Below are 55,868 nucleotides of genomic sequence, written 5' to 3' on the forward strand. Positions count from 1 at the left end.
TGGAAGTGCTGGAGGGCCTGGCCCCCGGCTCGCGCTACGCCGAGACCAATACCTTCACGCTCAAGGCCGAGCTGGGCAAGGCCAGCGCCGAGCATACCCACTAGACCCGCCAGACAGGAAGACTCTCATGTTCGAACGGATCATCCGGTTCGCCATCGAGCAACGATGGCTGGTCATGCTGGCAGTATTCGGCATGGTCGCGCTGGGCCTCTACAACTTCACCCGCCTGTCCATCGACGCGGTGCCCGATATCACCAACGTCCAGGTGCAGATCAACACTTCCGCGCCGGGCTATTCGCCGCTGGAGACCGAACAGCGCATCACCTATCCCGTCGAGACCACCATGGCGGGCCTGCCCGGCCTGGCGCAGACGCGGTCGCTGTCGCGCTACGGCCTGTCGCAGGTAACGGTCATCTTCCGCGACGATACCGACATCCACTTCGCCCGCCAGTTGGTCAACCAGCGCATCCAGGAGGCGCGCGAGGCCCTGCCGGCCGGCGTCACGCCGACCCTGGGGCCGATCTCGACCGGGTTGGGGGAGATCTACATGTGGACGGTCGAGGCCGAGCCCGGCGCGCGCAAGCCGGACGGCAGCCCCTACACGCTGGCGGATTTGCGCGAGATCCAGGACTGGGTCGTCCGACCGCAGCTGCGCACGGTGCCGGGCGTGACCGACGTCAACACCATAGGCGGCTACGCGAAGGAATACCTGGTCGCGCCCAACCTGGAACGCATGGCGGCCCACGGGCTGACGCTGGCCGACGTGGTGGCCGCGCTGGAGCGCAACAACGTCAACGTCGGGGCCGGCTACATCGAGCGGGGCGGCGAGCAATACCTGGTGCGCGCGCCCGGGCAGGTCGGATCGCTGGAGGACATCCGCGAGGTCATTGTCAGCCAGGCCCAGGGCCAGCCCATACGCGTGCGCGACATCGCCGACGTGCAGCTGGGCCGCGAACTGCGCACCGGCGCCGCCACCGAGAACGGCAGGGAAGTGGTGCTGGGCACCGTGTTCATGCTGATAGGCGAGAACAGCCGCGCGGTGTCGCGGGCGGTGGACGAGCGGCTCGCGGCCATCAACAAGACCCTGCCGCCGGGCGTGAAGACCGCGACGGTATATGACCGCACCACGCTGGTCGACAAGGCCATCGCCACGGTCAGGAAAAACCTGCTGGAAGGCGCGATCCTCGTCATCGTCGTGCTGTTCCTGTTCCTGGGCAACATCCGGGCGGCGCTCATCACGGCCATGGTCATTCCCCTGTCCATGCTGTTCACCTTCACGGGCATGGTGTCCTACAAGGTCAGCGCCAACCTGATGAGCCTGGGGGCGCTGGACTTCGGCATCATCGTCGACGGCGCCGTGGTCATCGTCGAGAACTGCGTGCGGCGGATCGCGCATGCCCAGGCCGCGGCGGGCCGGACGCTGACGCGCGCCGAGCGTTTTGCCGAGGTGTTCGAGGCCTCGAAGGAAGCGCGGCGGCCGCTGATCTTCGGTCAGCTCATCATCATGATCGTCTACCTGCCGATCTTCGCCCTGACGGGCGTGGAAGGGAAGATGTTCCATCCCATGGCGATCACCGTGGTGCTGGCGCTGCTGGGCGCGATGATCCTGTCGATCACTTTCGTGCCGGCCGCGGTGGCATTGTTGTTGAACGGCCGCGTGCAGGAGAAGGAGAACCGCCTGATGACCGGCGCACGCCGGCTGTACGAGCCGCTGCTGAGCCGTTCGCTGGCCAACACGCCGGTGGTGCTGACCTTCGGCGCGGTGGCCGTGGCCCTGGCGCTGGCCGTTGCGACGCGCCTGGGCGCGGAGTTCATTCCCAGCCTGGACGAAGGCGACGTGGCGGTGCAGGTGCTGCGGATTCCCGGCACCAGCCTGACCCAGGCCATTGCGATGCAGGAGGAACTGGAGCGGCAGGTCGCCAAGGTGCCCGAGGTGGAACGGGTGTTCGCCAAGATCGGGACGGCCGAGATCGCTTCCGATCCCATGCCGCCCAATATCGCCGACACCTACGTCATGCTCAAGCCGCTGGACGCCTGGCCGCAGCCGCGCCGCTCCCACGAAGAAGTGGTGGCCGCGATCCGGAAGGTGGTGGAGGGCGTGCCGGGCAACAACTACGAGTTCACGCAGCCCATCCAGATGCGTTTCAACGAGCTGATCTCGGGCGTGCGCAGCGACGTCGCCGTCAAGATCTTCGGCGACGACATGGCGCAGCTGGAACGCACGGCGGCCGAGATCGCGGCGGTCATGGCGCGTCTGCCCGGCGCCGATTCGGTCAAGGCCGAGCAGACCGCCGGCCTGCCCATGCTGACCATCGAGGTCGACAGGCAGAAGGCCGCCCGCTATGGCGTGAGCCTGGCCGAGGTGCAGGAAACCATCGCCACCGCGGTGGGAGGGCGCGAGGCGGGCATCTTCTTCCAGGGCGACAGGCGGTTCGACATCCTGGTGCGCCTGCCCGACGACGTGCGGGGCGACATCGAGGCGCTCAAGCGCCTGCCGGTGGCGCTTCCGCGAGGCGAGGGCCAGGCGCGCGTGGCCTTCGTGCCGCTGGCCGAGCTGGCCCGTTTCGAACTGGCGCCTGGCCCCAACCAGATCAGCCGCGAGGACGGCAAGCGGCGCATCGTGGTCAGCGCCAACGTGCGCGGCCGCGACCTGGGTTCGTTCGTGTCGGATGCCCAGGACAGCATCGAGGCGTCGGTGCGCATTCCGCCTGGCTACTGGACGGCCTGGGGAGGCACGTTCGAGCAGTTGCAATCCGCCACCGAGCGCCTGCAATGGGTCGTGCCGATCTCGCTGCTGCTGGTGTTCGCGCTGCTGTTCGCGATGTTCGGCAACCTGCGCGACGGCCTGATCGTGTTCACCGGCATTCCCTTCGCGCTGACCGGCGGCATGCTGGCGCTGTGGCTGCGCGGCATTCCGCTATCCATTTCCGCGGCCGTCGGCTTCATCGCGCTCTCGGGCGTGGCCGTGCTGAACGGACTGGTGATGCTGTCCTTCATCCGGTCGCTCCGGGCGCAAGGCCATCCACTGGACGACGCGGTCCGCCTGGGCGCCGCCACCCGCCTGCGGCCGGTGTTGATGACCGCGCTGGTCGCGTCGCTGGGCTTCGTGCCCATGGCGCTGGCGACCGGCACCGGCGCCGAGGTGCAGCGGCCGCTCGCGACGGTCGTCATAGGCGGCATCATCTCGTCCACCGCCCTGACCCTGCTGGTCCTGCCCACGCTTTACCGGCTGGCCTACCGGCGCCGGGCGCGCGAAGAGGGGAAAATAAATGATAATTGACATCTATTGAATAAATTATAGTCATCATTTATTATTCGCCCTCCATGCACAGGAGGGCGACATGCCCCGCGTATCGCGACAGCAGGCCGAAAAGAACCGCGCCGCCATCGAGGAAGCCTCGGCGCGCCTGATCCGGGAACAGGGGATCAAGGGAGTCAGCGTGGCCGACCTCATGGCGGCGGCGGGCCTGACCCACGGCGGCTTCTACGGACACTTCGAGTCCAAGGACGCGCTGGCGGCGGCCGCCTGCGCCAAGGCCTTCGCCACGTCGCTGGAGCGCTGGCGGCAGCGGACCGCCAGCGCGGCCGACGCGTCCGCCGCGCTGCGCTTCATCGTCGAGGCCTATCTGTCGCCGAAGGCGCGCGACAACGCCGGCGGCAGCTGCCCGGCGGCATCGCTGGCGGTGGACGTGGCCCGGGAACCCGCCGGCAAGCCGGTGCATCAGAGCTACGTCGACGGCATCCATGGGCTGGTTGCCTCGCTGGCCGCGCTGCGCGGCAGTGGCGACGAGGCGGCGGACCGCGAGCGGGCGCTGGTCGAACTGTCCCTGATGGTGGGCGCGCTGCTGATGGCGCGGGCCACGGCGGCCGACCCCATTTCCGACCAGATCCTGCAAGCGGCCCGCAGGCACCTGCTGCCCGCGGACGATTCCCTTCCCACGCCCTGACAGGACCACATCGTGTTCGCCCATCCCGTATCGCGCTGGCTGGCCCGGCGAGGCATCCACTTTTCCTGGATCATGGTGGCGCTGGCCTTCCTGACCATGTTGTCGTCGTCGGCGGCGCTGGGCCTGCCCGGCGCCTTCCTGCAACCGCTGTCCCGCGAGTTCGGCTGGAACGTCGACCAGATCTCGTCGGCCCTGGCGCTGCGCTTCGCGCTGTTCGGCCTGATGGGGCCGTTCTCCGCCATCCTGATGGAACGCTACGGCCTGCGCCGCATCATGTGCACGGCCATGGTCCTGGTGGCTTTCGGTCTGTTGCTGGCCACGCGCATGTCCGAGGTCTGGCACCTGATCGCCTTGTGGGGGCTGCTGCTGGGATTCGGCACCGGCCTGACGGCCGTGGTGCTGGGCGCGGTGGTCGCCACGCGCTGGTTCGACCAGCGGCGCGGACTGGTGCTGGGCCTGCTGACGGCCAGCGCGGCCACGGGGCAACTGGTGTTCCTGCCGGCCGCGGCATGGCTGATCGAGCATGTGGGCTGGCGCATGGCGGTGGCGCCGGTGGTGGCGTGCTGCCTGGCCGTGGCCGTGCTGGCGTTCCTGCTGGTGCGCGATCGTCCGCAGGACCTCGGCCTCGCGCCCTATGGCGCGGATCCTCAAGCCCCGGTGGCCGCGCCCGCCTTGCCGCGCCTGTCCTTCCTGGCGCCGCTGCAGGTGCTGCGCGGCGTCTCCGGCAACCGGACGTTCTGGGTGTTGTTCGGCACCTTCTTCGTCTGTGGCCTGAGCACCAACGGCCTGATCCAGACGCACTTCATCTCGCTGTGCGGGGACTTCGGCCTGGCCGCGCTGCCCGCCGCCTCGGTGCTGGCGATGATGGGCGCGTTCGACTTCGTCGGTACCATCCTCTCGGGCTGGCTGTCCGACCGCTACGACAACCGCAAGCTGCTGTTCTGGTACTACGGCCTGCGCGGCCTGTCGCTGTTCTGGCTGCCGCACTCGGAGTTCACGCTGTATGGACTGTCGCTGTTCGCGATGTTCTACGGCCTGGACTGGATCGCCACCGTGCCGCCCACCGTCAAGCTGGCGGCGGCCGAGTTCGGCAAGGAGAAAGCGGGCATGGTGTTCGGCTGGGTGTTCGCCGGCCACCAGATCGGCGGCGCGATCGCGGCGTACGGCGCGGGGCTGGTCCGCACGCAGATGCTGACCTATACCCCGGCGCTGTATGCCGCGGGCGCGGCGTGCATCCTGGCCGCGCTGGTGGTCTTCCTGATACGGCGGCCGGCGGCGCCCCGCCTGGCCGCGGCCTGAGCCGCCGCGTTCACGCGGCGGCGCCGTGCCGAGCGAAGAAGCCGCAAAGCTGGCGCCCCAGGAAGTCCTCGCCCGTGTCGAAGTGGGCCATGATGGACATGTGGTTGTGGCGTGGCAGCATGAGAAACTGGTTGGCCCGGTGTCCGCAGGCCCGCAGGCGATGGAAGAACTCCGCGCCGTAGACGTCCAGCAGCGGGTTCTCGTATTCGGCGATCGCCACGAACAGCGGGATGGCATCCGGCGTCGCCATGCTGACCGGGGACAACGCCTCGTACCGGCTCTCGTCGTTGCCGAAGTACGCGCGCACCCCTGCGGCGTTGGGGTTGGCGGGCAGCGCATCGGCGCGCAGCCGGCCGGACAGGATGGCCGCCGCCCGGAGCTCCGTGCCCCGGTAGGGCAGCCGCGGGTCCAGGGCATGGTGGGCGACGTGCGTGCCGCCCGCGCTGTGGCCGATCACGAACATCCTGCCGGGGTCGCCGCCGTGGGCGCCGATGTTCTCCCGCATCCACGCCAGCGCGCGTCCCAGGTCTTCGGCGCCGCCGGGATAGGGCGCGCCGGGCGCGAGCCGGTACTCCAGGTTGACGCCCAGGTAGCCTTGCCGGGCGAACCAGGTGGGGACGTTCGCGTACACGCGCGGAGCGATGTCCTTGTCCCCCCGCACGTAGGCGCCGCCATGCATGAACACCACGACCGGCAGGGGGCCGGCAAAGGCCGCATCGCGGTAGATGTCCAGGACGTGGCGCGGGTCGGGCCCGTAGGCGAGGCCGCGCGTGCAGGCCGGGCCCGCCGCGGCCGTCGCGTCCAGCAAGGGCGCGTAGGCATCCAGCACCTGGTCCCGATGCGTCCGGATGTCGTCGCCCCAGGCCGGGCCGATGCGCGCGAGCAGCGCGTCCACCGCCTGAGCCGGGTTCATAGGGCCGCCAGCCGCGGCTGGCGCGGACTCCTGGCGCGCGGACCCGGCGGCGGGGCCAGCACCGCGCACATGACGAACTCGACCACGGCGCGCCAGTGGTTGATCATCGACGCGGTGGAGTCGGCCTTGTCCTTGGGCCACAGTGTCCGGATGTTCGAGGACACGTTGAAGAAGTGCACGCAGGCGCCCATGATGTTGACGGCCGCATGGCCGGGATCCTGCTGCCGGAACGAGCCGTCGGCCACGCCGCGTTCCAGGATGTCGGCCAGCGTCCGGTACAGCTTGCCGCCGTTGCGGCTGTAGAAGGCGCCGTCGTTCTGGATGTTCTCCAGCGCGAACAGCGGGCCGAGGTGGGGCTTGGCGACCATCTGCTGAAGCAGCCTTTCCACGAAGGCCTGCAACGCGTCGACCGGCGGAAGCTTGCGCAGGGAGCTGAAGTCCATGCCCTGTTCGCGGTCCTGGAACACGCGGTCGAGCACCGCCTGGTACAGGGCTTCCTTGGTGTCGAAGTAGTAGTGGATCATCGCCTTGGTGACGCCGCTGCCCGCGGCGATTTCCTCGGTGCGGGTGCTGCGCAGTCCATCGCGGGCGAAGATCTTCTCGGCCGAGTCGAGTATCGCGCTGCGGGTGGCGACGCTGTCGCGCACGGCCTTGCGCGGGGCGGGGGCGGCCTTCTGGCGGGGTGACGGAGTGCGTGATGCCATGGAGGATTCTTTGCGAAGGGGGCGGCCAACGGCGTTCATAGTATCGCGATGGCCTCGATCTCGATCAGGCATCCGGGCGTGACCAGGGACGAGACCTGCACCGTGGAGCTGGCGGGCAGGGGATCCGCGAAAACTTCGCGGCGGATCGCGGAATAGTCCGCGTAGCCGTCCAGCGTCGTCAGGAAGGCCGTGATCTTGACCACGTCGGCCAGCGATCCGCCCGCCTCGCGCAGCAGCGTATCCATGTTGGCGAAGATCTCGCGGGCCTGCCGCCCCAGGTCGCCGGGATGATGGGCATGCTCCGGATCGGCTCGCGCCAGTTGGCCCGATACGAAGACCATGCGCTTGCCGCCGGCCACGTCCAGCGCCTGGGAGTAGGGGCGGCCCGAGGGTCCCAGGGGGGTCTTGGTGATCATGCTGGTCTCCCTGTTGTTAAGTAACTATCTGGTTGGTTAATTCTAAGCAGCACCCGTTGATCATGTCAAAGATCATGGATGGAAGAATTTTCTTGACATGGCTTCCTCCTGATTTCTAGACTATTAACTAATCAGTTGGTTAGTTATGAAAAAACGGAATCACAAGGAGCCAAGATGTCCGCACAGCCGTCGTCTTTCATTCCCGTCACCGGCTTTCCCGGAATCCGCGAGCAGCGGTTTCCGTTGAACCTGGGGGAGATGCTGCCCCGCGTCGAACGCATCTGGACCGTCGCCAAGGGATCGAACTGGGATCCGGTCACGGACATTCCCTGGAACCAGCTGGACCTGGGCAAGTACACCGAGGAAGAGCTGTACGCCGCCCGGGTCTTCTGGAGCCGGCGCGCCTGGAGCGAATACACCGGCCTGGCCGAATCGCCCACCGTGCTGCTGCGCTTCGCCTTCGAGGGGGACCGGCCCGGCATGATCAAGCTGGCCCTGGCGACCAAGTTCATGGACGAGGCCAAGCACATCGAGGCCTCCTACATGATGGCCGAGAAGCTGGGAGGCTACCTGTCGGAGCCGCCGGAAGGAGCGCCGCGCAAGCGGCTGGTGGCGGGCCTGCGCGAACGCGGCATGAATCCGGACTACACCCCCGAGGCCGTGCTGGCGTGCTGGCATTGCGTCAGCGAATACTTCGCGGTCGAGATCTTCCGCGTCCGCTATCACCACACCACCGACCCCGTCGCGCGGGCCGTCCTGGGCCGCATCCTGGCCGACGAAGTCCGCCACATCGGCATGGGCTGGGAGTACCTGGCGTATCGCCTGCCGCAGGTCTCGGACGAGGTGCGCGAGAACGTGAGGACGGCCATGATCGATGTCATCGAGAATATCGAACTGGGCGGGTTCCACTCGTCGTCCAACGTCAACGAGGAGCAGGACCTGTTCGCCCGGCTCGACCTTGTCGTGGCCAAGGCCGGCCTGGGGGCGGCGCCTCCCGACATCGAGCACGAGGCCTTCGTGTCCACGCTGGCCGAGATCCGGAGCAAGGCGGCCCAGCTGGGCATAGACCTGCCCGAATACACGTTGTGACCCGTGGCGGCCGGCGCCCGCGAGGAGCGGCCGGCCGTCGATGCCGACGTTTCGCGCGCTGTCCACCGGCTTTTTAGGATACGACCATGATACGCACCCTATGCATGCAAGCGGCAATCGGGATCTCGATCACCTGTATGGCCTTGCCCGGCGCACGGGCGCAGCCATACCCCGACAGGCCGATCCGCTTCATCGTGCCCTTCGCGCCGGGTGGCACCGCCGATGTGCTGACGCGGGCGCTGGCCCAGAAGCTCGGCCAGCGGCTGGGCCAGCCCGTGATCGTGGAGAACCGGCCGGGAGCCAGCACCGCGATCGGCGTCAAGCACGCGGCCATGGCCGCGCCCGACGGCTACACCATCCTGTATGGCGGCGTCAGTTCCCAGGTCATGAACCCGCTCATCAACCGGGTGGACTTCGACCCGGTCAAGGACTTCACGCCCATCTCGCTGGTGAACTCGCTGCCCCTGGTGCTGGTGGTCCATCCTTCGCTGCCGGCGGCGGATTTCTCGCAGTTCCTGGCGCTGGCGAAGTCGCGCGCCCAGCCCATCACCTATGCGTCGGCCGGCGCGGGCACGTCCAACCACCTGGCGGGGGAACTGCTCAAGAGCGCCGCGCGCATTCCGCTGCTGCACGTCCCGTACAAAAGCAGCGCGCCGGCCCTGAACGACCTGCTGGGCGGGCACGTCGACGCCATGTTCGACCTGGTGCTGACCTCGGCGCCCCAGGCCAGGCTGGGCAAGGTGCGTCCGCTCGCCATCACCAGCCCCCGGCGCAGCCCCTTGCTGCCCGACGTTCCCACCCTGCGCGAGCTGGGGCTGCCCGAGGGCGAGGTCGACGTCTGGACCGGCGTGTTCGGCCCCGCGGGCATGCCGCCGGCGATCGTCGCGCGCCTGCACGACGAGATCGATGCCATCCTGCGGTTGCCGGAGGTCCAGCAGCAGTTCGCGTCGCTGGGGGCCCTGGCCGAACCCAGCACGCCGGAGCAACTGGGAGAGCTGCTGCGATCCGAGCTGGTGAAGTGGAAGCGGGTGGTCCGGGAGGCCAGGATAGGCGCCGACTGAACGCGAGTGCATGGCGATTCCCTTTTCAGGGAATCAGGGTTTCCCTTAGGAATGCAGTGCTCTAGCGTCCCGCTATTATGTACTTGCCCTACCTATGGGTGGCACTTGTTTTGCATCGGTTGCAGTCTCGTGACACCTCTTGACAGGACCGGTGCCGCCCGTGGGTTACAACCACCCGGGAGACCCGTACATGCACCGCCGTTCCTTTCTGACCAAGGCAACCGTGGGCGCCGCCGCTGGCGGCGTGACGTTGGCAGCCCCAGTATTCGCCCAGGACGCGCCCACCGTGACCTGGCGCCTTGCTTCAAGCTTTCCCCGCAGCGCCGATGCCATCTATAGCGGCGGCGAAGCCGTGGCCAAGTACGTGTCCGAGGCCACGGGCGGGAAGTTCACGATCCGCGCCTTTCCGGCCGGGGAAATCGTGCCCGCGCTGCAGGTGCTCGACAGCGTGCAGAACGGCACCATCGAATGCGGGCACAGCGCCTCCTACTATTACTACGGCAAGGATCCCACGCTGAGCTTCGACGCGGCGGTGCCGTTCGGGCTCAACACGCGCCAGATGAACGCCTGGATGCGCCACGGCGACGGCCTCAAGCTGCTGCGCGAGGTCTTCAAGAAATACAACGTCGTCAACTTCCCCTGCGGCTATACCGGCACCCAGATGGGCGGCTGGTTCCGCAAGGAGATCAAGTCGGTCGAGGACCTGAAGGGGCTGAAGTTCCGCGTCAGCGCCTTCGCGGGCGCCGTGCTGTCCCGACTGGGCGTGGTGCCGCAGCAGATCGCCGGCGGCGACATCTATCCGGCGCTCGAGAAGGGCACCATCGACGCGGCCGAGTGGATCGGCCCGTACGACGACGAAAAGCTGGGATTCCACAAGGTCGCCAAGAACTACTACTACCCCGGCTGGTGGGAAGGCACGCTGCAGGTGTCGCTGTACGTGAACCAGGACGCCTACAACAAGCTGCCCAAGCAGTACCAGGCCGCGTTGGACCAGGCATGCGCCGCGGCTACCAACGACATGATCGCCAAGTACGACGCCGAGAATCCGGCGGCGCTGCGCCGGCTGATCTCGCAGGGGGCGCAGTTGCGGGCTTTCCCGAAATCGGTCATGGACGCCTGCTATGCCGAGTCCAACAAGCTGTATGCCGAGATGAGCGCCAAGAGTCCCGAGTTCAAGAAGGTCTATGACAGCATGGTTGCCTTCCGCGGCAACGTGCTGCCATGGTTCCGGGTGGCCGAAGGCAACTTCGACGGCTACATGTCCACCATCCGCAAGTAAAGGACACCAGCGTGGCGCTACCTACCAGGTTCCCCGCCACGCACCGGAAGCAGGAATCGCTCGCCTGGCCTCGCGCCAGGCGTTTTTCGTTCAGCATCGGTTCACAACCATGAATGCTCTCCTCGCTTTTTCCCGCCTGGTCGACAAGCTCAACCAGCTCGTCGGCAAGGCCGTCACCTGGCTGACCCTGGTGGTGGTCGTCGTCAGCGCGGGCAACGCCATCGTGCGCAAGGTCTTCCACACCAGCTCCAACGCCTGGCTCGAGCTGCAGTGGTACCTGTTCGGCGCCATCTTCCTGCTGGCGGCGGGCTATACCTTGTTGAAGAACGAACACGTGCGCGTGGACATCGTCGCGCAGAAGCTGTCGCAGCGCACGCAGATCTGGATAGAGATCCTCGGGGTCGTCCTGTTCCTGATGCCGGCGTGCGTGCTGATCATGTGGCTGTCCTGGCCCGTGTTCGTCGATTCCTTCGTGACCAACGAGCAGTCGTCCAATCCAGGCGGCCTGGTGCGCTGGCCCGTCAAGCTGCTGATTCCGGTCGGCTTCTTCCTGCTGGTGCTGGCCGGCCTGTCGCACCTGATCAAGTGCGTGGCCTTCCTGATGGGCAAGGGGCCCGACCCGCGCGAGCGGGAGCGGGGCAAGACCGCCGAGGAAGAGTTGGCCGAGGAAATCGCCCGCGAGGCGCAGGCCCGCGAGGCCGCCGTCCATGGCAGCACGCAGGGAGGCCGCTGATGATCGATTTCCTGATCGCGAACCTGGCGCCGATCATGTTCGCCAACCTGGTGGTCTTTCTGCTGCTGGGGTTCCCGGTGGCGTTCGCGTTGGCTGCCAACGGCATGCTGTACGCGCTGATCGGCATCGAACTGGGCCTGCTGACTCCGGTGCTGTTCCAGGCGTTGCCGCAGCGGGTATTCGGCATCATCGCCAACGATTCGCTGCTGGCGGTGCCGTTCTTCACCCTGATGGGGCTGGTGCTGGAGCGTTCCGGCATGGCCGAGGACCTGCTCGAGACCATCGGGCAGTTGTTCGGTACGCTGCGGGGCGGGCTGGCCATCGCCGTGGTGTTCGTCGGCGCGATGCTGGCGGCCACCACGGGCGTGGTGTCGGCCTCGGTCATCTCCATGGGACTGATCTCGCTGCCCATCATGCTGCGCTACGGCTATGACCGCAGGCTGGCCTCGGGCGTGATCGCGGCTTCGGGCACGCTGTCGCAGATCATCCCGCCCTCGCTGGTGCTGATCATCCTGGCCGACCAGCTGGGCCGGTCGATCGGCGACATGTACCGGGGGGCGATGCTGCCAGGATTCCTGCTGGCCGGCGCCTACGTCGCGTTCGTGGTGCTGGCGTCGCTGTTCCGGCCGGCCAGCGCGCCGGCCCTGCCCGAAGAGGCCCGCCGCTTCCAGGAACCCAACGGGACGCGCGGCGGCCGCTCGCTGCTGGTGCTGATGATCATTTCGGCGGGCATCGCCACGCTGGTCGGCAACTATCTCGAACACGACACCGCGCCGGTGGACGAACGCATCGTGCTGACCATGCTGATCTGGGGCGTCTCGGCCTTCATCATCGCGCTGGCCAACAAGGTGCTGCGGCTGGGGTGGCTGTCGGCGCTGGCCGAGCGGGTCACCTTCGTGATGATCCCGCCGTTGTTCCTGATCTTCCTGGTGCTGGGAACCATCTTCATCGGTGTGGCCACCCCCACCGAGGGCGGCGCGATGGGGGCGGTGGGCGCGATCGCGATGGCGCTCATCCGCAAGCGCCTCACGCTGGACCTGCTCAAGCAGGCGATGGACACCACGACCAAGCTGTCCTGCTTCGTGGTGTTCATCCTGATCGGTTCGACCGTGTTCGGCCTGACCTTCCGGGCCGTCAGCGGCGACCTGTGGGTCGAACACCTGCTGACGTCCGTGCCCGGCGGCCAGTGGGGCTTCCTGATCGTCGTCAGCGTGCTGACCTTCGTGCTGGCCTTCTTCCTGGATTTCTTCGAGCTGGCCTTCATCATCGTGCCGCTGTTGGGGCCGGTAGCCGAGAAGATGGGGATAGATCTGATCTGGTTCGGCGTGCTGCTGGCGGTCAACATGCAGACCTCCTTCATGCATCCGCCATTCGGCTTCGCGCTGTTCTACCTGCGGTCGGTGGCGCCCAAGGAAGACTATCTCGACAAGGTCACGGGCAAGCGCATCGCCCGCGTCACCACCGGCCAGATCTACTGGGGCTCCATCCCGTTCATCGTGATCCAGTTGTTGATGGTGGCCATCGTGCTGCTGATGCCGGGACTGGTGATGCACTACAAGGGCGACCGGGCCGTGGTGGACCCGGGCAGCGTCAAGATCGAGGTGGACAGCACCTACGGCGAAAGCTATGGCGGCGGCAGCGTCTATGGGCAAGAGCCCGCGCCGGGGCAGGAGGGCAAGGACCCGAACGCCGACTTCAAGTAGCTCGTTGCGCCGCGGCGGCGATCTCCTGGGTCACCGCCGCGGCGCAGTGCCGCACCAGTTCGGCATAGCCTTCCTCGTTCACCAGCTTCTCGCGCTTTTTCTCGTAGACTAGGGTGGTGGCGCCCACGACGTGGCGCCCATCGTTGAAGATGGGCGCCGCGATGCCGATGACGCCCGGGTCGATCTCCTCGCGCGAGACGTAGTGGCCGTCCTTGCGTATGCGCTTGTAGTGCCGGGCGAAGGACGGCCAGTCGCCGGCGATGGCCCGCACCTCGGCATCGGCCTTGTGGCGCTCGTACAGCCGCTTCAGGCGCGCGGCCTGGAGGTTGGCCAGGATCACCGCCGAGGCGGCGCCCTTGAACAGCGGCATCAGATGGCCGCGGTCCAGGCTCATGGGGGTGAGTTCGCCCACCAGCTCATGGTGGCTGTGCACGATCTCGTCCCCATAGATGTTGCACAGTACGACCGTCATGGCCGTGCGCTGGGCGAGTTCACGCATGCTGGCGCGGCTGGCCAGCAGGATGGGTTCGGACCGCCGGATGCGGTAGTCGAGTTCGATGATCTTCGCGCCCAGCGCGTAGCGCCCCGCGATCTTCGCCAAGAGGCCGGTCTCGCATAGCTGTTTGACGTAGCGGAAGGCGGTGGGCCGGGAGACGTCGAGCAGGTCGGCGATCTCCTCGGCCGCCAGCGTGATCCTGGCTTCGGAGAAAAGGTCCAGGACCTGGAGGACTTTGGCGAACTGGGACATGGCGGGATCGATGCACCTCGGTGTTCGGCGCGCCGGCCATGCCGGCCGGCGCGCTCGCAGGCATGATGGTAATCAATCCCGGGCCGGCCCGCCCGGTCAGCGGGGCGCGGCGGCCGGAGCTTCGAAGTCCGCCGCGATCTTGCGGCGGGTCCAGTCGATGATGGTCTCCATGCACTGCGCGAGTTCCCGGGGCTGCCCCAGGTAGTAGTGGGTCGCGCCCTGGATCTGCACGAACTCCTTGTCCGGGGTGCCGAGCGCGGCATGGATCAGGGGGTTGTGGGTGGCGGGCACGGCGTCGTCCGCCTCGTTCTCGATCTGCAGGACGGGAACCTGGCGTATCCGCGCGGCGTTCGCGGGGCCCTTGATGTTGGAGTGGTCGTAGGACCATTGCGACAGCCAGCTGCGCAGCGTGCTGAAGCGGGCCAGGCCGGCGGGGCCGGAGTTGACCACGCGCGGGTCGCCCAGGTAGCACCAGTTCGGCTTGCGCCCGTTCGGGTCCAGCGCGGGGTCGAGCCAGCGCACGTCGCACATGGTGCGATGGACCACGAAGCCGCGTTCCCGCTCGCCCGACGACGAGCGCTTGAGCCGGTCCAGCGTATCGAGCACCCAGGCGCTGATGCGGCGATTGCGCGCCAGCTGTTCCGCCCGGAAGCGCGCCACGAAGTCCTGCGCGTAGGGCGGCCGGTTGGGGCAGTCGGGGGCGTAGATGTCGAGTTCGAGGTCGCGGTCCTCGGGGTCCAGTTCGTTGCGGACCGAGGGGTCCAGCCATTCGGTCAGGGTTTCCGGCCGGCTCAGGTGGGCGGCGATGAAGATGATGCCGTCCGCCGGCGTCAGGCCCGCCTGCGTCAGGTCATAGGGATCGCCCGCCGGCGTGTGCGTGATCGAGGGGGCCTCGGCCTGGGCCTCGTAGAACAGCGACAGCGCGCCGCCGCCGGACCAGCCGACCAGCACCACCTTCTCGTAGCCCAGTTCTTCGCGCGCGTAGCGCATGTAGGCGCCCAGGTCGGCCGCCACCTTCTCCATGATCAGGGCCGAATCGTTCTTGGCGTAGCGGCTGCCGGCGCACAGCACGTGCATGCCCGACTCGGCCAGCGCCACGGGCATGGGCAGGAGCTGCAGCGTGGAGGCCGGATGCATGAACAGGAACACGACCTTGGACGGCACGTCGCGCGGCACCAGCCGCTGGCCCTCGAGCACGGTATAGCCCTGGCTGCCGTTGAAGCCGTAGGTTTCCACCATCTCGACCGGCTCGCGGAATTGCAGGATGACGGGAATGCGATCGAAGGTGTGCTTGGACGGCGTGGACATGACGCTGATTTCCTTGTGGATGGCGGGGCAGGCGGTTAGCGATGGGCGGCCAGGGGCCGGGTGCGGATCCAGTCCGCCAGTTCGGCATGGGCCGAGGCCTTGAATTCATCGAGCCGGGCGGGGGGCGCCGTGCGCGTGGTCAGTTCGAGCCGGATGCCGTTGGGATCGAAGAAGTAGATGGACCGGACGAAGCCGTGGTCCGTCACGCCCAGGACCTCGACGCCGTCTGCCTCCAGCCGGGCGCGGGCCGCGTGGAGTTCGGCCTCGGATTCGACCTGCAGCGCGATGTGGTTGACCCAGTCCGGAGTGTTGGCCGAGGGCTGGGCCGCCTGGCCGTCGCCCAGGTCGAAGAAGGCCATGTAGGAGCCGTCCCGCATCTCGAAGAAGATGTGGACGTAGGGGCAATATTCACCGGTGCTGGGTACGTGGTCGGCGCGGATCACGTGCGCGAGCGGCAGGCCCAGGAGGTCCTCGTAGAAATGACGGGTTTCCTCGGCATCCCTGCACCGGTAGGCGTAGTGATGCAGGCCTTGGATGGGAACGAGCGCTGCCATGGGGGTCTCCTTGCTTTCCGGAGCGGAGGATGCCGTGCCGGAACGGTCGATGGTATGGCAGCGATTCTCGGCTAATTTTAAAAAAGTATCAAGATCAGATACTTTTAATTTGAATATTGCTTTTTCGTGTCGATAAAAATTATCAATAGTTTCCGAATTTGCAAAAACAAAAGCCGCCTCCAGGGCGGCTTCGGGAAGGTCGGGCGGTCCGGCGCGGACCGCGCCGGGGTCAGAGGAAGGAGGGCCGGGCCTTCAGCGAGGCCGGGCTGTAGCCGGCGACTTTCTTGTAGTTGTCGGAGATGGCTTGCAGCTCGGCCTGCGGGACGATGGATTCGAGCTGCTCGAAGCGCTTGCCGCCGGTGCGTTCAAAGACCTCGCGCAGGATGGCGTCGGGCGGATTCGTGCGGTTGGTCAGCACCACCTGCGTGGTCGCCGCGACCCGGACCTTGTCGTAGTCCTGCAGGGCTTCCACGGTCAGGCCGCGCTGCTTCAGCTGGCCCGCCAGGTAGCGCGCGTCGATGATGGCCTGGCCCGCGCCGTTCGATCCACGCGGCACCATGGGGTGGGCGGCGTCGCCCAGCAGCGTCAGGCGGCCCTGGGTCCAGGTGGGCAGCGGATCCTGGTCCACCATCGGATATTCCAGGATGGAGTCCGAGGACCGGATCAGGGCGGGGACGTCCAGCCAGTCGAAATGCCAGTTTTCGAAGGCGGGCAGGAAGTCTTCCAGCCTGCCGGGCCGGCTCCAGTCGCGGATGGCCGGGTTGGGATCGGTGATCTCCGCCACCCAGTTGATCAACTGGCCGCCCTTGCCGTCGACGTCGTTGCGGATGGGGTAGATCACCATCTTGCCCACGTCCAGCCAGCCCGCGCGCACCATGCTGGCCTCGCTCAGGAACGGTTTCCATACCGCGGTCCCGCGCCACATGTTGACGCCCGAATAGCGCGGCGCGCCTTCCTGCGGATAAAGCTGCTTGCGCAGGGCCGAGTGCACGCCGTCGCAGGCGATCAGCAGGCGGGCCTGCACGTCGGGCAGGCGTTCGCCCTCGGGCGAGACGAAATGCGCGGTGATCGAGTCGGCGTCCTGCGTGGCGCCGGTGCAGCGGTGGCCGCAGACCACGGCGTCCGGGCCCAGGCGCTGCTTGACGGCATCGAACAGCACGGTCTGCAGGTCGCCCCGGTGGATGGAGTATTGCGGCCAGTCGAAGCCGGCGGCCAGGCCCGCGGCTTCGCGGAACACGAACTGTCCGTGTTCGTTGAAGAAGATCGATTCGCGCGTGCGCACGCCCACCTTGTCCAGTTCGGGCAGCAGCCCCAGTTCGGACAGCTCGCGCGCCGCGTGGGGCAGGACGTTGATGCCCACGCCCAGCGGCCGCAGCTCGGGCGCGGCCTCGTAGATGCGGCAGGCGATGCCGGCCTGGTGGAGACTCAGGGCCAGCGTCAGTCCGCCTATTCCGGCGCCGATGATGACCACGTCTTCTTTGCTGCTCATGTTCGCACCCTCGTGAAGAACTTTCTCGCGGATCCCCGACCGGGAACCGCTGATGCTGGTATTAGGCGCCAGAACGTATTATTTTTGAAGTTTAGATATGATATGAATACATATTAGAGTTTTATGAATCTCTCATTGCGCCAGTTACAGGTGTTCCTGCACGTCGCGCGTATCGGCAATTTCACTCGTGCCGCCGAGAAGGCCCACATGACGCAGGCCGGGCTCAGCATCATGATCCGCGAGATGGAAAAGCAGCTCGATTGCCGGCTGTTCGACCGCACGACCCGCATGGTGGTGCTGACCGATGCCGGCCGCGACCTGCTGCCGGTGGCGCAGCGGGTGGTGGGCGACCTGGAGGAGGTGGTGTCCAAGCTGGGCGTGGCCGGCCGGCGCGCGCGCCAGACCCTGCGCATCGCCGCCACGCCGCTGATTTCGTCGAACATCCTGCCGCGGGTCTTCCAGCTGTTCAAGCAATCCCATCCGCACGTGGAACTGCGGCTGGCCGATGCCGATCTGCCGCAGGTGGAGGCGCTGGTCGCCGGCGGCGAGGCCGACATCGGGCTGGGGTTCTTCTTCAAGACACTGGCGGGTCTGGACCGGGCGCCGGTGGGCAAGTTCAGGCTGATGCGCGTAGCGCCCACCGACGGGGCGCCGGGCCGACCGGTGGGCACCGCCGCCTGGGCCAGCCTGCGCGACGTGCCATTGATCGGCCTGCCGCCCGCCAATCCCATCCAGCGGCTGATCGAGCCGCACCTGGAGAAGATCGGACGCGGCAACGAGGACCGCCCCAGCTTCAATTTCTTCGAGACCCTGATCTCCATGGTCGAGGCGGGGCTGGGCACGGCCGTCATCCCCACGTTCGCGCTGGTGGCCTGCCACCGGCACCGGGTGGCGACCGACCTGCTGGCCAAGCCCGCCGTCAGCCTGGATCTCTATCAGGTGACGCGGCGCGGTTTCAAGGTGCCGCCTGTCATGGAGGATTTTCGCGCGACCCTGATGGAGGCGCTGCCGGCCGTTGGCGGGTAGGGCGGCCATCCGGCTAGGGCGGTCCCGGCGGATGCGATAATCCGCCTGGTTCGCGCGTCCGTCCGGCGCGCAGGAAAAGGAGACGGCCCACCGGCCACGCTTATGTTGCTGCAAGTGATCTATCTGGTCGCGATCACCGCCGAGGCCGCCTCGGGCGCGATCATGGGCATGAGACGGCGCATGGACCTGTTCGGAGTCTGCGTCGTCGGCACCGTCACGGCCCTGGGCGGCGGCTCCATCCGCGACGTGCTGCTCGGCCACTACCCGCTGGGCTGGGTGGCCCATCCCGAATATCTTTTCTTCACCGTGGGCGCGGCCCTGGCAGCGGCGTTCCTGGTCCGGTACATGCACCGGGTGCGCATGGCCTTCCTGCTGCTGGACGCGCTGGGGCTGGTCGCCTTCGCCGTGATCGGCTGCGACGTGGCCGAGGCCGCGGGCGCGCATCCCGCCATCGTGGTGCTGATGGGCATGGTGACGGGCATCTGCGGCGGCCTGCTGCGCGACATACTCTGCAACCAGGTGCCGCTGGTCCTGCGCCGCGACCTGTACGCATCCGTCGCGCTGGCGACCGGCACGCTGTACGTGCTGCTGCAGCGCTACGGCATCGGCCACGACCACGCCACGGCCATCGCCCTGGTCACCGGGTTTCTGTTCCGCATGGTGGCGATCCGCTGGAGCCTGACCCTGCCCGTCTTCACGACCCGAACGCCTCCCGAACATTGAAGGAACGTCCTCGATGAGCCAGACCTCTTTGCAATACCGTACCTTCCTGCTCCTGCTGGTGCTGGTCACGCTGGCGTTCGGCTGGCTGCTGTGGCCGTTCTTCGGCGCCGTGTTCTGGGGGGCCATCCTGGCCATCATCTTCTTCCCCCTGCAGCGGCGGCTGGTGACGGCGTTCGGCGGCCGCAGCAACCTGGCCGCGCTGGCCACGCTGGGGGTGTGCGTGCTCATCGTCATCATCCCCGTCTCGGTCATCGCGGGCGCCATCGTCAGCCAGGGGGCCGGGCTCTATGAACAGATCAAGGCCGGCGACATCGACTTTCGCGCATACCTGGACCAGGCCATGACGGCCCTGCCGCCCACGGCGCGGAGCCTGCTCGAGAATTTCGGCCTCGTCGACGTGAGCAGCGTCCAGGACAAACTGGCCCAGATGGCCACCCGGGGCAGCCAGTTCTTCGCCACCCAGGCGCTCAACATCGGCCAGAACACCTTCCAGTTCGTCATCAGCCTGGGCGTCATGCTGTACCTGCTGTTCTTCCTGCTGCGCGACGGACCCGTCCTGTCGGCGCGGGTCCGCCAGGCCCTGCCGCTGACCGAGGAGCACAAGCGCCATCTGTTCCGCAAGTTCATCGCGGTCGTGCGCGCCACGGTCAAGGGGAACATCGTCGTGGCCATCACCCAGGGCGTGCTGGGCGGCCTGATCTTCTGGATCCTGGACATCAAGGGCGCGCTGCTGTGGAGCGTCGTAATGGCCTTCCTGTCGCTGCTGCCGGCCGTGGGGGCGGGACTGATCTGGGGCCCGGTCGCCATCTACTTCCTGTTGACCGGCGCGGTGCTGCAGGGGGTGATCCTGACGCTGTACGGCATCCTGGTGATCGGCCTGGTCGACAACGTGCTGCGCCCCATCCTGGTCGGCAAGGACACTCGCATGCCGGACTACGTGATCCTGATCTCGACCCTGGGCGGCATGGCGCTGTTCGGCATCAACGGCTTCGTGATCGGGCCGCTGATCGCCGCGCTGTTCATGGCGGTCTGGGACCTGTTCTCGTCGATAGACGGTCCGCCTTCCGCCGACGAGAACTGATCTTCCCTCCCGGCCGTTGCGGAATTCCGGAACGGCCGGCGGCCCGCATGGCGGAATTCTGGCCGCTCCCGCCGTTCCCGCTTCCTTCTCTGCTCCGAAAACGCCAATGAAAACAGGCGCTTGGCGCGCGATCGCGCGCGTGGGCCGCGCTGGCATGGGTGTTGCTAATCCTCCGTCGCTGTAACGAGAAGATTCAAGACACCCGACAGGAGGAGGCAGGAATGAGACCCGAGACAAAACGCGGGCGGCAGGCGCGCGCCCAGGGATATGGGGTGGGCCGGCTGGCCCTGGCGGCGGGCACCGCCGCGGTGCTGGCCGCGGCATGCGGCGGAGATGACGGGGATGGCGGACCGCCTCCCGGGCCGCCGCCCGCGCCCGCCCTCAAGCTGAGCACGGTGTCCTCGCTGCCGGACTACGTCACGGGCGACGACGCGCTGGTGCGGCTGGAAGTGCCGGCCGGCGTGAGCGGCACGCCGGAGGTCATGCTGGGCAAGAGCGACGTGTCGCGCGCTTTCACCCAGGTCGGCGACCGCACCTGGCAGGGTCTGGTGGGCGGCATGGTACTGGGCAAGAACACGCTGCGCGCCCAAGTGGGGGATTCGACCGCCACGCTGGAGGTCACGAACTATCCCATCACCGGGCCGATGATTTCCGGTCCCCACCAGAAGCCTTTCCTGTGCACCACGACCAGCTTCGGCCGGCTGGGCGGCGGCACGCTGGACGGCCCTTTCGGCGAGCACTGTTCCACCAACACGCGGGTCGACTACTTCTACCGGAACAAGTCGGGGGGCAACAGCCGCTGGAACACGCCCACGACCTATCCGGCCGACATGACCACTATCACCATCGACGAGGGCAAGCCGACCGAGCGCACGGTGCCATATCTCGTGCGGCTGGAGACGGGCACCATCAACCGCGGCATCTACCAGTCGGCGATGCTGCACGATCCGCTCAACGACGGCGAGATCGGTCCCAACAAGCGCTCCAAGGCCTGGAACGGCAAGCTGATGTATCCGCTGGGCGGCGGCTGCCAGGGCGGCTGGTACACGCAGGGCGCGACCTTCGGCACCCTGATCGTCGACGAATGGATGAAGCAGGGCTACGCGGCGGTCACGTCCACGCTGAACATCTTCGGTTCTAACTGTAACGACCTGCTGTCGTCCGAGACCGTGGCGATGACCAAGGAGCGCTTCATCGAGGCCTACGGCGTACCGGTCTACACCATAGGCACAGGCGGCTCGGGCGGTGCCTACCAGAGCTTCCAGACTTCCGACAATTATCCGGGCCTGTTCGACGGCATCATCGTGAACATGGTGTTCCCGGACGTGACTTCGGCGACGCTGTTCAAGGTCTTCGATTCCCGGCTGCTGAACAACTACTTCAACCGCGCGGGCGGGCTGGCCTATACCGACGAGAAAAAGAAGGCGATCTCCGGCTATCTGCAGGTTGGCAACATCGCCAACATGAGTGGCAGCGCCGGCCGGCTGGATCCGGTGGTCTCGTTCCCGGCGGGCTTCCAGGACAGCCTGAAGTACCACCCCGTCAACAATCCCGGCGGCAGCCGGGCCACCGTGTATGACCATACGGTGAACGTCTACGGCAAGGACAGCCGGGGCTTCGCGCTGCGCCCGATCGACAACGTCGGCGTGCAGTACGGCCTGAAGGCCCTGAACGACGGCGCCATCACGGTGGACGAGTTCCTGGACCTGAACGCCAACATCGGCGGTCTGGACGTGGACCTCAAGCCCATGGCGGCGCGCACGGCGGGTGACATCGACGCCATCCGCCGCGCGTATCAGTCCGGCCGCATCACCCACGGCGGAGGCGGCCTGGCCTCGACCGCCGTCCTGGAGCACCGCGACTACTTCGACAACGCGGTGAACGGCGACATCCACAACAAGATCCATTCGTACTCGGTGCGCGAGCGCCTGAAGGCCGCCAACGGGCATTTCGACAATCACGTCATGCTCGGACCGGGCCCGGTGGGCGACAACTTGCTGCAGCTCATGGACCAGTGGCTGATGGGCGTGGTGGGCGACACCTCCGACCAGTCCAAGCCGCGCAAGGTCGTCTCGCACAAGCCCGCGGGGCTGGCCGATGCCTGCTGGGACAGCGGCGGCACCAAGATCGTCGAGCCGTCCACGGCCTTCGGGGATGGGCGCTGCAACCAGCTCTACCCGGCGGGCACCACGCCGCGCCTGGTCGCCGGTGGGCCGTTGGCCGACAACATCGTCAAGTGCCAGCTCAAGGCGGTGGATCCGGCCGACTACAAGACCGCGCTGAACGCCGGCCAGCTGGAGCGCCTGCGCCAGATTTTCCCCGATGGCGTCTGCGACTGGAGCAAGCCCGGCGTGGAACAGCAGCCGCTCAAGGGCACCTGGCTCTCGTTCGGCCCGTCCCCCAAGAACCAGTTGTTCGACGTCACCCATCCCTGAGGAGCAAAGACATGAAGTTTCTTTCCACACTATCGCTCGGCGTCATGGCAGCCTTGGCCGCGCCGGCCCAGGCGCAGGACTTCCCCGGCAGCGGGCCGATCGTCGCCGTCGTGCCGTTCGCCGCGGGTGGCCCCACCGACAAGGTGGCGCGCGACGTGACGGCGGTCATGGCACGGCACCTGAAGGGTCAGATCGTGATCGAGAACGTCGGCGGCGCGGGCGGCACCATAGGCGCGAAGAAGGTCGCCACCGCGCGCAACGACGGCCATACGGTGCTGATCCATCACATCGGCATGTCCACGGCGCCTGCGCTGTACCGCCAACTGGGCTTCGACCCGCTCAAGGACTTCGAGATGATCGGCGAGATCGCCGACGTGCCGATGGTGCTGCTGGGCACCAAGAGCCTGCCGCCGGATAACTTCAAGGACCTGCTGCCCTACATCAAGGCCAATTCCAGCAAGCTGTTCCTGGCGAACGCCGGCATCGGATCGGCCTCGCACCTGTGCGGCCTTCTGTTCATGAGCACCATAGGCACGCAGCTGGGCACGGTGCCCTACAAGGGGACCGCGCCGGCGCTGACCGATCTCATCGGCGGCCAGGTGAATCTGATGTGCGACCAGACCACCAACGTCGCCGGACAGATCAAGGCCGGCGTGGTCAAGCCCTACGTCGCGATGCAGTCCTCGCGCATCGACGCCTTCAAGGACATTCCCGCCGCGGCCGAGCAGGGGCTGCCGGGCATCGAGGTCAAGATCTGGCATGCGATGTACGCGCCCAAGGGTACGCCGCCGGCGGTGGTCGAGAAGCTGTCGGCCGCGCTGCAGGCGGCGGTCCAGGACCCGGTGTTCCGCGGGAAGATGGCGGAACTGGGCGCGCAGGCGGCGACCGGCGAGCGGGCCCGTCCCGACTCGCTGCGCAAGCATCTCGGCAACGAGATCGCCAAGTGGACGCCCATCATCCGGGCGGCCGGCGTCTACGCCGACTAGGCGGCAAAGGAGCTTGCGCCGTCCCGTTGCGCAAGCTCCGATGTCTTTCCGGGCGTGCCTGGGATAAATTGCGGACACTAGAACGACAATCATGGATGGAGACTTGAGCGTCAATCCGCCCGCTCGCGGTTTTTCCAGGCGCCGCCTGGCGTGGGGCGGCGCCTGTCTGTTCGTCGCCGCGCTGGCGGTGATGCTGGCCTACATCTGGGGCGAACGCACGGGCATCCAGGCGCTGCGCCAGGGCGTCGAGCACAGGCTGGACATCTATGCCGGCGGCGTGCAGAGCGAGCTGACCCGCTACGACTACCTGCCGGGCATCCTGTCCCTGAACAAGGACGTCATCTCGCTGTTGCAGGACCCCGCCAATCCCGAGCGGATCGCCCGGGTCAACCTGTACCTGGAAACGGTCAACCGGAAAGCCGGATCGTCAGAGATCTACGTGATGAACATGGAGGGGCTGACGCTGGCCGCGAGCAACTGGAACCGGCCGCCCAGCTTCGTCGGCCGAAATTTCTCGTACCGGCCTTATTTCATCGACGCGGCCAAGGGGCTGTCGGGCCGTTTCTACGGCATCGGCACCGTCAGCCAGTCGCCCGGCTACTATTTTTCGTACGGCATCTATCGCGATGGCAAGATGCTGGGGGTGGCGGCGCTGAAGGTCGATCTCGACAAGCTCGACGACGCATGGCTGCGCGCCGACGAGAAAGTGGTGGTGGTGGACGAGAACGGCGTGATCTTCCTGACCTCGGTGCCGGGCTGGAAGTTCAAGACGCTCGCGCCGTTGTCGTCACATACGCTGCAGAAGCTGGCGGTGACCCGCCAGTATCATCGCGCCGGCTCGCTCGAGCCGCTGGGCATGGCCGAGGTCGGCAAGCAGCCCGAGGGCGTGCGTATCGTGCAGTTCACCAGCGAGGCGGCGCGCGAAGGCGAGGGCGGCAATTTCCTGCTGCCGTCCTACCTGGTCCAGAGCCGCCAGATACCGGGCACGCAGTGGAAGCTCATGGCCTTGTCCAACATGGCGCCCATTCATGCGCGCGCCCGCAACATGGCCATTGCCGTGGCGCTGGCCATGGGGTTCCTGGCCATCCTCGGCCTGTATCTCCAGCAGCGGCGGCGCGCCATCGCACAGAGCATGGCGGCCAGCGCGGCCTTGCGGCGCGCGCACGACGAGCTCGAGCGCAAGGTGGCGGCGCGCACGCAGGCGCTGAGCAACGCCAACCGCCATCTTCAGACCGAGATCGCCGAACGCCGGCGCGCCGAGGAGGTCCTGAAGTCCACCATGGACGAGCTGGTTCAGGCTGGCAAGATGGCGGCGCTGGGCCAGATGGCCGCGGGTATCACGCATGAGTTGAACCAGCCGCTGGCGGCGCTGCGCACGCTGGCCGACAACGCCACGGTGCTGATGCAGCGGGGGCGGCAGGCCGACGCCGAGGAGAACCTGACCCTGATCGGGCAACTGATCGCCCGCATGGGCAAGATCACCGGCCAATTGAAGAAGTTCGCGCGCAAGTCTCCGGCCCTGCTCAAGCCGACGTCGATCGCGGTGGCCGTGGCCGACGCCTGTTTCCTGCTCGAACAGCGGCTGCGGCAGGAAAGGATCGAGTTGTGCCTGAGCGTGCCGGAGGATGCCTGTGCCTATTGCGACGGCAATCGGCTGGAACAGATACTGGTCAACCTGCTGGGCAATGCCATCGATGCCATGGCGCGCACCGATAAGCGGCGCCTGGACATCTCGGTCAGGGAAGCGGAGGGCTGGGTCGCCATATCGGTACTGGACAGCGGACCGGGCATTCCGGACGAAGTGATGCGCCGGCTGTTCGAGCCCTTCTTCACGACCAAGGAGCAAGGGGTGGGATTGGGCCTGGGGCTGGCGATCTCGGCGGGTATCGTGCGCGATTTCGGCGGGAGCCTGCGCGCCTGCAACCGGGAAGAGGGCGGGGCGGAATTCGTGCTGCAATTGCGGCCGGCGAAGTTGGAGGAGACGATGGATGCATGAAGGATTGGCGGTACTGTTTGTCGAGGATGACGCGGCGGTCAGGCTGGGCGGCAAGCAGGCGTTGCAATTGGCGGGCCTGGAGGTCAAGGCCTTCGAGTCGGCCGAGCAGGCGATCAAACACATCGTGCCCGGGTTTCCCGGCGTGCTGGTGACGGACGTGAAGATGTCCGGCATGGACGGGATGGAACTGCTGCGCCGCGCGCTGGAGATCGACGCCAGCCTGCCGGTGATCCTGGTGACCGGCCACGGCGACATTTCGATGGCGGTACAGGCCATGCGCCTGGGGGCCTACGATTTCATCGAGAAGCCTTTTTCGTCCGAGCATCTGAGCGAGGTCGTGCAGCGGGCCCTGGATAAGCGCGGGCTGACGCTGGAAGTGCAGTCCCTGCGGCGGCAGCTGGACAATCGCGTGGCCATAGAAAGCGCGCTGCTAGGCCGGTCGCCGGCCATGGTCGCACTGAGAAAGGTGGTGCAGGACCTGGCCGACACCGACGCCGACGTCCTGCTGGTGGGAGAAACCGGCACGGGCAAGGAACTGGTGGCCCGGTGCCTGCACGACCACAGCCGGCGGCACGATCGCCATTTCTCGGCGCTCAATTGCGGCGGCATGCCCGAGACGCTGTTCGAGAGCGAGGTGTTCGGCCACGAGGCCGGTGCGTTCACGGGCGCGGCCAAGCGGCGCATCGGCAAGATCGAGTACGCGCGGGGAGGCACGCTGTTCCTGGACGAGATCGAGACCATGCCCATGGTGCTGCAGATCAAGCTGCTGCGCACCTTGCAGGAGCGGGTGTTCGAGCGGCTGGGCTCGAACGAGCCGCAGCCCATGGATTGCCGGGTGGTGGCCGCCACCAAGACCGATCTGCTGGCCGAGTCGGAGCGGGGTGCGTTCCGACCGGACCTGTACTACCGGCTGAGCGTGGCGGTGCTGGAGATCCCGCCGCTGCGCGAACGGCGCGAGGACATCCCCCTGCTGTTCGAACACTTCATCCTGCAGGCGGCCCTGCGCTATGGGCGCGAAGCGCCGGTGCTATCGGGCTCCCAGTTGCAGCCGCTGATGGCGCATCACTGGCCGGGCAACGTGCGCGAGCTGCGCAACGTGGCGGACCGCTTCGTGCTGGGGCTGGCCAAGGACGGACTCGCGGGCGCGGCGGCCAGCGTGAAGCGTTCGCTGGAAGAGCAGATGGCCAGCTTCGAACGCCTGCTGATCGAGGACGCCTTGAAGAGCTGTTCGGGCCGCACGGCAGCGGCCAGCGAGATGCTGGGCCTGCCGCGCAAGACGCTTTACGACAAGATGCACAGGCTGGGCCTGAGCACCGACGACTTCAAACAGGGGTGAGGGCGCCCGCCAGGCGCGGTCCGCTGGGCGGCCGCTTGCCGGCCGAGGCCGGCGGCTCGGGAACGAGGACGTAGCGTCCGCCTTCCTGGGCCGCGGTATAGCCCGTGCCTCGCAGCAGGGTGTCCAGACCGTCCTGGATGGTGTGGCGGCCGGTCAGCCCGGGAGTCGTCAGGCCAGCCACCAGGGCCGGGTCGAACGACAGGCGTATGCCCGCCTGGCGGGCATATTTCTCGAGCGCGGGGCGCAGGTCGCCGCGGGAAATGGCGAAATCCTGCCGGTGCTCGGCCGAGGCATTCGGGCCGGCCTGTGCGTGCGGCATGCCGGGCAGGGCCAGCAGCCAGCCTATCGACAGGGCCACGGGTACCGCGACCATCAACGACTTGCCCGGGACGGTGAACGTCCGCCGTTTGGCGCGGCGGGGCCGCAGGGGGATAACTTGGCACGTCATACGAGTCTCCTGTTGCGGGACTGCGCCGTGGCGCGACCTGCTTGTAATTGTTCGATGACGCCCCTAGGGTAGCACGCCGCGCTTCGCCTAGTGGGCGACCCGCACCACCAGCTTGCCGAAATTGCGCCCGTCCAGCAGGCCCATGAAGGCGGCGGGGGCGTTTTCCAGACCCTCCACCACGTCTTCCCGGTACTTGATGCGCCCGTCGGCGATCCAGACCGCCATCTGGCGCGAGAACTCCCGGTAGAGCGGGCCGTACCAGTCGGAAACGATGAAGCCCTGGATGCGCAGGCTCTTGGTCAGCGCCAGGCGCATCAGCATGGGCAGGCGGTCGGGGGCTTCCACGCCCGGCACGGCGTTGTATTGCGAGATCAGGCCGCACAGCGGGATGCGGGCATGGCGGTTGAGCAGCGGCAGCACGGCATCGAACACGGCGCCGCCCACGCTCTCGAAATAGACGTCGATGCCGTTGGGGCTGGCCGCCGCCAGCCGCTGGGCAAGATTGGCGGCGCGATGGTCCACGCAGGCGTCGAAGCCCAGTTCGCGGATGGCATGGTCGCACTTGTCCGGTCCGCCGGCGATGCCCACCACGCGGCAGCCGTGCAGCCGCGCGAGCTGCCCCACGACCGACCCGACGGCCCCGGTCGCGGCGGCGACGGCCACCGTTTCGCCCGCCTTGGGCGTGCCGATCTGCATCAGGCCCACGTAGGCGGTGAAGCCGGGCATGCCCAGCACGCCCAGGGACCAGGATGGGTGGGCGAGGTCCGGCGGCAGGCGGGTGAGCCCCTTGCCGGACGATAGCGCGTAGTCCTGCCAGCCGCTGGCGGCCAGGACCAGGTCGCCGGCGGCGAAGTCCGGATGGCGCGATTCGGCCACGCGGCACACCGTGCCGCCCAGCATGACGTCGCCGACCTCCAGCGGCTTCGCATACGAGGCGGCGTCGCTCATGCGGCCGCGCATGTAGGGGTCGAGCGACAGGTAAAGCGTGCGCAGCAGCACCTGGCCGTCCGCCGGACTGGGCACGGCCTGGGTGTCCAGGCGGAAATCCTCGGGCGCCGGCGTCCCGGCGGGGCGCCTGGCCATGACGATGCGGCGATTCATGGGCGCGGACGGGGGCATCTCGTTCTCCTGGCGGTCGTGGTCGGGCACGTCTCGTGCTGATCGGTGAAGGTCCACCGCTGGGTGGATCGGATCAACGATAAGCCGTCCGGAGCATTTATGAAACCTTCGTCCAGCAAGCCATCCGGGCCGGTTGTCCGGCCCGCCCGTAAACCGGAGCCGCAGGCTACGGAGGCCGATCTCAAGCGCGAGCAGATGGCCCGGCAGAACGACCGGAACACCTCCGCCGACGACCTGGGCCGCGCGCCCCGGTCGAACAAGCTGTCGGGCAGCGGCATCGACGTCGCGGGGCCCGGCGGGAAATAGCCGGGCGCGCCCTCAGGGCGCGCGGCCGCGGTCCAGTTTCAGCAGCGGGACCTGCGCCAATCGATCGCGCAGGATGCGGTGGACCTCATGGTCGTATTCGGCGCGGCCGCCGTCGAGCAGGTCGTACAAGGCCTGATCGTCGGTCGCGCTGCCCAGGAACTGCCAGCGTTCGACGACGTGGATGACGCGGGCCTCGCGTATCCCCACCGGGCCCTCATAGGGCCAGTGCGTGTCGCCGGCCAGGGCCGGCGAACGCGCGCGCCGGTTGTGCAGCGGCGCCAGGGTCCGCAGCAGCCGGTTCTCGTGCAGCAGGGCGCCGATCGCACCGCCCGTCTCCAGCCACTCGATGTTCCGCACCTGTTCGGCCAGGCGCCGCGCCTTGGCCGATTTCCAGTCGCCGGGCTGGAAGTGGGACAGCACCTTGTCGCGCAGCCTGGCGGCCCGGCCGACATACAGCGCCTGTTTGTTCACGTCACGCAAGACATAGACGCCAGGGGTATCGGGCAGCAGGCGGGGCAGCGCCGGATCCAGATACTCGGGCCAGGGCACGCGCCCGGCCAGCGCGTCGACGAGTTCGCTTATCCGCCCGGCCGGAAACTCGCGGTGGATGTCGCGCCAGAAGTGCCACAGCAGGCGCGCGTCGTCCAGCGCGCGGTGGCGGGCGTGCACCTGCAGGCCGTGGCGGGCGATGACCGCATCCAGGCTGTGGCTGCGGTACTGCGGATAGAGCTTGCGCGACAGGCGGACGGTGCACAGGACGTCGGGCCGGAAGGGCCGCTCCAGGCGGTCGAATTCCTCGCGCAGGAAGCCGTGGTCGAAGCGCGCGTTGTGGGCGATGAACAGGTAGCCGTCCAGGCGCCGGGCGATGTCGTCGGCCAGGGCCTCGAACGGCGGGGCGCCGGCCACCATCGCATCCGTGATGCCGGTCAACGACTGGATGGCGGGAGGGATGGGGCGGCCGGGGTGGACCAGACTGCTCCATTCGCGCATGCCGTCGGCATCCACCTGGACGATGCCGATCTCGGTGATGCGGTCGCTGCGCGGCGTCGTGCCCGTGGTTTCCAGGTCGACGAAGGCCAGGCGGGGAGGATGCATGGGAACGGGTGAGGAAGAGGCAGCCTCCATTTAACCAGACCATGCCCGTCAGGCCGCGCGCGGCCCCGGATCCCGTCTCCCGGCCGGCTTACTATATGAGGTAGATAGTCGACAAGGAGACTTCCCGATGGCCGCATCCTCATGGCGCCGCGAATGGCTGTCCAAGCCTTTGTTCCGCTGGGCCGCGAAGGCGCTGCCGACCATGTCGGACACCGAGCGCGAGGCGATCGAGGCGGGGGACGTGTGGTGGGATGCCGACCTGTTCACCGGCAATCCCGAGTGGCGCCGTCTGCTGGACATGCCCCCGGCCAGGCTCAGCGATGAAGAGCGTGCCTTCCTGGACGGGCCGGTGGCCGAGCTGTGCGCCATGGTCGACGACTGGCGGGTCAACTGGGAACTGCACGATCTGCCTCCCGACATCTGGGCCTTCCTGAAGGCGCGCAAGTTCTTCGGCATGATCATTCCGCGCAAGTACGGCGGGCTGGGGTTCTCGGCCTACGCGCATTCCGAGGTCGTGCGGCGGATCTCGACCCGGTCGCTGACTGCGGCGGTCACGGTCATGGTGCCCAACTCCCTGGGCCCGGGCGAGCTGCTGCTGCATTTCGGCACCGACGCCCAGCGCGAGCACTGGCTGCCGCGGCTGGCGGATGGCCGCGACATTCCGTGCTTCGGGCTGACCAGCCCCGAGGCGGGATCGGACGCCGCTTCCATGGTGGACCACGGCGTGGTCTGCAAGGGGACGTGGCAGGGGCGCGAGGTGCTGGGCATGCGGCTGACCTGGCACAAGCGCTACATCACCCTGGGGCCGGTCGCGACCGTGCTGGGGCTGGCCTTCAAGCTGCGCGACCCCGACCGGCTGCTGGGAGACCGCGAGGACATCGGCATCACCGTCGCGCTGGTGCCCACCGACACGCCGGGGGTGGAGATCGGCCGGCGCCACCTGCCGTCGATGCAGGTGTTCCAGAACGGCCCCAACCAGGGCAAGGACGTGTTCATCCCGATGGAGTCCGTCATCGGCGGCGCCGAGCGGGTGGGGCAGGGCTGGCAGATGCTGATGACGGCGCTGGCGGCGGGACGGGGCATTTCCCTGCCTTCGCTGGCGGCGGCCTCGTGCGTGTTCTCGGCGCACACCAGCGGCGCCTATGCGCGGGTGCGCCAGCAGTTCGGCATTCCGATCGGCAAGTTCGAGGGCGTGCAGGAAAAGCTAGGCCGCCTGGCGGCGCTGGCCTATCAGGTGGATGCCGCGCGCCGCCTGACCTGCGCCGCGCTGGACGCGGGCCACAAGCCCGCCGTGATCTCGGCCATCATGAAATACCACGCCACCGAGCGCATGCGCATCGCGGTGAACGACGCGATGGACATCCACGCGGGCAAGGCGGTGATCGACGGCCCGCGCAACTACCTGTCCAACGTCTATCGCGCCATTCCCATCGGCATCACGGTCGAAGGCGCCAATATCCTGACCCGGTGCCTGATCGTCTTCGGCCAGGGGGCCATCCGGGCGCATCCGTTCCTGATGCGCGAGATGGCGGCGCTGGCCGACAGCGATCCGGCGCGCGGCCTGGAGGAATTCGACCGCACCTTCTGGCGCCATGCCGGCCATGCGGTGGCCAACGCGCTGCGCGCCTTCGGCCGGGCCTGGACCGGCGGCCGGTTCGCGCCGGCGCCGCGCTCGGCCGGTCCGGTGGCCCCGTACTACCGCGCGCTGGGCCGCTATGCCTCGGCGTTCGCGCTGGTGGCCGACGTCACGCTGGCGACGCTGGGCGGAGCGCTCAAGCGCAAGGAGATGCTGTCGGCGCGGCTGGGAGACATCCTGGCCGAACTGTACCTGCTGTCCGCCGTCCTCAAGCGCTGGCACGACGAAGGGCGGCAACCCGACGACCTGCCGCTGGTGCAGTGGTGCATGGAAAGCGGCCTGGCCTCCATCGAGGCGAGCCTGGACGCGGTGCTGGCCAACCTGCCCGCGCGGGCGGCCGCGGGGCTGCTGCGGGTGGTCTGCCTGCCCCGCGGCGTGCGCCGGCGCGGTCCGGCCGACGCAGTGACCCTGGCCTGCGCCGAGCGGCTGCTGGAGCCGTCGCCCGCGCGCGACCGCCTGTTGCCGGGCCTGGCCCGCCCGCGGCCGGGCGAGGCGCTGGACCGGCTGGCGCAGGCCTTCGAGTTGGCAGCGCACGCCGCTCCGGTTCTGGATGGCCTGCGCCACGCCGGCATCCGTGACTGGCGCGAAGGCGTGCGTGCCGGCAAGGTGGATGCGGCCCAGGCTTCGATGTTCGAAGACCTGGAGCGCGCCGTCGCCGACGTCGTCGAGGTGGACAGTTTCGACCCTGCGGAACTGACCGGAAAGCGCGTAGCGCAAGGCTGAACGCCGGTTTTGCATGTTTCAGCGGGATGTCAGCGGAATCGACGCGGATAAGGGTAATTTCGGAGCCGTTGACATCGAAATCCAGGGGCCGCGGGGTTGACATGCCCGGTCCTTCTGACTAGAATGATTTGAGTTGAAATCATTGCTCTACATTGATTTGTGGGCAGTGATTTTTTTTCACTACGCACTTTTGATTTCCTGGACATGGACCACATCGGCTCGGCTGCGGATACGGGCGTCAACTACAACCTGCGCATCCTGCGGGCCTTGCGCCGCATCACGCGCAACATCGCGCTGCATTCCAAGCAACTGGCAGCCTGCAGCCACATCACCGCGCCGCAACTGGTCTGTCTCCTGGCTGTAATCGAGTCGGGGCCGCTCACGGCCACCGCCATCAGCCGTGAAATCTCGGTCAGTCCGAGCACGGTCGTCGGCATCCTCGACCGGCTGGAGGAAAAGGGCTGGGTCAAGCGGGAACGCAGCCGGGAAGACCGTCGGACGGTCCTGGTATCGGCCACCGATGCCGGTCGCGAGGTGGCCAGCCAGGCGCCTTCGCCGCTGCAGAAAACGCTGGCCGACGCCCTGGGCGCGCTGCCGGAACTGGAACAGGCCACGATCACGCTCTCGCTCGAGCGCATCGTCAGCCTGATGGAAAGCCCGGGCTCGGACACCTCGCCCATCCTGGACATCAATGCATCGGACACGTCTCCGGAGTCAGGCCTGGCGGTTTGATCCCGGAGCCATCAACACAGTGCGTCGCCGCAGGGCGGCGGCGTACGAAACATAGGAGGGTCGGAGTCTGAAAGCGATCGACGATACGCTCATCCAACCCGCGGTCTTCAATCCGGCACTGGAGAATTTCGATCTCCGGCCCCCTGAAATCGAAGATGCCGCGGACATCCAGCGACTCATACAGGAATCGCCGCCGCTGGATGTCAATTCCACCTACGCCTACCTTCTTCTGTGCCGGCACTTTCGCGATACCTGCGTAGTGGCCACCCGGCAAGGGCAATTGGCAGGGTTTGTTTCTGCCTACCTCCCGCCCAAGCAATCCAACGTGTTGTTCGTCTGGCAGGTTGCGGTCCATCCCATGGCACGCGGCCACCGCCTGGGCCAACGCATGCTCGAGCACCTGCTGGCCAGGTCGCTGCCACAGCCCGTACACAGCATCGAAACCACCGTATCTCCATCCAATCAGCCGTCGCGGCGCATGTTCGCGGCGCTGGCGCAGGATCGCGGCGCCCAGTGCGTGGAGCAGCCCATGTTTCCGCCCGAACTGTTCGGCCAGGCCGAGCACGAGGACGAACGGCTGCTGCGCATCGGCCCGTTCTAGGTAAAGGCCGGATGCCCCTCGTATCCGTCCCGGTTCGTCCGGGTCCGCCTATACGTCTTTCACGCTTCTAGAAGCAAAACAGGAGGGAAAAACCATGGATCTCAAGATCTTCGACCGCCTCGAATCGGAAGTCCGCGGCTACATACGCTCATTTCCGGTCGTTTTCAGCAAGGCCAAGGGCTCGTTGCTGTTCGACGAAGAGGGCAGGCAGTACATCGACCTGTTTGCCGGCGCCGGCACGCTGAACTACGGCCACAACAATCCCGTGCTGAAACAGCCCCTGCTGGACTATGTCCAGGCGGACGGCGTGGTGCACGGCCTGGACATGGCCACGTCTGCCAAGAAGGATTTCCTGGAAGCGTTCGAGCGGCTGATCCTGAAGCCGCGCGGCATGAAGTACACGCTGCAGTTCACCGGCCCGACCGGCACCAATGCCGTGGAAGCCGCGCTCAAGCTGGCCCGCCGCGTCAAGCAGCGCCCGAACATCGTGTCCTTCACCCACGGTTTCCACGGCGTGAGCGCCGGGTCGCTGTCGGCCACGGCCAACGCCAAGTACCGCGAAGCCGCCGGCGTGAGCCTGGGCAACACCACCTTCATCCCGTACGACGGCTACCTCGGCCCGGACGTGGATACCATGGCGTACTTCGAGCGCATGCTGGAAGACCGCAGCAGCGGCATGGACACCCCGGCCGCGGTGATCGTCGAAACCGTGCAGGGCGAGGGCGGCGTGAACGTGGCCACGCTGCGCTGGCTGCAGGAGCTGCAACGCCTGTGCCGCCGCCACGACATGCTGCTCATCGTCGACGACATCCAGGTCGGCTGCGGCCGCACCGGTACCTTCTTCAGCTTCGAGTCGGCCGGCATCCAGCCGGACATCGTCACGCTGTCGAAGTCCCTGAGCGGCTTCGGCCTGCCCATGGCCATGGTGCTGATCAAGCCCGAGCTGGACATCTGGAAGCCGGGCGAGCACAACGGCACCTTCCGCGGCAACAACCTGGCCTTCGTGACCGCGCAGCAGGCGCTGGAGCACTACTGGAGCGACGGCGCCTTCACCCGCGAGATCCAGGCCAAGGAGACGCTGGTGCGCGACTGGCTGGAGAACATGGTCCACAGCCACCCCGAGGCGGACCTGTCGGTGCGCGGCCGCGGCCTGATCCAGGGCCTGGTCAGCGGCGTACCGGGACTGGCCAACAAGATCGCGGCCCAGGCGTTCAAGGGCGGAGTGGTCATCGAGACCTCCGGCGCGAACGACGAAGTGCTCAAGCTGCTGCCCGCGCTGACCATCGAGGAAGGCCAGCTCCGGCAGGCGCTGGAAGTGCTGGACCGCGCGGTGGCCGAGGTCGTGGCCGCCGAGCAGCTGGCCCAGAAGCAATCGAATGCCCGTGTATTGAAATTTGGAGGAAAGGGACGATGATCGTACGCGACATCAAGGACATCGTAGGCACCGAGAACGAAGTGTCCACGCCGACCTGGACCAGCCGCCGCGTGCTGCTGAAGAAAGACGGCATGGGATTCTCGTTCCACGAGACCATCATCCATCCCGGCACCGAGACCCATATCTGGTACAAGAACCACGTGGAAGCCGTCTGGTGCATCGAGGGCGACGGCGAGATCGAGACCGTCGCCGACGGCAAGGTCTACAAGCTCGGTCCGGGCGTGGTCTACGCGCTCAACGAGAACGACGAGCATTACCTGCGTGGCGGCAAGGAGCCGCTGCGCGTCATCTGCGTCTTCAATCCGCCGCTGACCGGCCAGGAAGTGCACGACGCCGAGGGCGTCTACCCCCTGGACGAAGCGAAGGTCGCCTGACGGCCAGGCCGCGGCAAGGGCCGCGCCCGCCGGCGGGCGGGGCGGCCTCCCATGAGAAAGGAGGGCAACCATGATTACTCCCGCACGCGATATCTATTCCTCGCGCGCCGACCGCGCAGCCGGCATCGTGCAGCGGCGCGACCCCGTGGTATACGGCAGCGCCAAGATGGAGCCGGGCTCCGGCCTGGATGCCGAACAACTGGGCGCCTACGAGCGCAACGGCTACATCCTGCTGAAGAACTTCTTCTCCTCGCAGGAAACGCAGGCCCTGAAGCGCGAGGTCGAGCGGCTGGTGCGCGATCCCGCCATCCGCCGCCGCGAGGAGGCCATCACTGAAAAGGGCACCGACGTCGTCCGGTCGGTGTTCATGGTCCACAAGCTGAGCAAGCTGCTCGGCCGCATGTCGCAGGACATGCGACTGGCCAACATCGCCAAACAGATTCTGGGTTCCGACGTTTACATCCATCAGTCGCGCGCCAACATGAAGCCGGGCTTCAAGGGCAAGGAGTTCTACTGGCACTCGGACTTCGAAACCTGGCACGTGGAGGACGGCATGCCCGCCATGCGGGCGCTGAGCTGCTCGGTGCTGCTGACCGACAACGACGCCAGCAACGGGCCGCTGATGGTGGTGCCCGGCTCGCACCGGCAGTTCGTCTCGTGCGTGGGCGAGACCCCGCAGGACCACTACAAGCAGTCGCTGAAGAAGCAGGAGTACGGCGTGCCCGATCCCGTCAGCCTGCAACTGCTGGTGGACCAGGGGGGCATCGACGTGCTGACGGCACCCGCCGGCTCGGTCGTGTTTTTCGACTGCAACACCATGCATGGATCGAACAGCAACATCTCGCCCTATCCGCGATCCAATGTGTTCATGGTGTATAACAGCGTGGAAAATACCCTGAACCCCCCCAGGTACGGCCTGAATCCGCGGCCGGAGTTCATCGCCACGCGCGAAAGCTTCGCGCCCATCCAGGCGGTGGAGCCCGGCTACCTGCGGTCGGTCTGACGCCACGCAGTCGGTCCGACCGGCAACGGCGCCTCCGGGCGCTCTTGCCGCAGGAAGCGGCGCCGGACCGGTCCGGCCGGGATCGGGTATAAACGCACCTGGCCGTTTGCGGCCGCTTCCTAGGACACCCGAGTTATGCAACGCATCATGCTTCGCGCCAAGATTCACCGTGTCGCGGTGACTCAGGCCGATCTGAACTATGAAGGCTCGTGCGGAATCGACGAAGATTTCCTCGATGCCGCCGGCATGAAAGAGTACGAGAAGATCGAGCTCTACAACATCAACAACGGCGAGCGCTTCTCCACCTACATCATCAAGGGCAAGCGCGGCAGCGGCGAAATCTCGCTGAACGGCGCGGCCGCGCGGCGCGCCCACGTGGGCGACCTGATGATCATCTGCACCTACGGCCCCATGACGGACGCGGAAGCGGCCGAGCACAAGCCCATCGTGGTGCTGGTCGACGAGAACAACCGCATCAAAGAAGTGATCCGGAAGTCCTGAGCCTGCCGGTGCGCCGATGCAGGCCGATCTGCTGCTCTTCCTTTCCCTGTCGGTGGGCGTGACCATCGCGCCCGGCCCGGACAATCTCCAGGTACTCGCCCGTTCCCTCGGCCAGGGCCGCGCCGCCGGCATCGCCGCCGCGCTGGGCTTCGCCTCGGGTTGCCTGTTCCACACCACCCTGGCCGTGCTGGGCGTGGCGGCGCTGCTCAAGGCGTCGCCCATGGCGTTCGACGCGATCCGCCTGGCCGGCGCCGCCTACCTGATGTGGCTGGCGGTGCAGGTGCTGCGCAGCCGGGGCGGCTTCTCGCCCACGGGCGGCCCGCCGCCGCTCGGGTTCGCGCGCATCTTCGGCCAGAGCGTGCTGGCCAACATGCTGAATCCCAAGGTCACGCTGTTCTTCGTGGTCTTCCTGCCCCAGTTCGTCAATCCCTGGGTCGGGCATCCCGACTGGCAGATGCTGTGGCTGGGGGTGATCTTCATGATCCAGGCGGCGGTGGTGTTCTGCCTGATCGCCTGGTTCGCCGGCCTGCTGGGGCAGTTGCTCAGGCGCCGGCCGCAGGTGGGCGTGTGGCTGGACCGGCTGGCGGGCCTTATTTTCCTGTTCCTGGCGGTACGTATCGTGTGGGAGTAGGCCGTCCTGCGGCGAACCACTCATCCAGGGCATGCCGCACGGTGGGGTGGCGCAGGCGCACGCGTAGTTCGTCCACCAGGCGGCGGTTGTCCAGGCGCCGGGATTCCTGCATGAAGGACCACATCGCCGGGCTGACCGCGGCGCGGACCTGCGCCGCCGGCAGGTTGGGCGGGCGCGGCAGGCGGGCGGCGTCGGCGACGGCGTCGAAGTAGTCGCCCATCTTCAGGTCCTGGCCGTCGGCGGCATGGACGATGCGCTGCGGGCGGCCGCGATACAGCGCGGCTTCCAGGGCGCGGGCGAGATCGCCGATTTCAATGTGGTTGGTGTAGACGTCCTCGCCGGGCGCCAGGCGTGGCAGGCCGGTGCGCAGCCGTTCCAGCGGCAGCCGGTCGCGGCCGTAGATGCCCGGGATGCGCAGCACGACGGCGCGCCAGGGGGCCAGGCCCAGGCGCGCCTGGCGGGCGCGCGCCGGGCCGGGAGCCCGCCAGGCGGCCTCGGCCGCCACCCGGCGCCGGCCTCGGGGCGATGCGGGGTGCACGGGGGCCGTCTCGGACAGCCTGTGGCCCCGGGCGTCGCCATAGACGCCGGTCGTGCTGGCATAGACCACCCTGACCGGCCTGGCCGCCCGGGCCAGGGCGCCGCGGCCCGGTTTGGCTACAATGGCGGCGTGCCGGATCTGCCGTGGGCCGGGGCCCATCGCGGCCGGCCGCCGCAGGACGGCGGCCAGCCTGCGAGAGCGCGGATCGCCTTCGCCCTGCCCGGGCGGAGGGGCCAGCATCAGGACGTCGGCGGCCAGGCCGCGCAGGCGGGCCAGTTGCCGCGGACAGTCCAGGTCGCCCAGCAGCGGAATGGCGCCCGCGGCGCGCAGCTCGGGCAGCCGCTGCGGACTGGACGTCAGCGCGAACACCCGTCTGCGGCCCGCCAGCCGCTCCAGGACGTGCATGCCCGTGTCGCCGCAGCCGACGATCAACAGGCGCGGGCGGCCCAGGCGCCGGGCATGCGCGGACTGCGGGATATTCATCGTATTTCCATCGTTTTCATAGGATCCAGGTGATGAGTCATCAGGTCACCGTTCTGCCCAGTGGTCATCGGTTCACGGTCGAACATGGCCAGACCGTGCTCGATGCGGCGCTGCAGGCAGGCGTAATGTTGCCCTATAGCTGCAAGAATGGGGCATGTTCGTCGTGCAAGGGCAAGCTGGTCGCGGGCGAGATCGAGCTCGGCCCCCACCAGGCCCAGACGCTGACGCCCGAAGAGGCCGGGCTGGGCCTGACCCTGTTCTGCGTGGCGCGGCCGCTGACCGATCTCACCATCGAGGCGCGCGAAGTCCAGGGTATCGCCGACATCCCCATCCGCAAGATGCCCTGCCGGGTCCAGGGCCTGGCCGAGGCGGCGCCCGACGTGCGCATCGTCCGCCTGCAATTGCCGGCCACCGAGCAGTTGCGCTTCAACGCCGGACAATACGTCGAGATCATCATGAAGGACGGGCGGCGCCGTTCGTACTCCATGGCCAACGCGCCGCACGAGGAAGGCGGACTGGTGCTGCACATCCGCCACCTGCCCGGCGGCGCCTTCACCGACCACGTGTTCGGCGCGGGCGCGACCCAGTTGAAGGAACGCGACATCCTGCGCTTCGAGGGGCCCTTCGGTTCGTTCTTCCTGCGCGAGGACAGCCACAAGCCCATCGTCATGGTGGCCAGCGGCACCGGCTTCGCTCCCATCCGGGCCATGGTCGAGCACATGGTCCACAAGGACATGCGCCGCCCGGTCCACCTGTACTGGGGCGGACGGCGCCCGCGCGACCTGTACATGGACGAGGCCGCCCGGGAATGGGCCCGCGCCCGCCCCGATTTCCGCTACGTGCCCGTGGTGTCGGACGCGCTGCCCGAGGACGCCTGGACCGGCCGCACGGGCTTCGTGCACCAGGCCGTCATGGCCGACCTGCCCGATCTTTCCGGCCACCAGGTGTACGCCTGCGGGGCTCCGATCGTGGTGGAGTCGGCGCATAGGGATTTTGTACAACAGTGCGGGCTGCCCGATGACGAGTTTTATGCGGACTCTTTCACGTCCGAGGCAGACATCGCCCGCAACACGGTGTAATGTTTATCGACCCGCCGCGTCGGCGGGTTTTCCATTTTCCGCCCCCGGGCACGCAAGGAGTTTGAGTCATGGAATTCGGCCAGTTCAACGTCAACGCCCTCATGGAGATCACGCAGCGCCCGGACCTCGTGTTCGTCCGAGGGCAGGGGTCGTGGCTGGAGGACCATGCAGGCAAGCGATACCTCGATTTCATCCAGGGCTGGGCGGTCAACTGCCTGGGGCACTGCCCGCCGGAAATCGTCAAGGCGGTGCAGGCGCAGGCAGGCCTGCTGCTGAACCCGTCGCCGGCCTTCTACAACCTGCCGTCGATCGAGCTGGCCACGCGCCTGACCGAGGCCTCGTGCTTCGACCGCGTGTTCTTCGCCAATAGCGGCGCCGAAGCCAACGAAGGCGCGATCAAGCTCGCGCGCAAGTGGGGCCAGGTCCACAAGCAGGGCGCCTTCAAGATCATCACCTTCAACCACAGCTTCCATGGCCGCACGCTGGCGACCATGTCCGCCTCGGGCAAGCCGGGCTGGAGCACGATCTTCGCGCCCCAGGTCGACGGGTTCCCCAAGGCGGAGCTGAACGACCTGGCCTCGGTCGAAGCGCTGGTCGACGACCAGACCGTGGCCATCATGCTGGAGCCGGTGCAGGGCGAGGGCGGCGTCATTCCCGCTACCGCCGAGTTCATGCAGAACCTGCGCAAGCTGGCCGACGCCCGCAAGCTGTTGCTGATCGTGGACGAAGTGCAGACCGGCATGGGCCGTACCGGCACGATGTTCGCCTACGAGCAGGCCGGCGTGCGGCCCGACATCATGACGCTGGGCAAGGGCATAGGCGGCGGCGCGCCGCTGGCCGCGATGCTGGCGCGTGAAGAGGTCTGCGTGTTCAAGCACGGCGACCAGGGCGGCACCTACAACGGCAACCCGCTCATGACGGCGATCGGCGTGGCGGTGTTCGACGCGCTGGCCGCTCCGGGCTTCATGGAAGGCGTGCGCGAGCGCGGGCAGTACCTGTCGCGGGAACTGGTGAAGCTGGCCGCCAAGTGGGGCATGCCCGGCGAACGCGGCAACGGCCTTCTGCGCGCGCTGATCATGGACCGCGAAGACGGCCCCGCCATCGTCGAGCGTGCCCGCACGCTCGAACCCAACGGCCTGCTGCTGAACGCGCCGCGCGGCAATCTGCTGCGCTTCATGCCCGCGCTGAATGTGACCACCGACGAGATCGACCAGATGCTCGAACAGCTCGACGGCATCATCGCCGCCGTGCGCAAGTAGTCCCGGCGCCCGGGAAACCGGGCCGCCGCTGTCACGCGCAGGCCCCTCGTTCCGTTCTGGAGCGAGGGGCTTTTTCATGATTGAAGGTTAGGGTAATCAACTAGTTGATTAACCAACTTTATTCCCACAGAATCGCCCTCACTGCACAAGAAGATTCGCCACGAGACGAGGAGCAGGAGACATGAGGAAGCTGATAAGCGGGGCCATCGCGGCCGCGGCCGTGTTCTGTGCCGCCCAGGCGCAGGCGGCGACGATCAGGGTGGGCGTCATCGGACCGTTCTCCGGTCCGTTCGCCCATTACGGCAAGCTTTACAAGGACAGCGTGGAGGCCTACCTGTCCAGCCAGGGCGGCAAGTTCGGCGGCCACGAGGTACAGGTGCTTTATCGCGACAACGGCGGCCCCAATCCCAGCGGGACGCGGGCGCTGGCGCAGGAGCTGATCGTCAAGGACAAGGTCGACTACCTGGGCGGCTTCGTCTTCACGCCCAATGCGATGTCGGTGGCGCCGCTGATCACGCAATCGAAGACGCCCACGGTCATCTTCAACGCCGCCACGTCCGACATCACCGAGAAGTCGCCCTATTTCATCCGTACCTCGTACACCCTCTGGCAGGTGACCGTTCCCGCCGCACGCTGGGCCCACAAACAGGGCAAGCGCAAGATGGTCACGGCGGTGACGGACTACGCGCCCGGCGTCGATGCCGAAACGGCCTTCAAGACCGAGTTCGCCAAGCTTGGCGGCACGGTGGTCGAGTCCATCCGCATGCCCATCAGCACCACCGATTTCGCGCCTTTCGTGCAGCGGATCAAGGCCAGTGGCGCCCAGGGCGTCTATGTCTTCCTGCCCGGCGGGCCGCCCAACCTGGGATTCGTCAAGGCCTACAACGAGAACGGGCTGCGCGCGGCCGGCATCGATTTCCTGGGCTCGGCCGAGACCGATGAGTTCGACCTGCAGAAGTTCGGCGACGCGGCGCTGGGCCTGACCACCGCATTCCACTACTCGGCCGCGCACGAGTCCGAGGCCAACCGCAAGTTCGTCGAGGCGCTGCGCGGGCAGAGCAAGGATGCCGTCGCGAACTATGCCTCGGTGGGCGCCTGGGACGGCATGGCCGTCATCCAGAAGATGGTCGAGGCCACGGGCGGCAAGCGCGACGGCGCGGCGGCGATCGCGGCGGCCCGCAAGCTGTCCTGGGAAAGCCCGCGCGGGCCCGTGTCCATCGACCCGGCCACGCGCCACGTGACCCAGAACGTCTACTTGCGCAAGGTCGAGCGCAGCGGCGGCCAACTGGTCAACAGGGAAGTCGAGAACTTCGGGCCGCAGCCCGACTTCGGACTCAGGAAGTAGGCGCCGCCGCCATGCAGATCCTCGCCAACATCCTGATCGACGGGATTTCCTACGGCATGGTGCTGTTCATCATCTCCGTGGGGCTGTCCATCACGCTGGGGCTGATGCGCTTCATCAATCTCGCCCATGGCGCCTTCGCGATGACCGGTGGCTATCTGGCCGCCTGGCTGGTGCGCACCCAATCCTGGGGCTATGCCGCGGGCGTCGCCGCCGCCGTCCTGCTGACGGCGGCGCTGGGGGCGGTGCTCGAGGCCGTCGTCCTGCGGCGCCTGTACCGCCGCTCGGAACTGGACCAGGTGCTGTTCACCATCGGCCTGGCCTTCGTGTTCGTGGCCGCCACCAATCTCGCCTTCGGGCCGCAGGTGCAACTGATCCCGCTGCCGCCCTGGCTGGCCGGCTCGGTCGACCTGGGCATGCGCACGCTGCCCATGCAGCGCGTGCTGGTCATCGCCATGGGGGCCGCGGTGGCGCTGCTGTGCGGCCTGGTGGTGGCGCGCTCGCGCTTCGGCGTGTGGCTGCGGGCCGCGGTCGACAACAAGGATGCGGCGGCCGCGCTGGGCATCAACATACGCCTGGTCAGCGGATTGACCTTCGCCGCCGGCTGCGGGCTGGCGGCGCTGGGGGGCGTGCTGGGCGCGGAGCTGATGCCGCTCGAACCCTATTACGCCCTCAAGTATCTCGTCCTGGTACTGGTGGTCGTGGCCGTGGGCGGCATGGGCAGCATCGCCGGCACGCTGGCCGCGGCGCTGCTGCTGGGCGTGATCGAGACCGCCAGCAAGTATCTGGCCTCGGAATACGGCAGCCTGTTCTTCTTCGTCGCCATGATCCTCGTGCTGTCGGCGCGGCCCCAGGGCCTGCTCAGGAGAGCCGCATGAATCGCACGGACACCGAGCGCCTCCTGGCGCCGTCGTCGCCGCTGCGGCATTGCGTCGTCATCGCCGGCGTCGGGCTGTGCGGCCTGCTGCTGCCCGACCAGTGGCCGCTGCTGGCACGCATCGCCGTGATGGCCTTGTTCGTCCTGTCGCTGGACCTGGTGGTGGGCATCGCGGGGCTGGCCACGCTGGGCCACGTGGCCTTCTTCGGCATGGGCGCCTACGCGGCCGGCATCGTCGCGTTGCGCTGGACCGCCGATCCGCTGCTGGGGCTGGCCGCGGGCGCGGCGGCCGGGGCGGCAACGGCTGCCGTCTCCGGCCTGCTGGTCCTGCGCTACCAGGGCTTCACCTTCCTGATGCTGACGGTGGCCGTGGCGCAGATCCTGCACAGCCTGGCCAACAAGCTGCGCGGCTGGACCGGCGGCGATGACGGGCTGTCGGGCTTCGCCATCGACCCGGTGCTGGGCATCGCGCCTTTCGACCTGGAAGGCAAGGTCGCCTATCTGTACGCGCTGGCGGTGCTGGTCGGCAGCTACTACGTCGTCAGGCACATCGTCGATTCCCCTTTTGGCCTGTCGGTGCGGGGCATCCACCAATGCCGGCCGCGCATGCCCGCGCTGGGCACGCCGGTGGGGCGCCAGTTGTGGAAGATCTACGTGGTCGCGGGCCTGTTCGCGGGCATGGCGGGCGCGGTGTCGGCGCAGATCAGCGGCATCGTGGGGCTGGACAGCTTCGGCTTCTCGCTGTCGGCCGAGGCGCTCGTCATGCTGATACTGGGCGGGGCGGGGCGGCTGTACGGCGCGCTCATCGGCGCGGCGATCTTCATGGTCCTGCATCACACCGCTTCGTCGATCAATCCCTACCACTGGCTGTTCGTCATCGGCGGCCTGCTGATGGTGATCGTGCTCGTGCCGCGCGAGTCCCTCGCGTCCTGGCTCCGGGCGGTGCCCAGGCCATGGGCGAACGGCGCGCGGGCCGGCAAGCGGGAGGCCGCATGACGCTCAGCGTACGCAAGCTCGACAAGTCCTTCGGCGGCCTGCACGTGACGCGTTCGGTGTCCTTCGACCTGGGGCGCGGCGAACGCGTGGCCCTGATCGGACCCAACGGCGCGGGCAAGACCACGCTGGTCAACCTGATCTCGGGCACGCTCAAGCCCAGCGGCGGCGAGGTCCTGCTGGCCGGCCGGCGCCTGACGCACCTGCCACAGGCCCGGCGGGTGGGCTGCGGCCTGGCCCGCACCTTCCAGATCACCACGCTGCCCGCGCACCTGCCGGTGCTGAACCAGGTCGAGATGGCCATCCATGCGCGCCTGGGCATGGCGCACCGGTGGTGGCGCCCGTTCAGCGCCTGCCGCGAGGTCCGCGACGAGGCCTGGTCCATCCTGGAGCGATTGTCCCTGGAACCGGCGGCGGGCCGCATGCCCAGCGGCCTGGCCTACGGCGAGCAGCGCCTGGTGGAGATCGCCCTGGCGCTGGCGCTGCGGCCCGAGGTCCTGATGCTGGACGAGCCCATGGCCGGCGTGCCGCGCGGGGAAGGGCGTACCGTGCTGCGGGCGCTGGAGGACCTGCCCGACAGCCTTTCCATCCTGATGATCGAACACGACATGGACCTGGTCTTCAGCTTCGCGCAACGCATCATCGTGCTGGCCGAGGGACGCATCATGGCCGAGGGCACGCCGGACGAGATCCGCCGCCATCCCGAGGTGCGGGCGGCCTACCTGGGAGCGACGGCATGAACCCGGGCGGCGCTTCCCTGCTGGAATTGCAGGGCGTGGTGGCGGGCTACGGCCCCGTCACGGTGCTGAACGGCCTGGGCATGGCGGTGGAGGCGGGCAGCCTGACCGCGCTGCTGGGCCGCAACGGCGTGGGCAAGTCCACCACCTTGAAGGCCATCATGGGCCTGGCCCAGGTCAAGGCTGGGCGCATCCTGTTCGACGGGCGCGACATCACGCACTGCCGGCCGGACGAGCGCGCCGGCCTGGGGCTGGGCTATGTCCCGCAGACCCGCGACATCTTTCTTTCCCTGTCGGTGGAGGAAAACCTGGTGGCGGGCCTGAAGCGTTTTCCCGCCGGCGACCTCGACCAGGCCTACGCGCTTTTCCCGCGCCTGCGCGAGCGCCGCCGCAATCGGGGCAACCAGTTGTCGGGCGGCGAGCAGCAGATGCTGTCGGTGGCCCGCGCGCTGCTGGGGCGTCCGCGCCTGCTCCTGCTGGACGAACCGCTGGAAGGGCTGGCACCGGTGATCTGCCAGGAACTGCTGGAAGCCTTCCGCCGGCTGGCGGCCCAGGGCGGACCCACCATGCTGATCGTCGAGCAGCAGGTGCAGGAGGTCCTGGCCTTCGCCCGCCAGGGCGTCATCCTGGAGCGCGGCAGCGTGGTCCACCAGGGAGACTGCGCGCAACTGCGCACCCGCGACGACATTCTCGATCGTTACCTGGGCATGGCCGTCGCGTGACGGCCATGCCCCGAACCCTACCCGTGAGGCGTACATGACCGATATAGCCGCCAATATCCCCGTGGTCGATTTCGACCCGTTCAGCGACGCGTTCCTGACCGATCCCTACGACTACCATCGCCGGATGCGCGATGCCGGCCCGGTGGTGCACATTCCCAAGTACGGCATCCTGGCCGTGGCGCGGCATGCCGAGGTCCATGGCGTGCTGAACGACTGGCAGACCTTCATTTCGTCGGCGGGCGTCGGGTTGGCCAATTTCCGCACGGAAAAACCGTTCCGTCCGCCCAGCCTGATCCTCGAGGCCGATCCGCCGCAGCACACCCGCTCGCGCACGGTGCTGGGCCGCATCCTGTCGCCCAAGACGGTGCAGCAGATCCGCGCGCAGTTCCAGGAGGTGGCCGAGGCGCTGATCGACCGGCTGCTGGAGCAAGGCACCATAGACGGCGTCAAGGAACTGGGCGAGGCCTATCCCCTGAAGGTCTTCCCCGACGCGGTCGGCCTGACCGAGGACGGGCGGGAGAACCTGCTGGCCTATGGCGACATGGTGTTCAACGCCTTCGGTCCCCGCAACCAGTTGCTGATCAACGCCGCAAAGCGGGTCGAACCGCTGACGGACTGGATCATGACCAACTGCCAGCGCCAGAACCTGCGGCCAGGCGGTTTCGGCGACCAGATCTACCAGGCGGTCGAGACCGGGGAACTGACCGAGACCGAGGCGCCGATGCTGGTGCGCTCCTTCCTGTCGGCGGGCGTCGACACCACGGTCAACGGCATCGGCAACGCGCTGTGGTGCCTGGCGAACCATCCGGACCAATGGGACAAGCTGCACGCCAATCCCGCGCTGGCGCGCCAGGCGTTCGAGGAATCGCTGCGCTTCGAGGCGGCGGTGCAGACCTTCTTTCGGACCGCCGGCCGCGATTGCGAGCTGGCGGGCGTGCCCATCCGCTCCGATACCAAGATGCTGACCTTCCTGGCCTCGGCCAACCGCGATCCGCGCCAGTGGCAGAACCCCGACGTGTTCGACATCGAGCGCCGGGCGACCGGCCACATGACATTCGGCTCGGGCCTGCACGGCTGCGTGGGGCAGGTCGTGGCAAGGCTGGAAGGCGAACTGATCCTCTCGACGCTGGCCCGCCGGGTGCGCCGCATCGAGCCGCTGGGTCCGCCCACCCGGCGTCTGAACAACACGCTGAGGGCGCTGGCGAGCCTGCCCTTGAAACTCCACGCCGCATGAGGAAGGACGTATGCCCGAAGTTCACCTGATCCAGCCCGGCGGGCTGCGCGTCACCCTGGACGTGCCCGTCGGCACCAGCATCATGCAGGCGGCGGTGTCGGCCGGCGTGGCCGGCATTCTTGCCGAATGCGGCGGGTCGTGCATGTGCGCGACCTGCCATGTCTATGCCGAGGAGGCGGCCCTGGCCCGGTTGCCGCCCGTGCAGCCCGCCGAGCACGAGATGCTGGCGTGCACGGCGGACGAACGACGTCCCAACAGCCGCCTGAGCTGCCAAGTTAAAATGACCGACGATTTGGCCGGCCTGTCGTTCACGCTGCCGGAGATCCAATAACCCTTTATCCACGCACGCCAGCCGTGCCCGAGGCATGACCGCCAGACAACGAGAACGTCCGACGCGCACCGACGCGCTGCAGGGCCCCGCCATCGATCTCGATCGTTACGCCCCCGCGTACTTCACCTTCATCGCCAACAAGCTGGCGCGCGGCGCGTCCAAGCACTACCTCGAGACCTACGGCATAGGCATCGAGACCTGGCGGATCATGGTCATGCTGGCGATCGAAGGCAAGGTCACCGCGCAGCGCGTGTGCCAGCTCATCGGCATGGACAAGGCCTCGGTCAGCCGGACCTTCAAGAGCATGCACGCGCAGGGCCTGGTCTCGTTCAGTTCCGACGACCACGACGGCCGGCTGCGCCACGCCACCTTCACGCCGCAGGGACGCGCGATGCACGACAGCATCATGAAGTTCGCGCTCAACCGCGAACAGGCGTTCCTGTCGGTGCTTGCGCCCGGCGAGGTCGACGTGCTGATCGACCTGCTGCGGCGCCTGCACGAGAATCTGCCCATGGTCGATGCCACTTCCGACGCCTTCATGGAAAACCAGCGAGCCCGGGGGCTGGTCCCGCCCCGTGGCCCGCGCCGACGCAAGGTAACCACCCCATGACCCGACTCGTTATCGTGGGCGGCGGACACGCCGCCGCGCAACTGGCCGCCTCGCTGGCGGAAAAGCAGTTTCCCGGCGGCATCGTCCTGGTCAGCGACGAGCCCGAGATCCCGTATCACCGGCCGCCGCTTTCCAAGACCCTGATCAAGGATCCGGAGGCGCCGCTGCCCGAGTTGCGCGGCGCGTCCTTCTACGAGCAGGCGGGCATCACGCTGAAGCTGGGCACCCGTGCGGTGGCCATCGACCGGGCCGGCAAGCGCCTGCGGCTGTCGTCGTCCGCGGGGCAGGAAGACCTGGCCTACGATCACCTGGTGCTGGCCACGGGCGCGTGCGTGCGCGAATTGCCGCAGGCGCCCGTCGGGACGCCCGGCGTGCATTATCTGCGCACCTATGCCCAGGCCCGGGCCCTGCGCGACGCGCTGCCCGGCGCCCAGCGGGTGGTGGTGCTGGGCGGCGGCTTCATCGGACTGGAGATCGCGGCCACCGCCCGCCACCTGGGCAAGGAAGTGACGGTGTTCGAATCCATGCCGCGCCTGCTGACGCGATCGGTGTCGCCGGAGATCTCGTCCTTCCTGCTGGAGACGCATCGCGGCGCCGGCGTGGACATACGCCTGGGCAGTTCGGTCGACGGACTGGAGATGGCGCAGAGCAGGGCGGTGGGCGTGGTCTCGGGCGGCGCGGTGGTCCCCGCGGACATCGTCATCGCCGGCATAGGCGCGACGCCCAACGTGGAGCTGGCGCGCGAAGCCGGCCTGGCCTGCGACAACGGCATCGTCGTCGATGCTACCCTGGCCACCGCCGATCCGGCCATTTCCGCCATCGGCGATTGCACGTCCTTCCCGCATCCGGCCTGGCCGCAGCCGCTGCGGCTGGAATCGGTGCAGAACGCCAACGACCAGGCGCGCACTCTGGCCGCCAGGCTGTGCGGCGATCCCCAGCCCTATACGGCCGTGCCCTGGTTCTGGTCGGACCAGGGCGAGGCCCGCCTGCAGATCACGGGCCTGTGGCGCCCGGGGTACGAGAGCGTGGTGCGGCCGGCGGCGCGCGGCAACGGATTCTCGGTGCTGCATTTCGAGGGCGAGACGCTGCGGGCCATCGAGTCGGTCAACTCGCCCGTGGACCAGATGACGGCCCGCAAGCTCATGCAGGCCGGGCTGTCGCCCGCCAAGGGGGCGGCGGCGGATCCGGCCGTGCCGCTGAAGGCCTGAGGCCGGGCCCGGCCGGACTCCTCGGGCCGGAGGCCGGGCGCTTGCATGCTGTCCTCCGCGGAGCGATACACTTACGCTTTCCGCCGCCTGCCGGGGCGGCGCCGCGGCGGGCACGGTCCGCCAGGCCCGAGGAGCAAGAATGAGAGTTGTCGTATTAGGTAGCGGTATCATCGGCACGTCCAGCGCATGGTGGCTGCGCCAGTCCGGCCACGACGTCACGGTGATCGACCGCCAGCCTGGTCCGGCGCAGGAAACCAGTTTCGCCAACGGCTGCCAGATCTCGGTTTCGTATGCCGAGCCCTGGGCCAATCCGCAAGCCCCGCTCAAGCTGGCGCGCTGGCTGCTCCAGGGCGACGCGCCGCTGCTGTTCCGGCTGCACGCCGACTGGCACCAGTGGCTGTGGTGCATGGCCTTCCTCCGCGAATGCCTGCCCGGCCGCCTGCCGCGCAACGTACGGGCGCTGGTCAACATGGCGGCCTACAGCCGCCAGACCCTGCAGGCCATGCGCGCCGAACTGGGCATCCCTTACGATCATCTCGAGAAAGGGATCATCAATTTCTATCGGGATCCGGCCGAGTTCGACGCTTCGCAGAAGGCGGCCGACCTGATGCGCGAATACGGCGTCGACCGCCGCATCCTCAACACCGAGGAACTGGTCGCGCTGGAGCCGGCGCTGGCACCGCAAAGCCATCGCATCGTCGGAGCCGACTACACCGCGGCCGACGAAAGCGGCGACGTCTATCAATTCACCACCGCACTGGCCGGGAAGGCCGCCGAGGCGGGCGTGGAGTTCCGTTTCTCCACCCAGGCTACGCGTCTGCTGGACGAGGGCGGGTGGGTCAAGGCGGTCGAGACCATCGACGACCACGGGCGCTACGCCAAGGTCCAGGGCGATGTCTTCGTGGCCGCGCTGGGCAGCTTCACGCCGGACCTGGTGCGCCCGCTGGGCGTCCCCTGCATGGTCTATCCGGCCAAGGGTTATTCGGCGACATACCCCGTTACGGATTCCACCCGGGCTCCCACGGTCAGCCTGACGGACAGTGCCCATAAAGTGGTATTTTCGCGGCTGGGCAACCGGCTGAGAGTCGCGGGAACCGCGGAACTCAGCGGCTATTCCCGCGCTCTGAACACGGTGCGCTGTGAGGCGCTCACCACCCTGACGCGGGAACTCTTTCCGGGCGCGCTGGACTTCGACAAGGTGTCCTACTGGTCGGGCCTGCGCCCCGCGACTCCCTCGAACGTGCCCCTGATCGGACGCACGCGCCTGCCCAACCTGTACCTGAACACCGGGCATGGCACCTTGGGGTGGACCATGGGCTGCGGGTCCGGGAGGGCCTTGGCCGACCTGATAAGCGGCCGCCGGCCGCAGGTGGATTTTCCCTTTTTGTGAGTGTGCCTCTTGAGCTTGACCATGTTTTCGGAGAACGGATCGATGCGGCCGACTAAGCGCTGGTTGAAATGGGGTGTATCGGTGCTCGCAGCCAGTTTCCTGGCCGTGGGCGGCCTGGGCACGGCGGCGGCGCAGGGCGCCAAGAAAGGCAACGCCAAGCCGGCCGCCAAGGCCGCGCCGGCCAAGAAACCCGCCGCGCGCGGCGCCAAGGCTGCGGGCGCGGCGGGCGCCGCCGGCGCTGCCGCCGCGATGGCTGCGCCTTCCGGTCCGATCGAATTGCAGGTATGGCATACCCTGAACCCGCAGCAGGCGGCGGAGTTCGATTCGCTGGTGCAGCGCTTCAACGAACAGCAGCACGGCTTCACGGTCAAGGTCACGGCCAAGCCCTCGGTCGAGGCGCTGATCGAGGACGGCACGGCCGCCGTGCGTGCGCGCCGCGCCCCGCACCTGGTCGAACTGCCCGATAACCGTTCGCCCGAGTTCATCGCGGGGCAGGGGGCCATCCTGCCCATGTATCAATTGCTGGCCAAGTATCCGATCAAGGACCTGCGCTGGTTCCTGCCGCAGACCACCGCCGGCATGAGCGACGCCAAGGGCCGCCTGCTGGCGCTGCCCTGGATGGCCGACATCCCCGTGTATCTCTACAACCGCGACCTGTATCGGCGCGCCGGCCTGGATCCCGATGCGCCGCCGCGCACCTGGCGCGACATGCAGGCGCACCTGATCGCGCTGCTGCAGAACGGCGTCAACTGTCCCTACGCCACCAGCTGGCAGACCTGGGTGCACGTGGAAAACCTCTCGGCCATGCACAACTCGGCCTACGCCACCCGCAACAACGGCCTGGACGGCCCCAATGGCGCCCAACTGCTGGCCAACGACCTGCTGCATGTCCGCCATCTGGCGCTGATGATGAGCTGGGTTCGCAGCCACCTGTTCCCGGTGCGTACCGACCAGGACCAGGGCGATGCCGCGTTCGCGTCCGGCGAATGCGCCGTGCTGACCAGCGGCAGCAGCGCGCTGGCCCAGATACAAAGCAAGGCGGCGTTCTCGTACGGCGTGGCGCCGCTGCCCTACTACGAGGAAGAAGCCGCGCGTCCCAGCACGCCGTTCGTGGGCGGTTCCGCGTTCTGGGCGCTGGGCGGCCATTCCACCGCCGAACAGAAGGCGCTGGCCACCTTCATCGCCTACCTGGCCACGCCGGTGGTGGCGGCCGAATGGCACCAGAAGACCGGTTTCCTGCCGCTGACCGAAGCGGCCTACCGCGCCTCCGAGGTGTCCTTCTACAAGAACATCCCGGGCGCCGAGAGCGTGGTGCGGGCGATGGCCAATCCGCCCGCCAAGTTCACGCGGGGTTTCCGCCTGAACAACTACGATCGCGTGACCGACATCATCAACAGCGAACTGAACGCCGTCTGGAATGGCGTCAAGCCGCCCAAGCAGGGGCTGGACGATGCCGTGGCGCGGTCGTCGGCGGTAATGAGCGCGAAGAAATGACGACCGGGGAGGGCGCCGCTTCCACCAGGACCTGGCCCTATCCCCGCGTGGTGGCCCATCGGGGAGGGGGCCGGCTGGCCCCCGAGAACACCCTGGCGGGCATGCAGGAAGCCCACGCCCGCCATATCGGCGGCGTCGAGTTCGACGTCATGCTCGCCGCCGACGGCATTCCCGTCCTGATGCACGACACCCAGTTGGGGCGCACCGTGCCTGGCGTGGGCGACGTGAGCGCATTCGCGTCCACCGACCTGGCGCGCATGGATGCCGGCGGCTGGTTCGATCCGCGTTTCCAGGGCGAGCCCGTGCCGAGCCTGGAAGACATCGTGCAATGGCTGCGCCGCCACGGCATGTGGATGAACATCGAGATCAAGCCCATGCCCGGCCACGACGTCGATACCGGACAGGTGGTGGGACAGATGATGCAGGACCTGTACGCCGGCGCCGCGGAACCGGCCGGGCTGCCCCTGTTCTCGTCGTTTTCCGCCAAGGCCCTGGGCGCCGCCCGCGAGGCCGCGCCCGATATTCCTCGCGGCCTGCTGGTGGAAGAAGTGCCGCCGGACTGGCAAGCACGCCTGGAAGCCCTGGATTGCGTCTCCCTGCATTGCCAGCACGACCTGCTCGACGCGCAACTGGCCCGCCGCATCAAGGCCGCCGGCTACGGCCTCATGTGCTACACGGTCAACGATCCCGAGCGGGCGCGCGAACTTTTCTCATGGGGCGTGGATGCCCTGTGCACCGATCGCTACGACCTGATCGGCGCCGACTTCCGCTGACGCGGTCAGATCTCCACCACCAGTTCCGGATCGAATTCCCCGTTCTCGCCCGGGTAGCCGCCCGGGTTCGCCACCACGCGCGCCTTGCCGATGCGATAGTCGAAACAGGTGTGGGTATGGCCGTGTATCCAGAGGTCGGCCTTGGCCGCCAGGTCGTCCAGGTTGGACGAGAAGGCCGGCGACAACTGGTTGCCCTTGTATTGCTGCGGCACCGAGCGTTCGCTGGGGGCATGGTGAGTGACCACCACCGTGCGGCCGGCGTAGGGCGTGTCCAGCTGCTGGTCCAGCCAGGCACGGGCGGTCCGGTGCAGGGCGATGCAGGCCGTTGGCGTGAACGTGCCCTGGTCGGTGTCGATGCAGCTGAAATCCGGCATCACGCGCACGGCCATGGCTTGCGCGAGTTCATCGCCGGGCGATCCATACAGCGCGAAATCGGCCCATAGCGTGGCGCCCAGGAAACGCACGCCGTCCAGCTCCACCGCCTCGTTCTGCAGCAGGTGCACGCCGTGCCGGCGCGCGGTCTCGCGCATCTTGCGATCCAGCCTGCCCATGTGGGCGGAATAGAACTCGTGGTTGCCCGGTACGTAGATGACCGGCGTCTTGCCGAAGGCCCGGCCGGCCCACGCGATGCCGAGGTCGTGCGTATGGATGTCGCCGGCCAGCACGACCAGGTCGGCGTCGACGTCGGGCAGCGGGCGGTTGCCGTTGAAGTGTTCGTGGTGGAGGTCGGAAAGGACTCTTAGGCGCATGGGACAAATACGACCTTACGTACGTGGTTCACACGCTACTCGCACCCTGGCACGTGCGGCACGATGCAGCCTTGGACGCGGCCTGGGCCGCGACGCTTTACCAAGGGTCCATTATGCATCCGTGCCGTATTGCCGTCTCCGTCGTTGCGTCGTTCGCCTGCGGAACCGCCGCCGCGCAAGCCCTGCCGGCACCTGCCGGCACGGATGGCGCTTTCGATTTCTCCTATCGCATCGCGGGTGACAAACGCGTCGCCCCCGTGCAGGTCTTCGACGACGGGCGGCAGACCTATCTGCAATTCCGGGTCGGGCAGGTGCTGCCCGCCGTCTTCAGCGTGGGGCCCCAGGGCGAAAGGCTGGCACCGGTGGCCTGGCAGGGCGGATACGCGGTGGTGGCCGGCACGGCTCGCGAGTACTTGCTGCGGATAGGCGAGGTCGTGGCGCGAGCGCAGTATCACGGACGCGCTGCCCGTTCCGGCGCCGATGCCCCCATCAATAGCGAAGGCTATCCCGCCGATCTGGACGAGCCGGCGGTCGCGCTGGCGTCCGCTCGATCGCCTACCGCCGCGGCCGGTGCGGGACGTGCCGCCGTGGATCCTGCTCCCGTCCGCCGCGCCGCGTACGATGCCACGCCGGCCGACCGGACCATGCGCCAGGCCCTGCGTCGTTGGGCCACGGCGGCCGGCTGGACGTTCGAGCCCGAACACTGGACGGTCGACGTCGATATCCCATTGGCCGGATCGGCCAGCCTGGGCAGCGATTTCAAGTCGGCCGTGCGCGAACTGCTGGCGTCCACCGAACTGTCCGCCCATCCCTTGCAGCCGTGCTTCTATTCCAATCGCGTGCTGCGCGTCGTTCCCCATGCCGAGTCGTGCGACCGTACCAGCGCGCCGGCCGGACGCCAGGGGTAGACCATGGCCAGGTTTCGCAACACTTGTCCGCTCTTGCTGATTGCTCTCCTCACGCCGGGCTGCGGACAGCTCGACGCCATGCGCCACATCGACGCCGATGCGGCGCGTGCCTCCGACAACATCGCTGCCGCCCGCATTCCGTTCCAGCAGGCCGTGGCGGGCGAGCGCGAGCGAATGCGGGCGCAGGAGGTCGGCCGTCCGTGGCTGGCGGGCCGGCCCCAGCCGCTGTCGCGCGAGGTTACGCTGCCCGAGGCGCTCCGGGCCTCGGTCGAGACCGCCTTGATGTTCCCAGGGGGCCGGGTCGATCTGTCCACGCTGGGCGAGCAGATCGCGCTCGCCACCGGCATACAGGTACGCGTCCGGCCGGAGGCCTTGCTGCCCCAGGACGCATTCCTCCCACGCCTGACCCTGGCTCAGGCGGCGGTAGCGGGGCCGCCGGCCGTCGCGCAGGTCAGCCTGCCCACTGGCCTGCATCCGTTGCCCCGCCTGCTGGATCTGGCAGCCAGCAGGTTGGGCGTCCATTGGAAGTACGAGGCCGGCGCCATCGTCTTCTTCCGCACGGATACCCGCGTCTTCAATGTCCGTGCGCTCACGCTGAAGGCCTCCGCGGCGGCCAGCCTGGGGCGCGCGGCGGGCGGCAGCGCCGGCGCTTTCGAAAGCACCTCGTCCACGCGCATCGAGTCCGGTGGCAGCGACGCATTGGGCGCGGTCAAGGCCAAGCTCGAGCCCTTTCTTACCCGCGCCGGCACCCTGGTGGCCAACGGGGATGCCTCCGGGCTCATCGTCGTCACCGACACGCCCGAGGCGCTGGACCGCGTCGCGGCATTCCTGGAGCGCGAGAACAAGGCCCTGACCCGGCGCGTGCGCCTGATGTTCGAGGAGATCGAACTGGTGGCCAGGAACCAGACCGAGCAGGGCATAGACTGGAACCTGATCTATCGCCGCACGCGGGATGCCGCGCAAGCGGGCTCGCCGGCATCGCTGGTGTCGGACGTAGCGGGGTCGGGCCTGGGCCTGTCCATCACCGGTGGCCGCTGGGACGGTTCGGCGGTGGTGCTGAAGGCCCTGAGCGAAATCGCCACCATCACCCGCCATACCACGGTGCCCTTGCAGACCCTGAACCGGCGGCCGGTCACGCATGCGGTGCGCACCACGTTCACCTACATCGACCAGGTGCAGGTCACCACCGTGGCGTCGTCGGCGGGAACATCCACCGCGCCGTCGGTCACGCAAAAGGAGGAAACCGTCGGGTCTTTCCTGACCGTGATCCCCGATGCGCAGGACGACGGCCAGATCCTGCTCACCATCGCCTACGACAACACGGTCGCCCAGCCGCTCAAAACCCTGACCTTCGGCGCCAGCGGCAACCAGGTGCAGTTGCAGCAGAAAACCGTGGATGGCATGGGCACCGTGCAACAGGTCGAGCTGCGGCCCGGGCAGCCCGTACTGGTATCGGGGTTCGAGCGGTCGCAGGACCAGTACGACAAGCGCCGGCTGGACGACGGGGCACCCATGCTGCTGGGCGGCTCGGGCAAAACCGCGCGCGAGCGCCGCAATACGGTCGTGCTGATCACGGCGCAGGTCGAGGAAGGCTTCTGACTCGCCATGAACGACTACGTCCTGCTTCGATTCGACGGCGACGAACGCGTGCTGGTCCTGGGCATGCGCTGGCACACCATCCTGGGCAGCAGGCTGGACCAGCGGGCGCGGC

53 protein-coding genes (1 of these 53 only partly in view) are annotated in these 55,868 nt (G+C 67.8%); 41 read left to right on the plus strand and 12 right to left on the minus strand.

Going from position 1 to position 55,868, the window contains the following annotated elements; all coding sequences use genetic code 11:
* From WKR98_RS12225 to WKR98_RS12240, 4 genes are all read left to right on the plus strand, one after another.
* Positions 1 to 104: the final stretch of an efflux RND transporter periplasmic adaptor subunit gene (locus WKR98_RS12225; protein WP_341433302.1), read on the plus strand. It extends 1,090 nt beyond the left edge of the window; the window shows 104 of its 1,194 coding nt (coding positions 1,091-1,194); its start codon lies beyond the left edge, outside the window; it ends in the stop codon at positions 102 to 104.
* A gap of 23 nt (positions 105 to 127) precedes the next feature.
* Complete coding sequence (locus WKR98_RS12230; protein WP_341433303.1) at positions 128 to 3,280, plus strand: efflux RND transporter permease subunit; 3,153 nt, start codon at positions 128 to 130, stop codon at positions 3,278 to 3,280.
* A gap of 61 nt (positions 3,281 to 3,341) precedes the next feature.
* Positions 3,342 to 3,947: a TetR/AcrR family transcriptional regulator gene (locus tag WKR98_RS12235; RefSeq protein ID WP_124688348.1), complete on the plus strand. Its 606-nt coding sequence runs from the start codon at positions 3,342 to 3,344 to the stop codon at positions 3,945 to 3,947.
* A 12-nt stretch (positions 3,948 to 3,959) separates the two neighbouring features.
* On the plus strand, positions 3,960 to 5,246 hold the full coding sequence (locus WKR98_RS12240; RefSeq protein ID WP_341433306.1) for an MFS transporter: 1,287 nt from the start codon (positions 3,960 to 3,962) through the stop codon (positions 5,244 to 5,246).
* A gap of 10 nt (positions 5,247 to 5,256) precedes the next feature.
* Here WKR98_RS12240 and WKR98_RS12245 read toward each other — a convergent pair whose 3' ends face one another.
* The 3 genes from WKR98_RS12245 to WKR98_RS12255 are packed head-to-tail and all read right to left on the minus strand — an operon-like array spanning position 5,257 to position 7,279.
* A complete protein-coding gene (locus WKR98_RS12245) occupies positions 5,257 to 6,159 on the minus strand; it encodes an alpha/beta hydrolase (RefSeq protein WP_341433308.1) in 903 nt (300 codons plus the stop codon).
* Positions 6,156 to 6,863, minus strand: coding sequence for a TetR/AcrR family transcriptional regulator (locus WKR98_RS12250; protein ID WP_341433310.1), 708 nt, complete (start codon positions 6,861 to 6,863; stop codon positions 6,156 to 6,158). Before WKR98_RS12250 ends, WKR98_RS12245 begins: the two co-directional genes overlap by 4 nt.
* A 35-nt stretch (positions 6,864 to 6,898) precedes the next feature.
* Positions 6,899 to 7,279, minus strand: a complete 381-nt coding sequence (locus WKR98_RS12255) for a RidA family protein (protein WP_124688352.1) — start codon at positions 7,277 to 7,279, stop codon at positions 6,899 to 6,901.
* 174 nt (positions 7,280 to 7,453) lie between these two features.
* Here WKR98_RS12255 and WKR98_RS12260 point away from each other — a divergent pair, with 174 nt between their 5' ends.
* From WKR98_RS12260 to WKR98_RS12280, 5 genes are all read left to right on the plus strand, one after another.
* Positions 7,454 to 8,368: a ferritin-like domain-containing protein gene (locus WKR98_RS12260; RefSeq protein ID WP_124688353.1), complete on the plus strand. Its 915-nt coding sequence runs from the start codon at positions 7,454 to 7,456 to the stop codon at positions 8,366 to 8,368.
* Between the two features lie 86 nt (positions 8,369 to 8,454).
* Complete coding sequence (locus tag WKR98_RS12265) at positions 8,455 to 9,429, plus strand: Bug family tripartite tricarboxylate transporter substrate binding protein (protein WP_124688354.1); 975 nt, start codon at positions 8,455 to 8,457, stop codon at positions 9,427 to 9,429.
* Positions 9,430 to 9,619: 190 nt separating this feature from the next.
* A complete protein-coding gene (locus tag WKR98_RS12270; RefSeq protein ID WP_124688355.1) occupies positions 9,620 to 10,708 on the plus strand; it encodes a TRAP transporter substrate-binding protein in 1,089 nt (362 codons plus the stop codon).
* A 109-nt stretch (positions 10,709 to 10,817) separates the two neighbouring features.
* Positions 10,818 to 11,441, plus strand: a complete 624-nt coding sequence (locus WKR98_RS12275) for a TRAP transporter small permease subunit (protein ID WP_124688356.1) — start codon at positions 10,818 to 10,820, stop codon at positions 11,439 to 11,441.
* A gap of 2 nt (positions 11,442 to 11,443) precedes the next feature.
* Positions 11,444 to 13,144 (plus strand): TRAP transporter large permease, encoded by a 1,701-nt coding sequence (locus tag WKR98_RS12280; RefSeq protein ID WP_124692252.1) that lies wholly within the window; start codon positions 11,444 to 11,446, stop codon positions 13,142 to 13,144.
* On the opposite strand, the gene WKR98_RS12285 is transcribed toward WKR98_RS12280, so the two are convergent.
* The 4 genes from WKR98_RS12285 to WKR98_RS12300 form a co-directional block, all read right to left on the minus strand.
* Positions 13,137 to 13,892 carry an IclR family transcriptional regulator gene (locus WKR98_RS12285; protein WP_124688357.1) on the minus strand — a complete coding sequence of 252 codons (756 nt, stop codon included), beginning with the start codon at positions 13,890 to 13,892 and terminating at the stop codon, positions 13,137 to 13,139. The genes WKR98_RS12280 and WKR98_RS12285 overlap by 8 nt on opposite strands.
* Before the next feature lie 96 nt (positions 13,893 to 13,988).
* The gene (locus WKR98_RS12290) at positions 13,989 to 15,200 is read right to left on the minus strand and encodes an alpha/beta hydrolase (protein ID WP_341433316.1); all 1,212 of its coding nucleotides are present in this window, start codon (positions 15,198 to 15,200) and stop codon (positions 13,989 to 13,991) included.
* A 35-nt stretch (positions 15,201 to 15,235) separates the two neighbouring features.
* Positions 15,236 to 15,754 carry a VOC family protein gene (locus WKR98_RS12295; RefSeq protein WP_124688359.1) on the minus strand — a complete coding sequence of 173 codons (519 nt, stop codon included), beginning with the start codon at positions 15,752 to 15,754 and terminating at the stop codon, positions 15,236 to 15,238.
* 229 nt (positions 15,755 to 15,983) lie between these two features.
* Positions 15,984 to 17,243 (minus strand): flavin-dependent oxidoreductase, encoded by a 1,260-nt coding sequence (locus WKR98_RS12300; protein WP_124688360.1) that lies wholly within the window; start codon positions 17,241 to 17,243, stop codon positions 15,984 to 15,986.
* A 123-nt stretch (positions 17,244 to 17,366) separates the two neighbouring features.
* Here WKR98_RS12300 and WKR98_RS12305 point away from each other — a divergent pair, with 123 nt between their 5' ends.
* The 7 genes from WKR98_RS12305 to WKR98_RS12335 all read left to right on the plus strand — a co-directional run bounded on the left by WKR98_RS12305 (position 17,367) and on the right by WKR98_RS12335 (position 26,826).
* Positions 17,367 to 18,269, plus strand: coding sequence for a LysR family transcriptional regulator (locus tag WKR98_RS12305; RefSeq protein ID WP_124688361.1), 903 nt, complete (start codon positions 17,367 to 17,369; stop codon positions 18,267 to 18,269).
* Between the two features lie 108 nt (positions 18,270 to 18,377).
* On the plus strand, positions 18,378 to 18,992 hold the full coding sequence (locus WKR98_RS12310; protein WP_202865625.1) for a trimeric intracellular cation channel family protein: 615 nt from the start codon (positions 18,378 to 18,380) through the stop codon (positions 18,990 to 18,992).
* 13 nt (positions 18,993 to 19,005) lie between these two features.
* Entirely contained in the window at positions 19,006 to 20,073 is a 1,068-nt protein-coding gene (locus tag WKR98_RS12315; protein WP_341433317.1) for an AI-2E family transporter, read from the plus strand.
* A 221-nt stretch (positions 20,074 to 20,294) separates the two neighbouring features.
* A complete protein-coding gene (locus tag WKR98_RS12320) occupies positions 20,295 to 22,508 on the plus strand; it encodes a DUF6351 family protein (protein ID WP_341433319.1) in 2,214 nt (737 codons plus the stop codon).
* Positions 22,509 to 22,519: 11 nt separating this feature from the next.
* Positions 22,520 to 23,494, plus strand: coding sequence for a tripartite tricarboxylate transporter substrate-binding protein (locus WKR98_RS12325; RefSeq protein ID WP_341433321.1), 975 nt, complete (start codon positions 22,520 to 22,522; stop codon positions 23,492 to 23,494).
* Positions 23,495 to 23,585: 91 nt separating this feature from the next.
* Positions 23,586 to 25,490, plus strand: coding sequence for a sensor histidine kinase (locus tag WKR98_RS12330; protein WP_341433323.1), 1,905 nt, complete (start codon positions 23,586 to 23,588; stop codon positions 25,488 to 25,490).
* Complete coding sequence (locus tag WKR98_RS12335; RefSeq protein ID WP_341433325.1) at positions 25,483 to 26,826, plus strand: sigma-54-dependent transcriptional regulator; 1,344 nt, start codon at positions 25,483 to 25,485, stop codon at positions 26,824 to 26,826. Before WKR98_RS12330 ends, WKR98_RS12335 begins: the two co-directional genes overlap by 8 nt.
* Here the strand turns inward: WKR98_RS12335 and WKR98_RS12340 are convergent.
* Both WKR98_RS12340 and WKR98_RS12345 read right to left on the minus strand, forming a co-directional pair.
* Positions 26,813 to 27,274 carry an STN domain-containing protein gene (locus tag WKR98_RS12340; protein WP_341433326.1) on the minus strand — a complete coding sequence of 154 codons (462 nt, stop codon included), beginning with the start codon at positions 27,272 to 27,274 and terminating at the stop codon, positions 26,813 to 26,815. The two genes, WKR98_RS12335 and WKR98_RS12340, sit on opposite strands and share 14 nt — an antisense overlap.
* Before the next feature lie 87 nt (positions 27,275 to 27,361).
* Positions 27,362 to 28,393 (minus strand): NADP-dependent oxidoreductase, encoded by a 1,032-nt coding sequence (locus WKR98_RS12345; RefSeq protein ID WP_341433860.1) that lies wholly within the window; start codon positions 28,391 to 28,393, stop codon positions 27,362 to 27,364.
* A gap of 99 nt (positions 28,394 to 28,492) precedes the next feature.
* Here WKR98_RS12345 and WKR98_RS12350 point away from each other — a divergent pair, with 99 nt between their 5' ends.
* A complete protein-coding gene (locus WKR98_RS12350; protein WP_341433328.1) occupies positions 28,493 to 28,699 on the plus strand; it encodes a hypothetical protein in 207 nt (68 codons plus the stop codon).
* A 12-nt stretch (positions 28,700 to 28,711) separates the two neighbouring features.
* Here WKR98_RS12350 and WKR98_RS12355 read toward each other — a convergent pair whose 3' ends face one another.
* A complete protein-coding gene (locus WKR98_RS12355; RefSeq protein WP_341433330.1) occupies positions 28,712 to 29,794 on the minus strand; it encodes an exonuclease domain-containing protein in 1,083 nt (360 codons plus the stop codon).
* 127 nt (positions 29,795 to 29,921) lie between these two features.
* Between WKR98_RS12355 and WKR98_RS12360 the strand changes: the two genes are divergently transcribed.
* The 8 genes from WKR98_RS12360 to WKR98_RS12395 all read left to right on the plus strand — a co-directional run bounded on the left by WKR98_RS12360 (position 29,922) and on the right by WKR98_RS12395 (position 37,430).
* Positions 29,922 to 32,153, plus strand: a complete 2,232-nt coding sequence (locus WKR98_RS12360) for an acyl-CoA dehydrogenase (protein ID WP_341433332.1) — start codon at positions 29,922 to 29,924, stop codon at positions 32,151 to 32,153.
* 204 nt (positions 32,154 to 32,357) lie between these two features.
* Complete coding sequence (locus WKR98_RS12365) at positions 32,358 to 32,885, plus strand: MarR family winged helix-turn-helix transcriptional regulator (RefSeq protein ID WP_124688372.1); 528 nt, start codon at positions 32,358 to 32,360, stop codon at positions 32,883 to 32,885.
* Between the two features lie 67 nt (positions 32,886 to 32,952).
* The gene (ectA, locus tag WKR98_RS12370) at positions 32,953 to 33,486 is read left to right on the plus strand and encodes a diaminobutyrate acetyltransferase (RefSeq protein ID WP_124688373.1); all 534 of its coding nucleotides are present in this window, start codon (positions 32,953 to 32,955) and stop codon (positions 33,484 to 33,486) included.
* A 94-nt stretch (positions 33,487 to 33,580) separates the two neighbouring features.
* Positions 33,581 to 34,900: a diaminobutyrate--2-oxoglutarate transaminase gene (gene ectB, locus WKR98_RS12375; protein ID WP_341433334.1), complete on the plus strand. Its 1,320-nt coding sequence runs from the start codon at positions 33,581 to 33,583 to the stop codon at positions 34,898 to 34,900.
* Positions 34,897 to 35,295, plus strand: coding sequence for an ectoine synthase (locus WKR98_RS12380; RefSeq protein WP_124688375.1), 399 nt, complete (start codon positions 34,897 to 34,899; stop codon positions 35,293 to 35,295). The genes ectB and WKR98_RS12380 overlap by 4 nt, the downstream gene beginning before the upstream one ends.
* Positions 35,296 to 35,365: 70 nt before the next feature.
* Positions 35,366 to 36,298: an ectoine hydroxylase gene (gene thpD / locus WKR98_RS12385; protein ID WP_124688376.1), complete on the plus strand. Its 933-nt coding sequence runs from the start codon at positions 35,366 to 35,368 to the stop codon at positions 36,296 to 36,298.
* A gap of 135 nt (positions 36,299 to 36,433) precedes the next feature.
* Entirely contained in the window at positions 36,434 to 36,799 is a 366-nt protein-coding gene (gene panD / locus WKR98_RS12390) for an aspartate 1-decarboxylase (RefSeq protein WP_124688377.1), read from the plus strand.
* Positions 36,800 to 36,815: 16 nt separating this feature from the next.
* Positions 36,816 to 37,430, plus strand: a complete 615-nt coding sequence (locus WKR98_RS12395) for a LysE family translocator (protein ID WP_124688378.1) — start codon at positions 36,816 to 36,818, stop codon at positions 37,428 to 37,430.
* Here the strand turns inward: WKR98_RS12395 and WKR98_RS12400 are convergent.
* A complete protein-coding gene (locus WKR98_RS12400; protein WP_341433340.1) occupies positions 37,390 to 38,451 on the minus strand; it encodes an SDR family NAD(P)-dependent oxidoreductase in 1,062 nt (353 codons plus the stop codon). The two genes, WKR98_RS12395 and WKR98_RS12400, sit on opposite strands and share 41 nt — an antisense overlap.
* A gap of 32 nt (positions 38,452 to 38,483) precedes the next feature.
* On the opposite strand from WKR98_RS12400, the gene WKR98_RS12405 reads away from it, so the two are divergent.
* The 14 genes from WKR98_RS12405 to ugpQ all read left to right on the plus strand — a co-directional run bounded on the left by WKR98_RS12405 (position 38,484) and on the right by ugpQ (position 52,500).
* Positions 38,484 to 39,530 carry a CDP-6-deoxy-delta-3,4-glucoseen reductase gene (locus WKR98_RS12405; protein WP_341433342.1) on the plus strand — a complete coding sequence of 349 codons (1,047 nt, stop codon included), beginning with the start codon at positions 38,484 to 38,486 and terminating at the stop codon, positions 39,528 to 39,530.
* Positions 39,531 to 39,598: 68 nt separating this feature from the next.
* A complete protein-coding gene (locus tag WKR98_RS12410) occupies positions 39,599 to 40,789 on the plus strand; it encodes an acetylornithine transaminase (protein WP_124688380.1) in 1,191 nt (396 codons plus the stop codon).
* A gap of 181 nt (positions 40,790 to 40,970) precedes the next feature.
* The gene (locus WKR98_RS12415; protein ID WP_341433345.1) at positions 40,971 to 42,134 is read left to right on the plus strand and encodes an ABC transporter substrate-binding protein; all 1,164 of its coding nucleotides are present in this window, start codon (positions 40,971 to 40,973) and stop codon (positions 42,132 to 42,134) included.
* Positions 42,135 to 42,145: 11 nt separating this feature from the next.
* Positions 42,146 to 43,009, plus strand: coding sequence for a branched-chain amino acid ABC transporter permease (locus WKR98_RS12420; protein ID WP_341433347.1), 864 nt, complete (start codon positions 42,146 to 42,148; stop codon positions 43,007 to 43,009).
* Entirely contained in the window at positions 43,006 to 44,004 is a 999-nt protein-coding gene (locus WKR98_RS12425; RefSeq protein WP_341433349.1) for a branched-chain amino acid ABC transporter permease, read from the plus strand. The genes WKR98_RS12420 and WKR98_RS12425 overlap by 4 nt, the downstream gene beginning before the upstream one ends.
* Entirely contained in the window at positions 44,001 to 44,741 is a 741-nt protein-coding gene (locus WKR98_RS12430; RefSeq protein ID WP_341433351.1) for an ABC transporter ATP-binding protein, read from the plus strand. The genes WKR98_RS12425 and WKR98_RS12430 overlap by 4 nt, the downstream gene beginning before the upstream one ends.
* Positions 44,738 to 45,460, plus strand: a complete 723-nt coding sequence (locus WKR98_RS12435; RefSeq protein ID WP_341433352.1) for an ABC transporter ATP-binding protein — start codon at positions 44,738 to 44,740, stop codon at positions 45,458 to 45,460. The genes WKR98_RS12430 and WKR98_RS12435 overlap by 4 nt, the downstream gene beginning before the upstream one ends.
* Positions 45,461 to 45,494: 34 nt before the next feature.
* Positions 45,495 to 46,694, plus strand: coding sequence for a cytochrome P450 (locus WKR98_RS12440; protein ID WP_124688386.1), 1,200 nt, complete (start codon positions 45,495 to 45,497; stop codon positions 46,692 to 46,694).
* Between the two features lie 10 nt (positions 46,695 to 46,704).
* A complete protein-coding gene (locus WKR98_RS12445; protein ID WP_124688387.1) occupies positions 46,705 to 47,025 on the plus strand; it encodes a 2Fe-2S iron-sulfur cluster-binding protein in 321 nt (106 codons plus the stop codon).
* Positions 47,026 to 47,059: 34 nt separating this feature from the next.
* Complete coding sequence (locus tag WKR98_RS12450) at positions 47,060 to 47,635, plus strand: MarR family winged helix-turn-helix transcriptional regulator (protein WP_124688388.1); 576 nt, start codon at positions 47,060 to 47,062, stop codon at positions 47,633 to 47,635.
* Entirely contained in the window at positions 47,632 to 48,843 is a 1,212-nt protein-coding gene (locus tag WKR98_RS12455) for an NAD(P)/FAD-dependent oxidoreductase (protein ID WP_341433355.1), read from the plus strand. Before WKR98_RS12450 ends, WKR98_RS12455 begins: the two co-directional genes overlap by 4 nt.
* A 139-nt stretch (positions 48,844 to 48,982) precedes the next feature.
* Positions 48,983 to 50,233 carry a D-amino acid dehydrogenase gene (locus tag WKR98_RS12460; RefSeq protein WP_341433356.1) on the plus strand — a complete coding sequence of 417 codons (1,251 nt, stop codon included), beginning with the start codon at positions 48,983 to 48,985 and terminating at the stop codon, positions 50,231 to 50,233.
* Between the two features lie 42 nt (positions 50,234 to 50,275).
* Positions 50,276 to 51,727 carry an extracellular solute-binding protein gene (locus tag WKR98_RS12465; protein WP_124688391.1) on the plus strand — a complete coding sequence of 484 codons (1,452 nt, stop codon included), beginning with the start codon at positions 50,276 to 50,278 and terminating at the stop codon, positions 51,725 to 51,727.
* On the plus strand, positions 51,724 to 52,500 hold the full coding sequence (gene ugpQ, locus WKR98_RS12470; protein WP_341433357.1) for a glycerophosphodiester phosphodiesterase: 777 nt from the start codon (positions 51,724 to 51,726) through the stop codon (positions 52,498 to 52,500). The genes WKR98_RS12465 and ugpQ overlap by 4 nt, the downstream gene beginning before the upstream one ends.
* A 5-nt stretch (positions 52,501 to 52,505) precedes the next feature.
* Here ugpQ and WKR98_RS12475 read toward each other — a convergent pair whose 3' ends face one another.
* Positions 52,506 to 53,249, minus strand: a complete 744-nt coding sequence (locus tag WKR98_RS12475; protein ID WP_124688393.1) for a metallophosphoesterase — start codon at positions 53,247 to 53,249, stop codon at positions 52,506 to 52,508.
* Between the two features lie 113 nt (positions 53,250 to 53,362).
* Here WKR98_RS12475 and WKR98_RS12480 point away from each other — a divergent pair, with 113 nt between their 5' ends.
* Both WKR98_RS12480 and WKR98_RS12485 read left to right on the plus strand, forming a co-directional pair.
* On the plus strand, positions 53,363 to 54,157 hold the full coding sequence (locus WKR98_RS12480; protein ID WP_341433359.1) for a TcpQ domain-containing protein: 795 nt from the start codon (positions 53,363 to 53,365) through the stop codon (positions 54,155 to 54,157).
* 3 nt (positions 54,158 to 54,160) lie between these two features.
* Positions 54,161 to 55,756 (plus strand): hypothetical protein, encoded by a 1,596-nt coding sequence (locus WKR98_RS12485; protein ID WP_341433361.1) that lies wholly within the window; start codon positions 54,161 to 54,163, stop codon positions 55,754 to 55,756.
* Positions 55,757 to 55,868 lie beyond the last annotated feature (112 nt).

The organism is Pigmentiphaga sp. YJ18 (assembly GCF_038066655.1).
Taxonomy (GTDB): Bacteria; Pseudomonadota; Gammaproteobacteria; order Burkholderiales; family Burkholderiaceae_B; genus Pigmentiphaga.

Excerpts from the sequence above, each read along its gene's own strand:
- WKR98_RS12420 (WP_341433347.1), top strand. The coding sequence starts at position 42,146 with ATGCAGATCCTCGCCAACATCCTGATCGACGGGATTTCCTACGGCATG.
- WKR98_RS12330 (WP_341433323.1), top strand. The coding sequence starts at position 23,586 with ATGGATGGAGACTTGAGCGTCAATCCGCCCGCTCGCGGTTTTTCCAGG.
- WKR98_RS12485 (WP_341433361.1), top strand. The coding sequence starts at position 54,161 with ATGGCCAGGTTTCGCAACACTTGTCCGCTCTTGCTGATTGCTCTCCTC.
- WKR98_RS12350 (WP_341433328.1), top strand. The coding sequence starts at position 28,493 with ATGAAACCTTCGTCCAGCAAGCCATCCGGGCCGGTTGTCCGGCCCGCC.
- WKR98_RS12335 (WP_341433325.1), top strand. The coding sequence starts at position 25,483 with ATGCATGAAGGATTGGCGGTACTGTTTGTCGAGGATGACGCGGCGGTC.
- WKR98_RS12320 (WP_341433319.1), top strand. The coding sequence starts at position 20,295 with ATGAGACCCGAGACAAAACGCGGGCGGCAGGCGCGCGCCCAGGGATAT.
- WKR98_RS12425 (WP_341433349.1), top strand. The coding sequence starts at position 43,006 with ATGAATCGCACGGACACCGAGCGCCTCCTGGCGCCGTCGTCGCCGCTG.
- WKR98_RS12295 (WP_124688359.1), bottom strand. The coding sequence starts at position 15,754 with ATGGCAGCGCTCGTTCCCATCCAAGGCCTGCATCACTACGCCTACCGG.
- WKR98_RS12395 (WP_124688378.1), top strand. The coding sequence starts at position 36,816 with ATGCAGGCCGATCTGCTGCTCTTCCTTTCCCTGTCGGTGGGCGTGACC.
- WKR98_RS12285 (WP_124688357.1), bottom strand. The coding sequence starts at position 13,892 with ATGTCCCAGTTCGCCAAAGTCCTCCAGGTCCTGGACCTTTTCTCCGAA.
- WKR98_RS12235 (WP_124688348.1), top strand. The coding sequence starts at position 3,342 with ATGCCCCGCGTATCGCGACAGCAGGCCGAAAAGAACCGCGCCGCCATC.
- WKR98_RS12315 (WP_341433317.1), top strand. The coding sequence starts at position 19,006 with ATGAGCCAGACCTCTTTGCAATACCGTACCTTCCTGCTCCTGCTGGTG.
- WKR98_RS12445 (WP_124688387.1), top strand. The coding sequence starts at position 46,705 with ATGCCCGAAGTTCACCTGATCCAGCCCGGCGGGCTGCGCGTCACCCTG.
- WKR98_RS12270 (WP_124688355.1), top strand. The coding sequence starts at position 9,620 with ATGCACCGCCGTTCCTTTCTGACCAAGGCAACCGTGGGCGCCGCCGCT.
- WKR98_RS12465 (WP_124688391.1), top strand. The coding sequence starts at position 50,276 with ATGCGGCCGACTAAGCGCTGGTTGAAATGGGGTGTATCGGTGCTCGCA.
- panD (WP_124688377.1), top strand. The coding sequence starts at position 36,434 with ATGCAACGCATCATGCTTCGCGCCAAGATTCACCGTGTCGCGGTGACT.
- WKR98_RS12300 (WP_124688360.1), bottom strand. The coding sequence starts at position 17,243 with ATGAGCAGCAAAGAAGACGTGGTCATCATCGGCGCCGGAATAGGCGGA.
- WKR98_RS12455 (WP_341433355.1), top strand. The coding sequence starts at position 47,632 with ATGACCCGACTCGTTATCGTGGGCGGCGGACACGCCGCCGCGCAACTG.
- WKR98_RS12440 (WP_124688386.1), top strand. The coding sequence starts at position 45,495 with ATGACCGATATAGCCGCCAATATCCCCGTGGTCGATTTCGACCCGTTC.
- WKR98_RS12460 (WP_341433356.1), top strand. The coding sequence starts at position 48,983 with ATGAGAGTTGTCGTATTAGGTAGCGGTATCATCGGCACGTCCAGCGCA.
- WKR98_RS12355 (WP_341433330.1), bottom strand. The coding sequence starts at position 29,794 with ATGCATCCTCCCCGCCTGGCCTTCGTCGACCTGGAAACCACGGGCACG.
- WKR98_RS12480 (WP_341433359.1), top strand. The coding sequence starts at position 53,363 with ATGCATCCGTGCCGTATTGCCGTCTCCGTCGTTGCGTCGTTCGCCTGC.
- WKR98_RS12255 (WP_124688352.1), bottom strand. The coding sequence starts at position 7,279 with ATGATCACCAAGACCCCCCTGGGACCCTCGGGCCGCCCCTACTCCCAG.
- ugpQ (WP_341433357.1), top strand. The coding sequence starts at position 51,724 with ATGACGACCGGGGAGGGCGCCGCTTCCACCAGGACCTGGCCCTATCCC.
- WKR98_RS12340 (WP_341433326.1), bottom strand. The coding sequence starts at position 27,274 with ATGACGTGCCAAGTTATCCCCCTGCGGCCCCGCCGCGCCAAACGGCGG.
- WKR98_RS12345 (WP_341433860.1), bottom strand. The coding sequence starts at position 28,393 with ATGCCCCCGTCCGCGCCCATGAATCGCCGCATCGTCATGGCCAGGCGC.
- WKR98_RS12475 (WP_124688393.1), bottom strand. The coding sequence starts at position 53,249 with ATGCGCCTAAGAGTCCTTTCCGACCTCCACCACGAACACTTCAACGGC.
- WKR98_RS12360 (WP_341433332.1), top strand. The coding sequence starts at position 29,922 with ATGGCCGCATCCTCATGGCGCCGCGAATGGCTGTCCAAGCCTTTGTTC.
- WKR98_RS12290 (WP_341433316.1), bottom strand. The coding sequence starts at position 15,200 with ATGTCCACGCCGTCCAAGCACACCTTCGATCGCATTCCCGTCATCCTG.
- WKR98_RS12380 (WP_124688375.1), top strand. The coding sequence starts at position 34,897 with ATGATCGTACGCGACATCAAGGACATCGTAGGCACCGAGAACGAAGTG.
- ectB (WP_341433334.1), top strand. The coding sequence starts at position 33,581 with ATGGATCTCAAGATCTTCGACCGCCTCGAATCGGAAGTCCGCGGCTAC.
- WKR98_RS12230 (WP_341433303.1), top strand. The coding sequence starts at position 128 with ATGTTCGAACGGATCATCCGGTTCGCCATCGAGCAACGATGGCTGGTC.
- WKR98_RS12400 (WP_341433340.1), bottom strand. The coding sequence starts at position 38,451 with ATGAATATCCCGCAGTCCGCGCATGCCCGGCGCCTGGGCCGCCCGCGC.
- WKR98_RS12405 (WP_341433342.1), top strand. The coding sequence starts at position 38,484 with ATGAGTCATCAGGTCACCGTTCTGCCCAGTGGTCATCGGTTCACGGTC.
- WKR98_RS12365 (WP_124688372.1), top strand. The coding sequence starts at position 32,358 with ATGGACCACATCGGCTCGGCTGCGGATACGGGCGTCAACTACAACCTG.
- WKR98_RS12265 (WP_124688354.1), top strand. The coding sequence starts at position 8,455 with ATGATACGCACCCTATGCATGCAAGCGGCAATCGGGATCTCGATCACC.
- thpD (WP_124688376.1), top strand. The coding sequence starts at position 35,366 with ATGATTACTCCCGCACGCGATATCTATTCCTCGCGCGCCGACCGCGCA.
- WKR98_RS12450 (WP_124688388.1), top strand. The coding sequence starts at position 47,060 with ATGACCGCCAGACAACGAGAACGTCCGACGCGCACCGACGCGCTGCAG.
- WKR98_RS12415 (WP_341433345.1), top strand. The coding sequence starts at position 40,971 with ATGAGGAAGCTGATAAGCGGGGCCATCGCGGCCGCGGCCGTGTTCTGT.
- WKR98_RS12410 (WP_124688380.1), top strand. The coding sequence starts at position 39,599 with ATGGAATTCGGCCAGTTCAACGTCAACGCCCTCATGGAGATCACGCAG.
- WKR98_RS12250 (WP_341433310.1), bottom strand. The coding sequence starts at position 6,863 with ATGGCATCACGCACTCCGTCACCCCGCCAGAAGGCCGCCCCCGCCCCG.
- WKR98_RS12305 (WP_124688361.1), top strand. The coding sequence starts at position 17,367 with ATGAATCTCTCATTGCGCCAGTTACAGGTGTTCCTGCACGTCGCGCGT.
- WKR98_RS12430 (WP_341433351.1), top strand. The coding sequence starts at position 44,001 with ATGACGCTCAGCGTACGCAAGCTCGACAAGTCCTTCGGCGGCCTGCAC.
- WKR98_RS12260 (WP_124688353.1), top strand. The coding sequence starts at position 7,454 with ATGTCCGCACAGCCGTCGTCTTTCATTCCCGTCACCGGCTTTCCCGGA.
- WKR98_RS12245 (WP_341433308.1), bottom strand. The coding sequence starts at position 6,159 with ATGAACCCGGCTCAGGCGGTGGACGCGCTGCTCGCGCGCATCGGCCCG.
- WKR98_RS12325 (WP_341433321.1), top strand. The coding sequence starts at position 22,520 with ATGAAGTTTCTTTCCACACTATCGCTCGGCGTCATGGCAGCCTTGGCC.
- WKR98_RS12275 (WP_124688356.1), top strand. The coding sequence starts at position 10,818 with ATGAATGCTCTCCTCGCTTTTTCCCGCCTGGTCGACAAGCTCAACCAG.
- WKR98_RS12435 (WP_341433352.1), top strand. The coding sequence starts at position 44,738 with ATGAACCCGGGCGGCGCTTCCCTGCTGGAATTGCAGGGCGTGGTGGCG.